This is a genomic window from Streptococcus ovuberis, from assembly GCF_012396585.1.
Taxonomy (GTDB): domain Bacteria; phylum Bacillota; class Bacilli; order Lactobacillales; family Streptococcaceae; genus Streptococcus; species Streptococcus ovuberis.
This window is the reverse complement of sequence record NZ_JAAXPR010000006.1, coordinates 1-57,671: the sequence shown is the minus strand read 5'-3', so window position 1 is coordinate 57,671 and position 57,671 is coordinate 1. Positions and strand designations below refer to the sequence as shown.

Annotated in this window: 52 protein-coding genes and 6 pseudogenes (1 of these 58 running past the window's edge); 19 read left to right on the top strand and 39 right to left on the bottom strand. The window is 43.4% G+C overall.

Annotated features, from left to right (window positions below; all coding sequences use genetic code 11):
- A protein-coding gene (locus HF992_RS04970; protein ID WP_168548954.1) for a transketolase family protein crosses the window boundary here: on the bottom strand, positions 1 to 703 show its 5' portion. The gene continues 236 nt to the left of window position 1, outside the view; only the first 703 of its 939 coding nucleotides appear in the window; the start codon lies at positions 701 to 703; its stop codon lies beyond the left edge, outside the window.
- On the bottom strand, positions 693 to 1,526 hold the full coding sequence (locus HF992_RS04965; RefSeq protein WP_168548953.1) for a 1-deoxy-D-xylulose-5-phosphate synthase N-terminal domain-containing protein: 834 nt from the start codon (positions 1,524 to 1,526) through the stop codon (positions 693 to 695). Before HF992_RS04965 ends, HF992_RS04970 begins: the two co-directional genes overlap by 11 nt.
- Positions 1,527 to 1,794: 268 nt before the next feature.
- On the opposite strand from HF992_RS04965, the gene HF992_RS04960 reads away from it, so the two are divergent.
- Positions 1,795 to 2,823, top strand: a complete 1,029-nt coding sequence (locus tag HF992_RS04960; protein ID WP_168548952.1) for a LacI family DNA-binding transcriptional regulator — start codon at positions 1,795 to 1,797, stop codon at positions 2,821 to 2,823.
- A gap of 47 nt (positions 2,824 to 2,870) precedes the next feature.
- Positions 2,871 to 3,028, top strand: a pseudogene (locus HF992_RS11970) (aldo/keto reductase); the annotation flags it as partial.
- 478 nt (positions 3,029 to 3,506) lie between these two features.
- Here HF992_RS11970 and hisS read toward each other — a convergent pair.
- Positions 3,507 to 4,784, bottom strand: coding sequence for a histidine--tRNA ligase (hisS, locus tag HF992_RS04950; RefSeq protein ID WP_168548980.1), 1,278 nt, complete (start codon positions 4,782 to 4,784; stop codon positions 3,507 to 3,509).
- Positions 4,785 to 5,082: 298 nt separating this feature from the next.
- Here hisS and HF992_RS04945 point away from each other — a divergent pair, with 298 nt between their 5' ends.
- Complete coding sequence (locus tag HF992_RS04945; RefSeq protein ID WP_168548951.1) at positions 5,083 to 5,676, top strand: helix-turn-helix domain-containing protein; 594 nt, start codon at positions 5,083 to 5,085, stop codon at positions 5,674 to 5,676.
- Between the two features lie 240 nt (positions 5,677 to 5,916).
- Here the strand turns inward: HF992_RS04945 and adhE are convergent, their stop codons facing one another.
- Both adhE and HF992_RS04935 read right to left on the bottom strand, forming a co-directional pair.
- Positions 5,917 to 8,559: a bifunctional acetaldehyde-CoA/alcohol dehydrogenase gene (adhE, locus tag HF992_RS04940; RefSeq protein WP_168548950.1), complete on the bottom strand. Its 2,643-nt coding sequence runs from the start codon at positions 8,557 to 8,559 to the stop codon at positions 5,917 to 5,919.
- 422 nt (positions 8,560 to 8,981) lie between these two features.
- Entirely contained in the window at positions 8,982 to 10,721 is a 1,740-nt protein-coding gene (locus tag HF992_RS04935; RefSeq protein WP_168548949.1) for an LPXTG cell wall anchor domain-containing protein, read from the bottom strand.
- 224 nt (positions 10,722 to 10,945) lie between these two features.
- Here HF992_RS04935 and HF992_RS04930 point away from each other — a divergent pair, with 224 nt between their 5' ends.
- Both HF992_RS04930 and HF992_RS12360 read left to right on the top strand, forming a co-directional pair.
- Positions 10,946 to 11,911, top strand: a complete 966-nt coding sequence (locus HF992_RS04930) for a helix-turn-helix domain-containing protein (protein ID WP_168548948.1) — start codon at positions 10,946 to 10,948, stop codon at positions 11,909 to 11,911.
- A 396-nt stretch (positions 11,912 to 12,307) separates the two neighbouring features.
- Positions 12,308 to 12,622, top strand: a complete 315-nt coding sequence (locus HF992_RS12360) for a transposase (protein ID WP_168548947.1) — start codon at positions 12,308 to 12,310, stop codon at positions 12,620 to 12,622.
- 42 nt (positions 12,623 to 12,664) lie between these two features.
- On the opposite strand, the gene HF992_RS04920 is transcribed toward HF992_RS12360, so the two are convergent.
- The gene (locus tag HF992_RS04920; RefSeq protein WP_168548946.1) at positions 12,665 to 13,372 is read right to left on the bottom strand and encodes a UTRA domain-containing protein; all 708 of its coding nucleotides are present in this window, start codon (positions 13,370 to 13,372) and stop codon (positions 12,665 to 12,667) included.
- Positions 13,373 to 13,541: 169 nt separating this feature from the next.
- Between HF992_RS04920 and malQ the strand changes: the two genes are divergently transcribed.
- The 3 genes from malQ to HF992_RS04905 are packed head-to-tail and all read left to right on the top strand — an operon-like array spanning position 13,542 to position 18,054.
- Complete coding sequence (gene malQ, locus HF992_RS04915; RefSeq protein WP_168548945.1) at positions 13,542 to 15,077, top strand: 4-alpha-glucanotransferase; 1,536 nt, start codon at positions 13,542 to 13,544, stop codon at positions 15,075 to 15,077.
- A 9-nt stretch (positions 15,078 to 15,086) separates the two neighbouring features.
- Positions 15,087 to 15,878 carry an endonuclease/exonuclease/phosphatase family protein gene (locus HF992_RS04910; RefSeq protein ID WP_168548944.1) on the top strand — a complete coding sequence of 264 codons (792 nt, stop codon included), beginning with the start codon at positions 15,087 to 15,089 and terminating at the stop codon, positions 15,876 to 15,878.
- Between the two features lie 10 nt (positions 15,879 to 15,888).
- Positions 15,889 to 18,054, top strand: a complete 2,166-nt coding sequence (locus HF992_RS04905) for a PTS transporter subunit IIBC (RefSeq protein ID WP_168548943.1) — start codon at positions 15,889 to 15,891, stop codon at positions 18,052 to 18,054.
- Between the two features lie 254 nt (positions 18,055 to 18,308).
- Here HF992_RS04905 and HF992_RS04900 read toward each other — a convergent pair.
- The 9 genes and pseudogenes from HF992_RS04900 to HF992_RS04865 all read right to left on the bottom strand — a co-directional run.
- A pseudogene (locus tag HF992_RS04900) lies at positions 18,309 to 18,524 on the bottom strand (transposase); the annotation flags it as partial.
- A gap of 63 nt (positions 18,525 to 18,587) precedes the next feature.
- A pseudogene (locus HF992_RS12440) lies at positions 18,588 to 18,707 on the bottom strand (IS110 family transposase); the annotation flags it as partial.
- 202 nt (positions 18,708 to 18,909) lie between these two features.
- Positions 18,910 to 19,932 carry an alcohol dehydrogenase AdhP gene (gene adhP, locus HF992_RS04895; protein WP_168548942.1) on the bottom strand — a complete coding sequence of 341 codons (1,023 nt, stop codon included), beginning with the start codon at positions 19,930 to 19,932 and terminating at the stop codon, positions 18,910 to 18,912.
- 156 nt (positions 19,933 to 20,088) lie between these two features.
- Positions 20,089 to 20,379 (bottom strand): hypothetical protein, encoded by a 291-nt coding sequence (locus tag HF992_RS04890; RefSeq protein ID WP_168548941.1) that lies wholly within the window; start codon positions 20,377 to 20,379, stop codon positions 20,089 to 20,091.
- Positions 20,339 to 20,590 (bottom strand): hypothetical protein, encoded by a 252-nt coding sequence (locus HF992_RS04885; protein WP_168548940.1) that lies wholly within the window; start codon positions 20,588 to 20,590, stop codon positions 20,339 to 20,341. The genes HF992_RS04890 and HF992_RS04885 overlap by 41 nt, the downstream gene beginning before the upstream one ends.
- 3 nt (positions 20,591 to 20,593) lie before the next feature.
- Positions 20,594 to 20,917 carry a hypothetical protein gene (locus HF992_RS04880; RefSeq protein ID WP_168548939.1) on the bottom strand — a complete coding sequence of 108 codons (324 nt, stop codon included), beginning with the start codon at positions 20,915 to 20,917 and terminating at the stop codon, positions 20,594 to 20,596.
- Complete coding sequence (locus tag HF992_RS04875) at positions 20,895 to 21,266, bottom strand: hypothetical protein (protein WP_168548938.1); 372 nt, start codon at positions 21,264 to 21,266, stop codon at positions 20,895 to 20,897. Before HF992_RS04875 ends, HF992_RS04880 begins: the two co-directional genes overlap by 23 nt.
- A gap of 90 nt (positions 21,267 to 21,356) precedes the next feature.
- A complete protein-coding gene (locus tag HF992_RS04870; protein ID WP_168548937.1) occupies positions 21,357 to 23,630 on the bottom strand; it encodes a heavy metal translocating P-type ATPase in 2,274 nt (757 codons plus the stop codon).
- On the bottom strand, positions 23,596 to 24,057 hold the full coding sequence (locus HF992_RS04865; RefSeq protein WP_246201239.1) for a BlaI/MecI/CopY family transcriptional regulator: 462 nt from the start codon (positions 24,055 to 24,057) through the stop codon (positions 23,596 to 23,598). Before HF992_RS04865 ends, HF992_RS04870 begins: the two co-directional genes overlap by 35 nt.
- A gap of 374 nt (positions 24,058 to 24,431) precedes the next feature.
- On the opposite strand from HF992_RS04865, the gene HF992_RS04860 reads away from it, so the two are divergent.
- Together HF992_RS04860 and HF992_RS04855 are read left to right on the top strand one after the other, a co-directional pair.
- The gene (locus HF992_RS04860; protein ID WP_168548936.1) at positions 24,432 to 25,730 is read left to right on the top strand and encodes an MFS transporter; all 1,299 of its coding nucleotides are present in this window, start codon (positions 24,432 to 24,434) and stop codon (positions 25,728 to 25,730) included.
- A gap of 72 nt (positions 25,731 to 25,802) precedes the next feature.
- On the top strand, positions 25,803 to 26,840 hold the full coding sequence (locus HF992_RS04855) for an ArsR/SmtB family transcription factor (protein WP_168548935.1): 1,038 nt from the start codon (positions 25,803 to 25,805) through the stop codon (positions 26,838 to 26,840).
- Positions 26,841 to 27,271: 431 nt separating this feature from the next.
- Here the strand turns inward: HF992_RS04855 and HF992_RS11965 are convergent.
- The 10 genes and pseudogenes from HF992_RS11965 to HF992_RS04810 all read right to left on the bottom strand — a co-directional run.
- Positions 27,272 to 27,424: pseudogene (locus HF992_RS11965) on the bottom strand (IS630 family transposase); the annotation flags it as partial.
- A gap of 285 nt (positions 27,425 to 27,709) precedes the next feature.
- A complete protein-coding gene (locus HF992_RS04850) occupies positions 27,710 to 29,221 on the bottom strand; it encodes a zinc ABC transporter substrate-binding protein AdcA (RefSeq protein ID WP_168548934.1) in 1,512 nt (503 codons plus the stop codon).
- 12 nt (positions 29,222 to 29,233) lie between these two features.
- Positions 29,234 to 30,040 (bottom strand): metal ABC transporter permease, encoded by an 807-nt coding sequence (locus tag HF992_RS04845; RefSeq protein WP_168548933.1) that lies wholly within the window; start codon positions 30,038 to 30,040, stop codon positions 29,234 to 29,236.
- A complete protein-coding gene (locus HF992_RS04840; protein ID WP_168548932.1) occupies positions 30,033 to 30,746 on the bottom strand; it encodes a metal ABC transporter ATP-binding protein in 714 nt (237 codons plus the stop codon). The genes HF992_RS04845 and HF992_RS04840 overlap by 8 nt, the downstream gene beginning before the upstream one ends.
- Complete coding sequence (locus tag HF992_RS04835; protein ID WP_168548931.1) at positions 30,746 to 31,192, bottom strand: zinc-dependent MarR family transcriptional regulator; 447 nt, start codon at positions 31,190 to 31,192, stop codon at positions 30,746 to 30,748. The genes HF992_RS04840 and HF992_RS04835 overlap by 1 nt, the downstream gene beginning before the upstream one ends.
- Positions 31,193 to 31,830: 638 nt before the next feature.
- On the bottom strand, positions 31,831 to 33,204 hold the full coding sequence (locus HF992_RS04830; RefSeq protein ID WP_168548930.1) for a glycoside hydrolase family 32 protein: 1,374 nt from the start codon (positions 33,202 to 33,204) through the stop codon (positions 31,831 to 31,833).
- A 23-nt stretch (positions 33,205 to 33,227) separates the two neighbouring features.
- A complete protein-coding gene (locus tag HF992_RS04825; RefSeq protein WP_168548929.1) occupies positions 33,228 to 34,835 on the bottom strand; it encodes an ABC transporter substrate-binding protein in 1,608 nt (535 codons plus the stop codon).
- A 41-nt stretch (positions 34,836 to 34,876) separates the two neighbouring features.
- Positions 34,877 to 35,764, bottom strand: coding sequence for a carbohydrate ABC transporter permease (locus HF992_RS04820; RefSeq protein ID WP_168548928.1), 888 nt, complete (start codon positions 35,762 to 35,764; stop codon positions 34,877 to 34,879).
- 15 nt (positions 35,765 to 35,779) lie between these two features.
- Positions 35,780 to 36,700, bottom strand: coding sequence for an ABC transporter permease (locus HF992_RS04815; RefSeq protein ID WP_168548927.1), 921 nt, complete (start codon positions 36,698 to 36,700; stop codon positions 35,780 to 35,782).
- Positions 36,701 to 36,863: 163 nt separating this feature from the next.
- Complete coding sequence (locus tag HF992_RS04810) at positions 36,864 to 37,832, bottom strand: LacI family DNA-binding transcriptional regulator (RefSeq protein WP_168548926.1); 969 nt, start codon at positions 37,830 to 37,832, stop codon at positions 36,864 to 36,866.
- A gap of 357 nt (positions 37,833 to 38,189) precedes the next feature.
- Between HF992_RS04810 and HF992_RS04805 the strand changes: the two genes are divergently transcribed.
- On the top strand, positions 38,190 to 39,113 hold the full coding sequence (locus HF992_RS04805; protein WP_168548925.1) for an AEC family transporter: 924 nt from the start codon (positions 38,190 to 38,192) through the stop codon (positions 39,111 to 39,113).
- Between the two features lie 265 nt (positions 39,114 to 39,378).
- On the opposite strand, the gene dtd is transcribed toward HF992_RS04805, so the two are convergent.
- The 3 genes from dtd to HF992_RS04790 form a co-directional block, all read right to left on the bottom strand.
- Positions 39,379 to 39,828 carry a D-aminoacyl-tRNA deacylase gene (gene dtd / locus HF992_RS04800; protein WP_168548924.1) on the bottom strand — a complete coding sequence of 150 codons (450 nt, stop codon included), beginning with the start codon at positions 39,826 to 39,828 and terminating at the stop codon, positions 39,379 to 39,381.
- 108 nt (positions 39,829 to 39,936) lie between these two features.
- Complete coding sequence (locus HF992_RS04795; protein WP_168548923.1) at positions 39,937 to 42,159, bottom strand: RelA/SpoT family protein; 2,223 nt, start codon at positions 42,157 to 42,159, stop codon at positions 39,937 to 39,939.
- A gap of 27 nt (positions 42,160 to 42,186) precedes the next feature.
- Positions 42,187 to 42,438, bottom strand: a complete 252-nt coding sequence (locus HF992_RS04790; RefSeq protein WP_168548922.1) for a hypothetical protein — start codon at positions 42,436 to 42,438, stop codon at positions 42,187 to 42,189.
- Positions 42,439 to 42,530: 92 nt separating this feature from the next.
- Between HF992_RS04790 and HF992_RS04785 the strand changes: the two genes are divergently transcribed.
- The 6 genes from HF992_RS04785 (at position 42,531) to HF992_RS04760 (ending at position 48,320) form a co-directional block, all read left to right on the top strand.
- Positions 42,531 to 43,733, top strand: coding sequence for an NRAMP family divalent metal transporter (locus HF992_RS04785; protein WP_168548921.1), 1,203 nt, complete (start codon positions 42,531 to 42,533; stop codon positions 43,731 to 43,733).
- A 279-nt stretch (positions 43,734 to 44,012) separates the two neighbouring features.
- Positions 44,013 to 44,753 carry a 5-oxoprolinase subunit PxpB gene (pxpB, locus tag HF992_RS04780; protein ID WP_168548920.1) on the top strand — a complete coding sequence of 247 codons (741 nt, stop codon included), beginning with the start codon at positions 44,013 to 44,015 and terminating at the stop codon, positions 44,751 to 44,753.
- A complete protein-coding gene (locus tag HF992_RS04775) occupies positions 44,743 to 45,747 on the top strand; it encodes a 5-oxoprolinase subunit C family protein (protein WP_168548919.1) in 1,005 nt (334 codons plus the stop codon). The genes pxpB and HF992_RS04775 overlap by 11 nt, the downstream gene beginning before the upstream one ends.
- Positions 45,748 to 45,756: 9 nt before the next feature.
- Positions 45,757 to 46,182, top strand: coding sequence for an acetyl-CoA carboxylase biotin carboxyl carrier protein (gene accB, locus HF992_RS04770; protein WP_168548918.1), 426 nt, complete (start codon positions 45,757 to 45,759; stop codon positions 46,180 to 46,182).
- A gap of 11 nt (positions 46,183 to 46,193) precedes the next feature.
- Complete coding sequence (gene accC, locus HF992_RS04765; protein WP_168548917.1) at positions 46,194 to 47,537, top strand: acetyl-CoA carboxylase biotin carboxylase subunit; 1,344 nt, start codon at positions 46,194 to 46,196, stop codon at positions 47,535 to 47,537.
- A 9-nt stretch (positions 47,538 to 47,546) separates the two neighbouring features.
- Positions 47,547 to 48,320 carry a LamB/YcsF family protein gene (locus HF992_RS04760; protein ID WP_168548916.1) on the top strand — a complete coding sequence of 258 codons (774 nt, stop codon included), beginning with the start codon at positions 47,547 to 47,549 and terminating at the stop codon, positions 48,318 to 48,320.
- A gap of 329 nt (positions 48,321 to 48,649) precedes the next feature.
- Here the strand turns inward: HF992_RS04760 and HF992_RS04755 are convergent, their stop codons facing one another.
- The 8 genes and pseudogenes from HF992_RS04755 to HF992_RS04720 form a co-directional block, all read right to left on the bottom strand.
- A complete protein-coding gene (locus HF992_RS04755; protein WP_168548915.1) occupies positions 48,650 to 49,048 on the bottom strand; it encodes a MurR/RpiR family transcriptional regulator in 399 nt (132 codons plus the stop codon).
- Positions 49,049 to 49,066: 18 nt separating this feature from the next.
- Entirely contained in the window at positions 49,067 to 49,810 is a 744-nt protein-coding gene (locus HF992_RS04750; protein WP_168548914.1) for a metallophosphoesterase, read from the bottom strand.
- Positions 49,811 to 50,563, bottom strand: coding sequence for a 16S rRNA (uracil(1498)-N(3))-methyltransferase (locus tag HF992_RS04745; RefSeq protein ID WP_168548913.1), 753 nt, complete (start codon positions 50,561 to 50,563; stop codon positions 49,811 to 49,813).
- Positions 50,564 to 51,517, bottom strand: a complete 954-nt coding sequence (gene prmA, locus HF992_RS04740) for a 50S ribosomal protein L11 methyltransferase (protein WP_168548912.1) — start codon at positions 51,515 to 51,517, stop codon at positions 50,564 to 50,566.
- Positions 51,518 to 51,532: 15 nt separating this feature from the next.
- Positions 51,533 to 52,183, bottom strand: a complete 651-nt coding sequence (locus HF992_RS04735; protein WP_168548911.1) for a hypothetical protein — start codon at positions 52,181 to 52,183, stop codon at positions 51,533 to 51,535.
- The gene (locus HF992_RS04730) at positions 52,168 to 52,650 is read right to left on the bottom strand and encodes a GNAT family N-acetyltransferase (RefSeq protein WP_168548910.1); all 483 of its coding nucleotides are present in this window, start codon (positions 52,648 to 52,650) and stop codon (positions 52,168 to 52,170) included. Before HF992_RS04730 ends, HF992_RS04735 begins: the two co-directional genes overlap by 16 nt.
- Positions 52,651 to 52,698: 48 nt before the next feature.
- Positions 52,699 to 53,165, bottom strand: a pseudogene (locus tag HF992_RS11960) (NUDIX hydrolase).
- A complete protein-coding gene (locus HF992_RS04720; protein ID WP_168548909.1) occupies positions 53,146 to 53,610 on the bottom strand; it encodes a DUF3013 family protein in 465 nt (154 codons plus the stop codon). Before HF992_RS04720 ends, HF992_RS11960 begins: the two are co-directional and overlap by 20 nt.
- Before the next feature lie 274 nt (positions 53,611 to 53,884).
- Between HF992_RS04720 and HF992_RS04715 the strand changes: the two genes are divergently transcribed.
- Together HF992_RS04715 and HF992_RS04710 are read left to right on the top strand one after the other, a co-directional pair.
- Positions 53,885 to 54,664: a hypothetical protein gene (locus tag HF992_RS04715; RefSeq protein WP_168548908.1), complete on the top strand. Its 780-nt coding sequence runs from the start codon at positions 53,885 to 53,887 to the stop codon at positions 54,662 to 54,664.
- 66 nt (positions 54,665 to 54,730) lie between these two features.
- The gene (locus HF992_RS04710) at positions 54,731 to 55,543 is read left to right on the top strand and encodes a GIY-YIG nuclease family protein (protein ID WP_168548907.1); all 813 of its coding nucleotides are present in this window, start codon (positions 54,731 to 54,733) and stop codon (positions 55,541 to 55,543) included.
- Between the two features lie 118 nt (positions 55,544 to 55,661).
- On the opposite strand, the gene srtB is transcribed toward HF992_RS04710, so the two are convergent.
- The 3 genes and pseudogenes from srtB to HF992_RS11955 all read right to left on the bottom strand — a co-directional run.
- On the bottom strand, positions 55,662 to 56,456 hold the full coding sequence (gene srtB, locus HF992_RS04705) for a class B sortase, LPKTxAVK-specific (RefSeq protein WP_168548906.1): 795 nt from the start codon (positions 56,454 to 56,456) through the stop codon (positions 55,662 to 55,664).
- Between the two features lie 71 nt (positions 56,457 to 56,527).
- Complete coding sequence (locus tag HF992_RS04700; RefSeq protein WP_168548905.1) at positions 56,528 to 57,010, bottom strand: LPKTxAVK-anchored surface protein; 483 nt, start codon at positions 57,008 to 57,010, stop codon at positions 56,528 to 56,530.
- A gap of 168 nt (positions 57,011 to 57,178) precedes the next feature.
- Positions 57,179 to 57,471, bottom strand: a pseudogene (locus tag HF992_RS11955) (IS30 family transposase); the annotation flags it as partial.
- Positions 57,472 to 57,671 lie beyond the last annotated feature (200 nt).

The following is a 57,671-nucleotide window of genomic DNA, read 5'->3' as shown; positions in this document are numbered from 1 at the left end:
CAGCCTCTGTATCAAATGGTTTTAAACTTGCAAAATTGAGAACCCGTGCTTTTATCCCCTCATTTGCCAAGTTTTCCGCAGCATCCATAGCCACTCGGACCGTTTCGCCAACTGCTGCAATCGTGATGTCATCTCCCGATACCATCTCACGCGCTTTCCCAATTTCAAAAACAACATTATCAGCTGTGAAGCAATCTTCAACTGGATTTCGGCCAAGACGAATGTAGGCTGGCTTGTCTGACTTGACTAAGTATTCAAAAACTGCTTTTGTTTCATGACGGTCTGCCGGAATAATAACTTCTAAATTTGGAATGGCCCGCGTCACCGCAATATCTTGAAGGGAATGGTGACTCATTCCCAGAGCACCGTAGCTGACGCCCCCGCTAATTCCGACCAATTTCACGTTCTGGTTAGAATAAGCCACGTCAACTTTAACTTGCTCAATGCTTCGCATACTAAGAAAACATGCGGGCGATGCTACAAAAGGACGTTTCCCGTTGAGAGCTAATCCAGCTGCCACACCCACTATATTTTGCTCAGCGATTCCGACTTCTATGTGTTGTTCAGGTAGGGTCTCCCCAAATTTGACAAGAGAAGCCGACCCTCTTGAGTCACTGGTTAGGACCACAATATCTTTATTAGTTTGGCCTGCTTCTACTAAAACATCACACATTACTGCTCTGTTGGCTATCTTATTTGCCATTTCCTAACTCCTCCAACGCTCGATCTAGGTCAGCAATTGCCGCCTCATACTCTTCGTGATTAAGAGCATGGTGATGCCAACTTGCCATTCCTTCTGCCGCAGATACTCCTTTTCCTTTTAAGGTATTCGCAATAATAACCATTGGTTTACCTTCAATCTTGTCATTATATGCAGCTAATAATTGCTCGATGTCATTGCCATCTGCCACATCAACCACATGCCAACCGAAAGCTTCCCATTTGCCATGAAGATCTTTTAGTCCCATGACATCTTCCGTAGACCCAGTAATTTGAAGTCCATTGCGGTCAATAATAGCTGTCAAATTATCCAGCTTATATTGAGCAGCCGCCATCGCTGCTTCCCAAACAGAGCCTTCGGCCAATTCACCATCCCCCATCAGCGTATAAGTCTGATAGCTAGCCCCATCTAATTTAGCTGCCAAAGCACTCCCGACGGAAACAGACAAGCCATGCCCTAATGAACCTGTGTTCATCTCAATCCCATCAACAAGATTATTCGGATGCCCTAATAGGCGTGAATCAAATTGAGAGAAGGTTTTTAATTCTTCCTTTTCAATAAACCCCTTATCCGCTAAAATAGCCCAAAGGATCTCAACAGCATGCCCCTTACTTTGGATGTAGCGGTCCCGTTCAGGGGCTTCTGGATTAGTTGGATCAACATGAAGTTGGTGATAATAAAGACTGACTAAAATATCAGTACAAGACAAGTCCGATCCTACATGGCCTGCTCCTGCCTCGTAGATCATGGTCACAAAATCTTTTCGAAGCTCAATAGCTTTACGTTTTAAATCTAATAAATTCACTTTTAGACATTCTCCTTACTGAAATACCCCACACAAAGATTGACAACTACTCCCTTCTATACTTTCTATAGCGCTTAGGTATTCCGTTATTCTAAACCATCCCTTTCTGACTGAAAGGATTTTACAAGCTTATTTTAAAACCCACACGATTTTCTTGCAAGCGTTTTTAATAAAAAATAAACTTATTTTATTTTAGTTTAGTAAACTAATTGACACATCGTTTGTTTTCACTTATACTTGAATGACACTAACTACCAAGGACAAGATTATGATAAAGCTAGAAGATATTGCTCGATTGGCCGGGGTTTCAAAGGCAACAGTCTCGCTCGTTTTAAATGATAAACCCGGTGTCAGTCAGAAAAAAAGGGCGGAAATTCTCCAACTCGTTAAAGAAAACGATTATCAGCCATTACGGCAGTCCAGAAAAAAAGAGAGGGAGGCCTATCGCTATACGGTCCGTCTATTGGCCTGCAATGACATCAATCGATTCACTTATAATTTTCAAAAACTACCTCATTTCAATGAGTTGATCAATGACTTTTTGGTACTTTCTACTGATTTTCACATTCATCTTACTGTTAATTCTATTTCCATTAGCCATCTTAAAGAAGATCTAATGACCCTTGAAAGCCAGCAAGCTTCAGATGCCATTATTTTACTCGGGACCGATCTTCCTGAGAGTATTTTAATCGCTCTTAAAGAATTACACCATCACATTATTGTCATCGATACTTGTTTCGATCATCTTAATAGTAATTTCATTAGCATTAATAACTATCAAGGGGCTTTCCTTGCTACGGAACATCTGATTCAAAATGGCCATAAGGACATTGGCTACGCCATGGCAAAATATCGGATTCAAAATTTTCAAGAGCGTTATCAAGGTTTTGAAGGAGCTATGAAAAAATACAATCTGGATTCCAAACAATTTCAGCGCTTACGTTTTCCTGCTAATTCTATTGGAACTTATCCTGATAAGATTCCTTCTTCCACATTGCCAACGGCCTTTTTTTGTGAGAACGATTCTATCGCCATCAGCCTGATTCGCTCTCTCCAAGCTGCCGGCATTCGCGTTCCTGAAGATGTTTCTGTCATCGGATTTGACAACATTTCAGAATCCGTCATTATCACACCAGAATTATCCACCATTGATATCAATCGTCAGTTTATGGTGACAAAAGCTCTTGAAAAAGCTGTCTCCATCATCAAAAATGGTGAAATTAATCAAACACAGACCCGTATCAATACCCGCTTAGTGGTTCGACAGTCCGTAAAAAAACTAGAAACTCATAGTTGAGCCAGATTCTGAATTATTGTATCGTGCTGCACTAGCCCTAAGAAATTAAAGGGATTCATTCCCCTATTGTCGGTGTCACTAAAGAGGCCTATTTGGATGACTTTATGGGGCCTTTGAAGTCCATCTGACCCCAGAAGATATGGCCTACTTGGACGAACTTTACAAGCCACATCAGATTGTAGGTGCCTTGCCAAAACCAAATTAGTCCATAACTCTTCCTGAGAAAAGTTGTGACTCCAAATGAAAATCACACTGCCTTACCTTGGTTTAAAACCCAGGTAAAACAGTGTGATGTTTTGTTTTTAGTTATCCGTTTAGAGAAATTCCTAATGCCATTCTATCAAAATCTTTAAGTCAACCATTAGCTCTCATTGACCCAGAGTTCAATGCCATATTCACCATCGGCGATGGTCCAAATCTGCCCGCTGTACCATATCTCGGACCCACTCCTTCGCCACGGTCACAGGACTATGAGACATTTCAGACAGGCCTTCGGGAGAAATCTTATAGGCGATCACCCCCTTCTTTTTAACCAGATAGATATCTGCTTCTTTTTCTACCTTAAAAGACTGAGGCAGATTGAGGCAAAGATTGCCACAGTAATAGCCAACAAGCCTAAGAAGGTGAGTAAAATGATACTAATGGATTTTTTCATAAGCTACCGATTTCTAGAGCTTGATCTCCTAAAAGAGCTCTTCTAAAATCGCTGCAAAATTAGTCTTGAGCGCTTCCAAACTGACGGTGACTTCTGCACGCGTTTGGTTATTTTTAACGGTGACTTGACCCGCTTCCAGCTCACTTTCCCCTAGCGTCAGGATGGTTTTGGCCGCAAACTGATCTGCCGATTTAAACTGTGACTTGAGCTTGCGTCCTAGGACATCTCGCTCAACCTTAAACCCTTGAAGACGAACCGCCTGCACGATTTCCAGCGCAGCCGCATTAACCACATCGCCCAAAACAGCAACATAAAGATCCAAAGCTGGCTCTATTGGTAATTTCAAGCCTTGAGCCTCTAAAATCATAAGCAACCGTTCCTGGCCAAGGCCAAACCCAAAACCTGGAGTCTCAGGACCGCCCATTTGTGCGACCAAACCATCATAACGGCCACCGGCACAGATGGTTAATTCACTGTCGTTGACCTTGGTAATGAATTCAAAAATCGTGTGGTTGTAATAGTCTAAACCACGAACCATATTGGTATCAATGACATAAGGAATCTTGAGTGCTTCCAGCATTTCACGCACCGCATCAAAATGAGCCTGACTCTCCTCGTCCAGATAATCTAAGATAGACGGTGCATTTGCGACTGCCACTTTGTCCTCTTTTTCTTTACTGTCTAGAACCCGTAGAGGATTTTCCTCCAAACGGCGTTGGCTGTCCTTGGACAGCTGATCCTTCAAAGGTGTCAGGTAATCAATCAAGGCCTGACGGTATTTGGCACGACTTCCAGGCGTTCCTAGCGTATTAAGGTGAAGGACCACATCCTTGATTCCCAACTTGTTGAACAGTTGATAAGCCATAGCCATGGTCTCAACATCGGTCGCAGGATTGCTAGACCCAAAACACTCAACACCCAATTGATGAAATTCACGCAAGCGTCCAGCCTGGGGGCGCTCATAGCGGAACATAGCCCCCATGTAATAGACCTTGACTGGCTTTGGCACTTCTGGTGCAAATAGTTTGTTTTCCACATAAGAACGTACAACAGCAGCAGTGCCCTCTGGGCGTAAAGTGATATGTCGGTCACCCTTGTCGTAAAAATCATACATTTCCTTGGTCACGATATCAGTCGTGTCTCCGACAGAACGGGCAAAAACCTCGTAATGCTCAAAAAGCGGTGTCCGGATCTCTGCATAATTGTAGCTGGCAAACGTCTCACGCGCCACTGCTTCGACATATTGCCAACGTTCAGACTGACCTGGCAAAATATCTTGGGTTCCTTTGGGTTTTTGGAGTTTCATTGGCATTCCTTTCCTCTAGTACATCTATTATCTGTTCAAACAGCTCTCTGAGTTCAACCACAGATGGGTTTTCAAAAGATCAGTGTTTCCTTATTTTATCATAAAAGACAGGGGAATTAAACTAGTAAGAAAAGGAATTTTTCCCTTTTCTTATTAGTCTCAACCAGTTCCTTGACAAGGTTGTCAAGGAACTGTCAAGCTATGATATAATCTGATATAGCTAATTGTCAAAGGTCAAAGACATTTGATAGACCGATTTTAGTCCTATTCGTTATACTGGAAACAGAAAGGAGGCCTCATGAAACTCGGACAACACCTAGTCCATTACCGTAAAATTGCTAAGCTCTCCCAAGAAGATTTGGCTGAACAGATTTACGTGACAAGGCAGACTATTTCCAACTGGGAAAATAATCACACCTATCCCGATGTGCAAAGCCTAATCCTACTCAGTCAGATCTTTCAGGTGAGCCTTGATGACTTAATCAAAGGAGATCTTGAAGAAATGAAAACCATCGTTCAACACTCTGAACTGAAGCAGTTCGATAAAGATACCTACTTCATGCTAATTGGCATGCTTAGCATGATGCTCACTGGTTTTCCTCTTGTCTATTTTTTAGAATGGTGGGGAGTCTTAATCCTCGTCCTACAGTTCCTTCCAACTATCTATTTTGCCAACCGCATTGAGCGTTTTAAAAATAAGTACGATGTCCAAACCTATAAGGAGATCCTGGCTGTTTCTAACGGTCATCTGCTAGACTCTCTCCAGAAACGAGAAGAGAAAGCCAAGGCTCCTTATCAGAAACCTCTCATTGTCCTAATGTTTGCCCTGATCAGCGCAACTATTGTGGTCCTCGTAGCTTTCATCACTCTTAAACTCTTTCCTTTGCACTAAATGATCTAAACTTCCGAGTAGGACTATCGCTTCTATGGAAGCTACACAACAAATGCCAGACAAGTTTTAAGCCAAACTCTAGCGTTGCTGTTTCAACAGTCAAGCGCTAGGGTTTTTATGGTTTCATAAACCTTGAGCAATTCCTTTGCTGCAAGCAACCTTGTCTTTCTAACAATTTTTTGGCCTACACACACCAAGAAAACCTAGCCAGATCTCTCTAGCTAGGTTGGAGTCCTGAGATTATTTGCGACGTCCTGGACGTTCACCATAACCATAGTAGGCATCTTCAATGATTTCTTGCATATGGTCAACCATTGGCAAGCGTGGGTTGGCTGGAGAACATTGGTCCTCGTAGGCAAGGAGAGCCAATTCACGAGAATATTTCTTCAGTTCGTTCTCATCCACACCCTGTGCTTTAAGGTTCATCTCGATACCGAGACGGCAACCGAGGTCATAGACCGCTTTAGCATAAGATTCCACAGCTTCTTCTGGTGTTGATGCTGGAAGTCCGAGCAATTTTGCAATATCTTGATACTTCTCATCCGCACGGTAGTAGTTGTACTTAGGCCATGTCGCAGTCTTGGCAGGACGTGTACCGTTGTAACGGATAACGTATGGCAAGAGAATTGCATTGGTACGACCGTGAACCGTATGGAAGCGAGCACCAATCTTATGTGCCATTGAGTGAGAAATACCGAGGAAGGCGTTGGCAAAGGCCATACCAGCCATTGTAGAGGCGTTATGCATTTTCTCACGAGACTCAAAGTCTGCTTCTTTCACAGAGCGCTCCAAGTATTCAAAGACAATCTTGATGGCTTGAAGAGCCAAACCGTCTGTAAAGTCATTGGCCATTTGGGATACATAGGCTTCTGTTGCATGAGTCAAGACGTCCATACCAGTATCTGCCGCGATGAATCCTGGCACGGTCATGACAAGTGCTGGGTCAACAATAGCAACGGTTGGGGTCAATGAGTAGTCAGCGATTGGGTACTTACGGTTGTTTTCTTTATCTGAGATAACCGCAAATGGGGTCACTTCAGAACCAGTACCAGATGTTGTTGGGATGGCAATAAACTTCGTTTTCTTACCGAGTTCTGGGAACTTGAAGGCACGTTTACGGATATCCATGAATTTTTGAACAAGGTCATGGAAGTCCACTTCTGGTTGTTCGTAGAAGAGCCACATCACTTTAGCAGCATCCATCGGAGAACCACCACCAAGAGCAATAATGGTATCAGGTTTGAAGGTACGCATGAGCTCAGTACCTTTATAAACGGTGGTGATATCTGGATCTGGTTCCACTTCAGCAAAGATTTGGTAAGTTACCTTGTTACGACGAAGATGAAGTTGCTCTAAGATACGATCCAAGAATCCAAGTTCAACCATGGCTTTGTCTGTCACAATCATAACGCGTTCAACGTCACGACATTTTTGCAAGTATTCGATCGAATCACGCTCGAAATATGTTTTTGAAGGAACTTTAAACCATTGCATATTATTTCTACGTCTTCCTACTTTTTTGATGTTCAAGAGATTTACAGCACTAACGTTACCAGATACTGAGTTGCTGCCGTATGAACCACAACCCAGCGTCAATGAAGGTAAGAAGGCATTGTAAACGTCACCGATACCACCAAAGGTAGAAGGAGAGTTCCAAATAACACGGATAGCACGCACGATACCACCAAATTCTTTGGCAAGGTCTTCGTCTTTTGTATGGATAGCAGCTGAGTGTCCAAGACCATGGAATTCAACCATTTGACGCGCTTTTTCAAGACCGTCTTCACGTGTTTCAGCTCTTAAAACAGCGATGACAGGCGATAATTTCTCACGTGTCAATGGTTCATTTTCACCAACTTCTTTACATTCTGCAGCAAGGATGTTGGTCCCTTCTGGTACAGAGAAACCTGCCTGCTCCGCAATCCATACTGCTGGCTTCCCAACGATATCTGGATTGAGTTTTGCACCTGCACAATTTTTGCTGTTGGCTTTAGCACCGAAGCAGAATTCTTCAAGAAGGGCTTTTTCTTTCTTGTTGACGAAGTAAGTGTGGTAAGACTTGAATTCTGTGACAAATTCATCATAAATCTCATTGTCGATAATAACCGCTTGCTCAGAAGCACACACCATACCATTATCAAAGGACTTAGACATCACAATGTCATGTGCCGCTTGACGGATATTAGCTGATTTTTCAACGTAAGCTGGAACATTACCCGCACCTACACCGAGAGCTGGTTTACCGCATGAGTATGCTGCCTTAACCATAGCGTTACCACCAGTTGCTAAAATAGTGGCGATCCCTGGGTGGTTCATCAAGGCGTTAGTTGCCTCAAGAGATGGGGTTTCAATCCACTGCACACAGTTTTCAGGAGCACCAGCAGCAATAGCAGCGTCACGAACGATTTGTGCGGCATGAGCTGACGATTTCTGAGCTGATGGGTGGAAAGCAAAGATGATTGGGTTACGTGTTTTAAGGGAAATTAAAGCCTTAAAAATCGCTGTTGAAGTAGGGTTGGTTGTTGGTGTGATACCACAAATAACTCCGACAGGTTCAGCAATCAAGGTCAAGCCTTTTACATCGTCTTCCTCAATAATGCCCACTGTTTTTTGGTGGCGCATATTGTTAACAACGTGCTCACAGGCAAAGAGGTTTTTAGTCGCCTTATCTTCGAAAACACCGCGTCCTGTTTCCTCATAGGCGTGCATGGCTAACTCACCATGGGCATCAAGGGCAGCTACAGAAGCTTTCGCGACAATATAGTCCACTTGCTCTTGATTGAGCTTGCGCATTTCGTCCAAGGCAACTAGCCCTTTTTGAACCAAGCTATCAATCGCTTGATTCACATCTTCTACAGCAACTTTTTTTGCTTTATCACTCATGTATAGACTCCTTTTTGATGAGTTTGTTAATTTATTCACAATATTATTGTACTACATTTCCAAAAAAATGTAAATAGTTTTCAATAAATTTCACAATCTTTTTTTGAGGTTTTTTCTCCTCCTTACTCCCCCTTTCTATTTGGTCACCTCCTTTTCCAAAAGTTTTTATTTTCACAATCTTTGGAAGCGATTTCTTGTTTCTTTTTCAATTCTACCATTTTTTGAAAATGGTTTCAAGTATTTTTTTACAAACTACTCTACACACCAACCGTACCAACAAAAAAAGGCACTAGGCCTGAGGCAACAGTTCTAGTACCTTAACAAATTGTTTCTTACCTCTAATATAGAGTAAGAACTGCCTTTTTGCGTCCTTTTACTATATTTTCAAATAAAAATACCCTAACAGTCTCTAATAGTAATGTTTAAAGAGTGGTAGAGCGACGACGCTTGAATACCCCTAAACTAGTTAAAGCAAGAGCAGCTCCTAAAAGCGTTGATACTACTGATCCTTGTTCGCCAGTTTTAGGTAGGGTAGGGCGTGATGAGGTTGTTGTATCCTGTTCATTTTTCGAAGCAGATGGTGTGGATTTTTCTTTCTCCTGACCTAATGGGGCCTTGCCTTCCTTACTAGTATCAGTTGATGCCTGCTGTCCCTTCGTCGCTACTTCTACTTTGCCATTGCCAACAATAGTCTGTACCTTTTCAGGCAATGTGCTAACTTCGGGATTTTTTGTTTCGTCAGTTGCTAATACTCGGTACATGGCGTGATCTTTGACCGGCGAAGGAATTCCTTGACCGAAAATTAAACGTTCCTTACTATGATCGGAATCATCAAGAACTGTTGCATTATGCAATGTGTTACCAGCAGGAATATAAACTAATCCAAATCCAAGACCTTGCTCTGTTTTCACATTGAAATCAAAGACTTGACGCCCATCGGCATAATTGATATATTCCAGCTGTCCACTTGTTTTGCCATCAAAGTTTACTTTACCATCTGCCGTGATCACAGCTGTCTGGTTTAGGGCATTTTTCCATGTCCCAACCAGAGCAGAGAAATCCCCTTTCTGAGCAAGGATTGGCTGGTCAGAAGTGGTAGGTTTCTCAATAGGGGTAGCCACGTCAACTTTAGGCTCTGTCTGAGGGGTCGGCTTTGCTGGTTGAGGAGCTGAAGTCATACCTTGGTCAGTTGAAGTTGCCTCTGGTAGTGTCGTAGTCACTACACGGCCATTTTTCAAGGTAAACTTCACTAAACCTGCGTAGTAATGCTTCATGCCGTTAATATCCACATATGGATTCCTAGTGTAGAGTCGAGCCTCATAGTCGCCATCTAACCATTTATCTTTATCTGTAAAAATAGGGTAGTAGAGATCTGAATCATTAAACTTTTGAAGTATACCATTTTTTTCAACAATGGTATTTGTTGGCATGTGAACATAATCAACATCTACTTCAATATAAGGGTCACCATAGATTGTTGGACTCAGTTGACTAGTTGGCAACTTGCCACCATCATTAGCGAAATCCACCACTAAATCATAAGTATTATCGTTGATTTCCTTCAAACTTGCATTTAGCTGATAAGGGTTGTCAAGAGTCCCAACTCGTTGTGCTGTGATAATGCTCTCTGCTTTATTTGCTGATTGTCCGTTCACTTTACCGGCTGTAATCTGAAAATGCCCTATACCAGAATAGGTATGTTTATTGCCCGACGCATCAGTGTACGGTTCTTTAGTGTTAACCCTAACTTCATATATACCATCAGGCCATGGCGAACTATCGCCAGAGACGTGCTGTCGGTCAGTCACATGAAGCTTATCAAAATAAATCATCCCATTCGATTTGTCAATCGATTCTCCTGTTGTCACATTGACATAAGCGAACTCTGCTTGGATGTAATCGTTTATAGCACGATTTTCAGCACTTATACGACCAGCATCGTTAGTAAAGGCAGTTTTGACATTTACCCAAGTGCTATCACTATCTGGAGTAGCCGTCACACTTAACGTGTGATGATAATTAGTTTGTGCCTCCGATACCTCGCCAGTCACTACTGCTGGTTCTGTAGCAGATTCTTGAGCATACACCGCTTGACCAGAAGCTGTTGCAAGGACTGCTGTTAAGACAGCTGCAGAGGCTAATTTAAGAAATTTATGATTCATAAAAGAACTCCTGTTTGTTTTTTGAGATAATAACTTCTCTACTTTATTTTACAAAAAATAAAATAGCTAAAATAGTTTTATCAAGTTCCACTTTCAAAAAGTTCAAAAATCATTTCATTGGAGGGATTTTGGCGATAAATTTAAAGGAGTACTTGAGCAAGCCCCAATAAGTTACCCTATCTATGTTACAATGGAACTAGTTATCAGGATAAGGATGGACAAAAATGACAGAGCAGACGCAAACTAAAAAAATTAGCCTTGTAGCAAAACAACAACTTTTCGGTCCTCACTTCCGATCTTGGCGTGAAAGACGGGGCTATTCGCTTAAAGAAGCAGCGGGAAACATTTTGAGTCCCCAAGCTCTCAGCCAGTTTGAACTCGGTAAAACCACCGTGTCAATTGTTACCTTCAACCGCTTGCTAATTTCTATCGGTGTTGAATGGATCGATTTTATGGGAGATTATCCTGGAGAGCAAACGGCCTCTGCTCAAAAAATGTTCTGGAATTTGCGTAGTACTCAAAGCAATAATTACACATGGGGTAGCATGAAAAAACAACTCCAAGAAGAATTAGAAGATTACTATGAAGATAATCCTTTTATTAAAGAAATTTTCTTTGAATGGTTACTCCTATCTCACAGTAATTCTCCAGGTGTTCTTGAGAGCCGTAACTTAAAACCTTTCATTTCTCACATGTTAAAGCATAACCTTTGCCTCAACACCTACGAAGGACAATTGCTTTTGCTTATCTTCCCAAAATTGCCTCTTAAAGAGCAGTTGGCCTACACAGAGACTGTCCTAGCTAATCTCAAAAAAGCCTGCCAAAGCAATGACTACCGTTTGGCTTTTCGTGCGATTACTGACGTGGTCTATATGGTCAAATACCTCTCTGCTCTTGAATTGTATCTGCATTCTCAAGACCTGATTAACAAGGCTAGAGCAACAGTCACACCATCTCCAGTCGCCAGCAATTTACTCCTACTTAGAATGGTAGAGCTTGATATGGAAGAAATTTTCCTCTGGCTGATGCAAAATAATCTACAGGCTCTTAAAAAAGCTGAGAATATGATTGAGATGCTGGATCATATGATTAATTTTTTCCCACATAACAATTGGCAATTAACTAAACAAGCTTTTATTCACGGTTTTAATCAGTTTAATAAAACCGGAAAACTTCTTTATGAAGACTAATACATCAGGCAAAGGATCAATCATGATACATTTTAATATCTGCTTCTAAGTCTGATGAAATGTGTAATCATTAAATCTCAACACAAGCATAGACAGATTGTTATTACATCTACTGGTTTAACAACTTTCAGTATAGCAGATGTAGTTGTCTTTTCTGTTGCACTTCATTTTACAACGGGCCTAAACAATTTATCTAAATTGTTTAGGCTCTTTACTACGCCCAAAAAGGCTCTATAATTTATACAGAGGCTATATTCATCGTAGAAATTTGAAAAATTATGGACCCAATACTTGAACAAGAACGGATGTGTTCTACCACATTGTGTTTACCCACATCAAACATATGGAGAAAAAAACATTTTCAGATAACCGTTTTCACAAAAGTTATATCTTCTCATGAAATTTTATTATAATGTAAACGAAAATGGGGCAGAGCTAACGTACATATGTAAGCATCGTGAAAATATGTATGCCGTTGTGTTCACCTCTAAGTATGGACGAAAAGCAATCTATAATTACTGTCGAAGTAGTTTAGGTAAACTATTTCATCGCTTGTGTAGTCGCATAGATATCCAAGCGACCAAAAGACATTTAACACCAGACCACATAGTCAATATCCCCTCGCGAATTAACATATCTAGTTTTTGTGGGTTATTCAAAACGCAAGAGTACTCTATGGTAATTGACAAACACATCAATCTTAGATTATAAGCATGGGAATATCCGTTTTAAAATCCAGTAATGTTTCGCTGATTATCGTTTAGCAATAGAGATAAAGCTTACCTTATCTGGCCGATAGCTGATGGTATCGATCTGGAAAATTTGTCCACTGGTTAGATAAGCTATGCTCTTAACCACCACGACCATTTCATAGTCACCTAAGTCCATCAACGCTCTCTCTTCTTCATTGGCATGGCGAAAGGAGATTTCACGGCGAGAATGAGAAATAGTTAAGCCTAGCTCTTCCTCCAAATACCGATAAATAGACCCTTCTGCTATCCTACGGTTGAGAAAGGGAATGATGCGGCGATCAAAGTAAGAAATCTCATACTCTGAACGCTCCCCATCAATAGTCCTTACCCGACCAACGCGATAGAAATCAACGGCCTCATCTACTCCAAAGGTTTCCATCAAATCAGGTTGGCCTTGAACAATATAGAGGTCGGTCATCTCAGTTTCAATGTTGTGGAGCGCAAGTCGGTTTAACTCACTAGCAGTCTTGAGTTCAGAGACATACTGCTTTTTCATGTGGTTATGGTCTAGGACAATAGAATTTCTACCTTGACGTTTCTGAATATATCCTTCTAACTCCAGCATGGATAAGGCTTTCCTGATAGTATCTTTGGAATAAGAGTACATATCCATCAATTCATTCTCTGTTGGCAGTTCGTCGTTAGCTTTCCAGATGGCTTGTTCGATCTTATTTTTAATATCTGTGTACACTTTTTTATATTTACTCATCTAAAGACTTCCTGACTAAAGGTAGTTTTTTTTAAGTTTACCATAAAAGAGTATTAAAAAAAAGAGAATACTTTGAATTTTGAGGTGGGAATCATCAAAAAGAGTTTTTACGGAAAACACAAAAATTATTACGGAAAAGTTATTGACAAATTAAAGCGCTTCCGGTAAAATGAAATACAAAAGAAAGGAAAAAGTTATGACACAGCGAACCAGCGGGGTGCTGATGCACATTACATCACTTCCGGGGGAATATGGTATCGGTTCTTTTGGCCAGTCAGCTTATGATTTCGTTGATTTTCTGGTTGAGACGAAACAAACTTACTGGCAGATTTTACCACTAACAACAACGAGTTATGGCGATTCTCCCTATCAATCCTTCTCAGCTATCGCTGGGAACACTCATTTGATTGACTTTGCTCTCTTAAAAGACCAAGGGCTTCTGGAATCTTTAGATTTGGAAAAGATTGACTTTGGGGATAGGAAAGATCGAGTGGATTATGTGTTAATTGATCGGGTGCGTCGTCCTATTTTAGCCAAAGCTGTTAACCGCTTTTTGAACAATAGTGAGAACAGAGAGCGTTTGCTTGCCTTTGAAACAGAGCATAGCAGTTGGCTAGCTGACTATGCAGAATTCATGGCCATCAAGGAAACATTTGGCAATCGCGCCCTACAAGAGTGGGAAGATCAGGCAATCCTTGCGCGAGACGAGGCAGCCTTGTCCAATTACCGGTCGCTACTAGCCAATCAGATAACCTACTTCAAAGTTTGTCAATATTTTTTCTTTACCCAGTGGAAAGCATTGAAAACTTACGCCAATCAGCGTCATATCAAGATTATTGGGGATATGCCCATTTATGTTTCTGCAGATAGTGTAGAAGTCTGGACCAAGCCAGAACTCTTCAAGTTAGATGAATCCCGCAAACCAACTTATGTAGCTGGTGTCCCTGCGGATCAATTCAGTACGGATGGCCAGCTGTGGGGCAACCCACTTTATGATTGGGAAGCGCACGAACGAACAGGATTTAACTGGTGGATTTATCGGATTCGCGAGAGTTTTAAGCTTTATGATGTTCTACGGATTGATCATTTTAAGGGCTTCTCTGATTTTTGGCAAGTTGATGGAAGGGCCAAAGTGGCTAAAGAAGGTACTTGGGAACCGGGTCCAGGCTACAGCCTGTTTAAAACCATCAAGGAAACTCTTGGAGATCTTCCGATTATCGCAGAGGACTTAGGCAATATTGATTCCAAAGCCCGCCAACTGCTAAGTGACTGTGGATATCCTGGTATGAAGATTTTGGAGTTTGGCTTGAGTGACATAACTGGCAAGAGCATTGATGCACCTCATCGATGTGTTCCGCATTCGGTCGCCTATATTGGCACCCATGACAACGAGGTGGTCAATGATTGGTATCAGAAATTGAGCCCTGAACAAAAAGAGTATGTGGACGCCTACAGTAATCGTAAACCAATTGAGCCAGTGAATCAAGCCATCTTGCGAGTACTTTTTGGAACAGTCAGTAACATAGCTATCGCTAGTATGCAGGATATCTTGGACTTAGACGCAGACAGCCGTATGAATTTCCCATCAACTATCGGTGGTAATTGGCAATGGCGTATGAAAAAAGAAGATTTGACCCAAACTCATAAAGAATTTTTGGCTCGCATCACCCTTCTCTACCAACGGGAAAACGTATCAAATAGTTAGGAGACAAACGTGAAGTTCTTAACAATCAATGTTCATGCCTGGTTGGAAGACCATCAAGAAGATAAAATTGAAGAGTTGGCTAGGGTTATTGCTGAAAAAGACTACGATGTGGTTGCGCTTCAGGAAGTCAATCAGAGCATTACGGCTCCTTATGTCAGTCGAGAGCTAAAGGCTGATAATTACGGTCTAAAGGTTTTGGAGCACTTGGAGAGCTTGGTTGGACCGTGCTATTCTTATTTTTGGAGCAATTCACATATTGGCTATGACCGTTATGATGAAGGAATTGCCATCTTGACTAAACTTCCGGTTTACGAGGTAGATACCTTTTATTGTAGTCGCCATCGAACCCTAGATTCTATTTTATCTCGAAAGGTTTTGGGCGTAACCGTATCTTATAACGGGCAATTAATCACTTGCTATTCTTGCCATATCAATTTACCCAATAGTCCCGGAGAAGATCAACTGGAGAATATTGCGGCGATCGTCAAGCGAACAGATCAGCCAGTCCTAAAAATTCTACTTGGAGACTTTAACACAGATGCTGTTTCGGATAGACCAGCCTATGAGGCGATCAAATCCCTTGGCCTCTATGACGGGTTTGAACTAGCCCATGTCAAGGATTCAGGAATTACTGTTGAAAAGGCTATTGACGGATGGGATGGGAATACTCAGGAAAAGCGTTTAGATTACATCTTCTTGAATCAAGAAAGGGAAGTTCTATCTAGTCAGGTCATTTTTAATGGAAACAATAAACAAGCCATCTCAGACCACTTTGGTATTGAGATGATAATAAACATTTAGGAGCAATCAGATGAAAAAATTATTGAGTTTCGAATTTTGGCAAAAATTCGGGAAATGTTTGATGGTCGTGATCGCAGTTATGCCTGCGGCCGGTTTGATGGTGAGTATCGGAAATTCAATTCCTTTAATCAGTCCTGAATCAGAAATTTTGGCCCGCATCGGAAACATCGTGGCCCAAATTGGTTGGGGGATTATCGGCAATCTTCACTTGCTTTTTGCCCTAGCAATCGGTGGGAGCTGGGCTAAAGAAAGGGCAGGTGGTGCCTTCTCAGCTGGTCTCGCCTTTATCTTGATGAACCTGATCACAGGAAACTTTTTCGGTGTGACAACGGACATGTTGGCAGATTCAGAAGCGACAGTTCAAACGGTTTTTGGGACGCAGATTCCGGTCAATGGCTATTTCGTGAATATCCTTGGTCAGCCTGCTCTGAATATGGGAGTCTTCATCGGAATCATCGCTGGTTTTGTTGGGGCAACAGCCTTTAACAAATATTACAGTTACCGTAAGTTACCAGATGTTCTAACCTTCTTTAATGGCAAACGCTTTGTTCCTTTCGTCGTTATTTACCGCTCAGTTATTGTCGCTCTTGCCTTGGCAGTTTTTTGGCCAGTCGTTCAGACAGGGATCAATAGCTTTGGGAAATGGATTGCCAATTCACAAGATACAGCACCGATTTTAGCTCCCTTTGTCTACGGAACTTTAGAACGCTTGCTCTTGCCGTTTGGCCTTCATCATATGTTGACGATTCCAATGAACTACACATCACTGGGGGGCACTTATGACGTTTTGACTGGAGCTCAAGCTGGTAGTCAGGTTTTTGGTCAAGACCCTCTCTGGCTAGCTTGGATTACGGACTTGATCAATCTGAAAGGTGTCGGAGATACGGCTCAGTATAATGACCTATTAGCAACCATCACCCCTGCACGTTTCAAGGTTGGCCAAATGATTGGTTCGTCTGGCATTCTTATGGGTTTGACCTTGGCTATGTATCGTAATGTAGACCGGGATAAGATGAAGAAGTACAAAGGGATGTTTATTTCATCTGCACTCGCAGTTTTTCTAACAGGTGTTACCGAACCGATCGAATTCATGTTTATGTTTGCCGCTCTGCCACTTTACATTGTCTATGCGCTGGTGCAGGGTGCGGCATTCGCCATGGCAGACCTTGTTAATCTCCGCGTTCATTCGTTTGGGAATATTGAATTTCTAACACGTACACCAATGGCATTGAAGGCAGGTATTGGGATGGACCTGATTAACTTTATCTGGGTTTCTGCTCTCTTCGCTGTCATCATGTACCTGATTGCTAACTTCATGATTAAGAAATTCAATCTAGCAACTGCTGGTCGCAATGGCAATTATGATACGGAGGCAACCGACAGCATCCAAACAGGAGGAGAAGTGGCAAATGCCAATTCTCAGGCTGTTCAAATTATTAACCTCCTAGGTGGTCGGGAAAACATTGAAGATGTCGACGCCTGCATGACCCGTCTACGCGTTAGTGTGAGAGACATAAAGCAAGTTGGTTCAGAACTTGCTTGGAAACAAGCTGGTGCCATGGGATTGATTGTTAAGAATTCTGGTGTTCAAGCTGTTTATGGTCCTAAGGCTGATGTTCTAAAATCAGATATACAGGACTTGTTAGATTCAGGAGTCACAATCCCCAAAACAGTCATCCAAAAGCATTCAGAAGAAGCCAATCAAGATGCCTTTAAAGGAGTAACAGTGTCTGTTCACTCAGTTGCACAAGGACAGATTATTTCAATTTCAGACGTCAAAGATCCGGTTTTTGCACAAAAAATGATGGGAGATGGTTATGCAGTAGAACCAGCTCATGGCGCGATCTATGCCCCTGTATCAGGGCTTGTAACCAGCGTCTTTCCAACTAAACATGCAGTAGGTCTTTTAACAGACGAGGGCTTGGAGGTTTTGATCCATGTTGGTCTTGATACAGTAGCACTCAATGGTGCGCCATTCTCTACCAAGGTTATCGATGGTCAGCGTGTGGCAGCAGGTGATTTACTTTTGGTTGCCGACATAGAAGCGATAAAATCAGCCGGTCGTGAGGCGACAACAGTGGTTGTCTTTACCAATACAGCAGAAATCCAATCTGTGACGCTTGTAACAGAGGGTGAAGCTACAAAAGAAACCCTTGTCGCCAAAGTTATCCTATAATTGAACTGCATTTCGAGTTCTTTATTGCGTTTTCTCAGTTCAATCGACTCACACTGTTCATCGGTTGGATGAACAATAGACTTGAAGGAACCAGTTGCTTGGCTCTCACACCAGATATAAAAACTAATCCCAAAGCCCTCATTAGGTGTATCAGCCTAGTGAGAGCTTTGGGTTGATGCTTTATTGGCTATCCCTAGGTCATACTCATCCAAAATCGGCTCATTGTCAACTGTAGTCGGTGACTTATAACATGTACGCGAGAGAATCAGCTTGGTTCTCTCTTTTTGCACATTCAAAGCTATCAAAATTTTAGTTTTAAAGTTCTTGAATTTTCTAAAACCAAAGGCATTTCGTTTGATGTCTTTGATCAGTTTATTCGTGGCTTCTAGTTTAGCGTTGGAGTAAGCTAATTCCAGGGCATCAGTAATGTCTTTTTTATATTTTTTAAAGGTCTTAAAGACTGTTTGAAAGGTTGTAAGCATCTAATAACGAAGTACCTGTAAAACTCTTTCCGCCTCCGTTATACTGTCATTAGAAAACGGATTTTTATCATGTCCCCCCCCTATGGTGATACGTTCCTTGGCAAGGAAGTTCCCCGACTCATAGTGCCTCAAGTCAATGCCGATAAAGGCGTTGATTTGATTATGTGACTTTCAGTTTTTGTTACGACGTCCAGCGTCAAAGGACCTAGCGACTTAACAAGACACCACTACTTTAACATAAAGAAAAAGTAGTGAGTATTTTCTCCCGTCGGAGATTTCCTCACTACTAATCTTAGTATGTTTTGATACACCAAAAAAGCTCCATAATCTCCATAGGGGAGCTACCCACTACAGAAATTATAGAGCCTTAAACTCAATGTGAGTGGGTGAAATCCAATACCATACGACCTTGGATCGTGCCTGCAGCCATTTCATCAAAGACCGCAACAGCATCCTCTACTGGCCGTTTTTCAACAACTGGAACAACCTTACCTTCTGCTCCAAATTGGAAGGCTTCTTCCAAATCCTTACGGGTACCAACCAGAGAACCGATGATTTCGATACCGTCAAGGACAGTCTTGACGATTGGAACATCCATTGTTTCTGATGGTAAGCCGACAGCGACAACCTTACCAGCTGCACGAACAGAGTCAATGGCTTGGTTGAAGGCTACCTTAGAAACTGCGGTAACAACTGCAATATGAACACCACCAGTCTTTTCTTGGATAAGACCTGCGACATCCTCTACTTCACGACCATTGACTACAAAGTCCGCTCCACTTTCAAGAGCTAAATCTAGCTTGTCTTGATTGATGTCAATCGCTACAACATGGCAATTGAAGACATTTTTAGCGTATTGAATGGCTAAGTTTCCAAGACCACCTGCTCCGTAGATGGCTACCCATTGACCCGGTGTTGGTTTAGCGCATTTGATGGCCTTGTAAGTTGTTACCCCAGCACAAGTGATGGAGCTTGCCTGCGCAGGATCAAGGCCCTCTGGTACCTTAACCGCATAATCTGCTGTTACGATACACTGCTCTGCCATGCCTCCGTCAACAGAGTAACCTGCGTTTTTAACGGTACGGCAAAGGGTTTCATTACCGGTTGTACAGTATTCGCAGTGTCCACAGCCTTCAAAGAACCAGGCAACAGATACACGGTCTCCAGGTTTGAGGCTGGTCACGTCTGGAGCAACTTCGCGGACTACACCAATCCCTTCATGCCCAAGAACACGTCCAGGCACCTTGCCAAAGTCTCCTTGAGCTACGTGCAAGTCTGTATGGCAAACCCCACAATACTCAATGTCTACAAGGGCTTCACCTGCTTCTAGGGCACGAATGGCGTGCTCCGCAACTTCCACATAGGTCCCTTCTGGGTTTACAACAACTGCTTTCATTTTCTTTCCTCCTTTTGGAATGGTTTTCATTTTCACATTTATTATAATACTTTTTGGAACCGAATTCAAATATTTTGTGATTTTTTTATCAAAAAAATTCTATGGTTCAAACTTTTTAACAAAAAAGAGGTGGTCATTCCCAACCTCTTCTAACAGTTAAATAAGCTTCCACGAAGAATTCTGCCGTTCAATCCAAAGGACTCTATTTTCCACTTTAAAGGCAAATTCATTCGTCAGGATCTGAACGGACAATCCCTGATTCTTAGTATCATAGGTTAGCTTGGCATGAAGGACCCTGACGAATTCTGTAAAGACCAACCACTCCTCTTGCTCCCTAAAGATGATGATGTCCTGCGGAAAGCTGACCTGCCAATCCCCAATCGTAATGGTTTGCTTACTCGCCTGCTCAGCCATTGCCATGCCCCTCGCGAGAAATGTAAATCGCATCTCCCTTGAGCAAGAAATGGCTCTGCCAGCGTGGTAAAATCTTGATGCTCTGGTCTTCTTCTTGGTAGATCAGAACGGCATTGAAGTCAGTGTAGTTCTTCTCAATAACCAGCAAGGTCTTTGCTTCTTCATCCACGTGAAAACCAAAGGATTCATCTATAAAGATGTTTTTTCCGTAAAAGGCAATCTGACGATAATTTTTTTCTGTCATAGCTTACTCCAATCGATAAGTAAAATGGGCTTTTGAATATGGAAGATCTGTTCCATCGTCCTCGAAAGGACTCTGCTCCTGGTCATAATCTGGATAAATAGAGACCAAGTTGTCCTTGAAAGTCAATCCGACCTGCCAACGGGGCTCAATCTGCAAGGCCTGAGCCTCAGCGTCGTAGGATAAACAGGCATGAAGGACCTGTCCATCTCGGGAGAAGGCCAACCAAGCCTGCCGTTCACCAACCTGCTTAGCCAAACGCAAGTCCTCATGGACAAGGAGGTCATAATCGCCGATGGATAGTTTACTATGGTCTGAGATAGTTTCCATAATAGTCATATGCTCCTAATCTACCACCTTTTCTGTTATACCATTTCCAATAACTCCCTCCGTGTGATCCTACACCGCTATTAATAGCTCGATCACGAATGATCTCATTTCCTCCGGGGCCAAAAAATGGACCAGCTCCTGCACCTGCATCATAAGGTCTACTGCCATATTTATTGACAAAACCTCCTCCTCCAAGATCTAATGGATCAGCAAGCTTTAAAGAATATAGACTATAGCCATCTGACTTTTTCCTTCGTTTAACCAGGCAATATTCCGTTGTCAACCATTCCTCACTTTTTAGCGTGAGGAACCGGCCTTTTTCAACTGCTGGATAAACACTAAAATACATCTACTGCCTATAAGCGTTAAACAGAAGAGGGTTATTGGAAAACCTCGAAAGCCTCGTCTCAAGAGCGCAAACAAACTGCTACCTTATTCACTACAGTTTCCGGCTCTTCAACCTCAGGGCATTGGCTAATACAGAGACAGAGCTCAAACTCATGGCAAGGCCTGCTAACATAGGATCCAGCAGGGGACCACCGAAAAGGTAGAGGAGACCCATGGCTACTGGAATCCCTAGCAAGTTATACGCAAAGGCCCAAAAGAGGTTCTCTTTGATGGTGCTGAGGGTCACTTGACTCAATTTTAGAGCTGTCAGCACGTCTTGAAGATTAGCCCGCATCAGCACCATGTCCGCAGACTCTATCGCAACATCCGTTCCCGAACCGATGGCTAAACCAAGATCAGCTTGAACCAGAGCGGGAGCATCGTTGATTCCATCACCGACCATAGCGACCTGTCGACCCGCAGCCTGCAAGTCTTGGACAATCTGTGCCTTATCCTTTGGTAAGACCTGACTGAAAACTTGAGTGATCCCGACTTCTTCAGCGATAGCTTGAGCAGTCGCCTCGTGATCCCCTGTCAACATGACCACCTCTAGCCCCAGAGTTTTCATTTCAGCGATAGCTTCTCGACTGGTTTCTTTGATTGGATCTGCGACAGCGATTAGACCAATCACCTGCTGGTCAAGAGCCAAGTAAATCGGTGTCTTACCTGCCTCGGCCAGCCTTTGCGCTGTCTGGCTGAGAGCGTCGATGGTTACAGCTTGCTCGGTCATCAGCTTTTCATTGCCAAAAGCTACCGGAGCTTGATGGTAGCGGCCGATAATGCCCTGTCCTGGGACGGCCTGAAAATCCGTTACTCTTAAACGTGACTCCTCTGATTTGTCCGGCAAAACAGTTGCAACATGGCTTAAAATCGCCCGTGCCACAGGGTGCTCTGAACCCGCCTCACAAGCAGCCGCTAGCGCTAAGATATCCCTTTCCTGCCATGGTGCCATAGCAAGCACATCTGTTACTTGGGGTTTGCCTTCTGTAATGGTGCCTGTCTTGTCTAAGACGATAGTATCCACATGATGGGCTGTCTCTAGGGCCTGGCCCGACTTGACCAAAATCCCGTGCTCCGCTCCCTTACCGGTCCCCACCATAATGGCCGTGGGCGTTGCCAATCCCAGCGCACAAGGGCAAGCAATCACTAAGACAGACACAAAGATCTGGAGCGCAAAACTGAAATCACCACCTTTGGCAAAATACCAAAAGGCACTGGCTAACACTGCCAACCCAATGACCATCGGAACAAAGTAAAGGGAGATTTTATCTGCCAATGCCGCAATTGGTGCTTTAGAGCCTTGTGCGTCTTCGACCAGTCGGATGATTTTGGAGAGGGTCGTATCTTCCCCCACCTTGGTTGCTTCGTAGTCAATGCTGCCATGCTGATTGATGGTTGCACTAATGACATTATCGCCTACTGTCTTATTGACAGGCATACTCTCTCCGGTAATCATGGACTCATCCACAGCCGTTTCACCTATGAGCACGCGTCCATCCACAGGGATGATGCCACCAGGCTTGACCCGTACCACATCTCCCAACCGAATGTCCTCTGTATCAATCTCGACCGCCTGTCCACGACGCACCACCGTCGCTGTCTTAGGAGACAAGTCCATTAGGCGCTCAATCGCCTGAGAGGTCTGGCGTTTCGCTCTCAACTCCAAAAATTTCCCAAGCAAAATCAAAGTGATAATCACCCCTACCGACTCAAAGTAGAGATGGTGCGCAAAATGATTCTCCCCCTGGCCAATAGCCCAAACAGCATAAAGCCCATAGAGAAAGGCCGCACCTGTCCCTACAGCTATCAGGCTATCCATGTTCGGGTGGGCTTTGAGAAGATTGCGAAAGCCCCTCCGGTAAAAATCACGCCCAAACCACATCACTGGTACGGTTAAAGCCAGCTGTATCAACGCAAAAGCCATGGGAGCTATATCTGGGGATAATTGGTTGGGGATCGGTAATCCGAGCATACTTCCCATTGATAGGTAGAGCAAGGGGAGGGCAAACACCATTGCCCAGATTACTTTTCTTTTAAGAGCCTTACTCTGTTTCTCCTGATAGCCTTGGTCTGCTTGATAGCTTTGACGCTGATTTTTGACCTTAGGAATCGCTTCATAACCGGCTGCTGTAACAGCATCTACAACGGTCTGCCAGTCAAAATCCGCACGATAGCTTTCAACAGTCAAATACTCTGTGGCTAAATTAACCTGGGCGCTGGCCACATCTGCCAATTGACTAACGGTTCGTTCCACCCTAGCTGCACAGGAAGCACAACTCATTCCATTTACCTTATACCTCTCTTGAACCATGACATCCTCCTCCATGTTGACCGCAGGTACATTGTCCTGCTATACACTGACAAATCACTCGCTCAGGCGCCAGCTCTCTCTTTTCCAGAGCAAGCTGACTAATGTCCTCTAAATCTGCTTTACTAAATGCTCCACATTCCAATAAAATCCTAACAAGATCTACCTGCTTGGTCGTACAAACACTGGATTGCAAGGTGCTGATTTCCTGTAGCAGTTTGTCACGTTCACTCACCAAAGCCCTATAGTGGTACTTGCCAGCTACTTTTTCCGCTATAATTAGCCCCTTGTCCCTCAGCCTGCCGAGAAGCGTCTTGACCGTCACTCCCTGCCAATTCAAAACTGAACTCAAATGCGTAATCACTTCCGAGCTAGTCGCACCTGGATTGGCCCAGAGTACCCGCATCACCTGCCACTCTGCTTTAGACATCGCATCTTTTTCCATCACTTCTCCTTTTTGATGACAAATGTAATCGATACTATAAAGTTTACACCTGTCATCGAGTTTTGTCAAGATAGAGGTCACATTTTAAGACCATATGAGTCAATGGCTGAAATTTCTCCAGATGCCCCGTGATTAAATAGCCGTTTGAGTCCTGTTGATTCGTTTTTCAGTCTGAACGACTAGCTTTCTTGGCATTACCACTTATAGCATAGCGGTGTAGGTTCATGCTATTCATTGGCTAAAATATTTTAGAACTTCTTTTAAAAAATAAACAAACGTTTAATTAAAATAAAACAAACGGTTGACAAAAAGGAAATATGTGGTAAAATAAAAATTAAGCATATGATTAATTTTTGTAAAATAGGAGATGGATTGTGAAACGCATCCTTGGGAATAAATTGTTTATGGCGAGCTTTGTCTCAGACATGTTGTCCAATTTTGGAGATGTCTTGTATTACTTGGCATTGATGAATTATGTCTTGCTGTTGCCGGATGCCAAATTGGCTATTTCATTGGTGACCTTATCCGAGACTTTGCCGTATTTGACCATGATTTTCATGGGCATGTGGGGCGATAAGACCAAGAATAAGGTAGATACGATCTTAGCGACCCAATTCTTTCGTGTTGGACTTTATGTTCTAGTTGGTTTGGCCATGGGCTTTCCACCAGCCCTTTGGATTGTGATTGTTGCTGTCATTGCCAATCTGCTTTCTGACTTGGCGGGGCAATACGAAAACGCGCTTTACACGCCCCTTAGCCTACGGGTTGTGGCAGATGAGGATAGAGAAACCATGTATGCCTTTCGTCAGGCAACCCGATCCGTATTGCAAATCGTCTTTCAATCCAGTGGTGCCCTTTTAATCACGCTGATGACTTACCAGCAGTTAGCGTTCGTCAATGCGGGAACCTTCTTGGGAGCAGGCTTGATTATGCTCGTTCTACGTCCTGCCTTTCAAAAGCTCTTGAAGGAAAGACCGATTGAGGTGGCTCAACACTCAGAGAATCAAGGGGAGGCCCGTCATTTCTTTGCCAATTCTTGGCAATCCCTTAAAGCGTCTTATCAAGTGATGAAAAACCTTCCCTTGCTTCAGACTTCTATTATGACTATTGCTTGTTTAAATGCCGTTTTTGTCGCTGTCGGTAGTCTCTTGGTCTTAACCATTAAAGATCATCCTTCGTTCGTCCTCATCAATCCAGCCACCACTTTGGCAACCTTTAGCATCATGCAGCTGCTGGGGAATGTCGTTGGAAGTGTTTTGGGAACGACTCTTTTTAAAGCATTGAGCTTCGAAACCCTTTTGAAATGGTCGACGCTGATGCCAGTGTTGATGTTCACAAGTTTCCTTTTACACAATACCTATATGGTTTTCTTGGTTATTTTTGCAACGACTATGACTGTTGGAATCTTTAGTCCGAAAATGCAAGCCTACGTCGTTCGCTCCATCCCTGAAGAAAGCTTAGCCACCGTAGGAGCAGGCATCAATACCTTCTGTACCTTTGGAATGGTCGGAGCTCAGTTTATCTTGTCTGGTTTGGTCTTGGTCCTTTCTTCTGATATGATTTCACTTCTTTTCTTGGCCTTGTCCCTGCTTCTTTTTGGGGTTACCATTAAAAATAGCCTGAAAAAAGCAGAGCCAGTACAAGCAACTGACAGTCGTATGAATCAAGTTTAATCTATCCATGGTTTACAGACGGCAGCCATTTTGATAAGATGGGAGTAAGAATGTCTAGAAAAGGAGTAGCAGATGGCGGTACATTATTCAGCTGTTGCCAGTGACATCATGGAGCAGTGTTTTATCCCCATTTTTCTTGCCTCTAAAGCAGAAAGGGAGTGGGATTTTTCCAATAAGGAACGGGAAATCCTAGGGGATGTTCTACCGATTATGGAAGAGTTGCGGGACTTGTTCTTGCCTTATGAAGAAAAAATCAAAGCCTATCATTTGATGGGTTACGGCTTAACCCTCTTGCAGTGTGCTTATTTGACCCTTGTGGATGAAGGGAATGCCCCTCAAACGATGGAGGACGTTCATGAGGGCTGCTTAGGATTTTCTGCAGAAACCATCCAAGAATTGTTACGGGATTTGGTCAATACTGAAATTGAACACATGAATCAGGAGGCAGACTTTTGGGAACGATTAGAGCAATCCTCTATGAAAGCCGAATCCAAGTGGTACATGAGCCTGTTCTATCGCAACCCACTGGCTTCCATGAAAGAGTTAGTAGACTTGTCTCGCAAGTTGGTGGAGCTTTATCAACCCTATTTAGAAAAAGGTCGGGCAGAACGCCAGGCCTATGCGGAGCATTTTTCATTAGAGGAATTTTTGACAAGCTCCAACTATTTTTCACAATATAGTACTGGTGTTTTTCCAGAGAATGATTACCATCTCTACTTGGTCAGTCCCTGGTTGCTCCGCTTTGCTTCCTATAACAATACTGATGGGACCGGTTACTTCATTGTTTCCTGTCGCGTGGACCAGCTTTTAGAATCTCATCACGAATTGGATGTGGACACTTTTACCACGACCATTAAGGTCATAAGTGATGCGACTCGTTACAATGTCTTGGTTGAATTGACCAAACCCCACGCAAAGAGCAAGGATATTGCCGAATCTTTGGATATTACAGGAGCGGCTGTGTCTTTTCATACCCAAAAATTGATCAACGCCCAGCTTTTGGTCATTAACCGCAAGGATAAGGACATCAAGTACAATGTCAACAAGGCATTATTGAGGGAAGTCATTGCCAAATTGCAGAATGATTTTGCCTTAGAGGAGAATGACTGAAACCCATCTATGCCGTTCAATTAAACTTTGAGCAGCTCCCTGCCAAGTAGAAAAGGAACTAACAAAAGATTAATCAAGGACCTTGCTCCCCAATTCAAGAGGAGCAAGGCCCTTATTTATTTCTTGAGATAGTTATTGTTGTCAACGGAGATATCGTTCTCCACATCAACAACCCGCTCATATCACTCCATTTTAAAGTCCCCAAAGAAATTTTCAAGGACTGCCACATTTTCCAACTCAAAATAGCAATTGCGTTAGCTGATCATGAGCCGTTTTAGTGCTCCACTTGAAAACAAGGCAATCCTAGTGATAATGAGGCAGAAACCTTAGCAGTGCAACCGTCCAGTAGGCAGTTGAACGACTGGCTCTGAAAGCGAGAAAGCAACTTGAAACCAATTCTCTCCCAAAATCAAAACCTAACTTTTTGTAAACTAATGTCTGTTGACGATGGTGTTTAAAACTGACCAATCTAAGCCTCGTATCACCTCTTGTAGCTTCTCAATGACATCGTCCAGTGTCTTAAAAGCCTTGTTTTTTAAACCCCATTTACAAATTTCAGCCCAAACTTGCTCAATCGGATGCCTCTTGGCCGTATGACGTTATTTTTTAATTTTTGTTAAGGATAAAGTCCTTCGGATTGTGTCCAAGGTCAGTTGGGAATTCCACAATCCGGTGGACTGTGGAAGCTCCAAGTCTAGAAATGACCTAACGAGGAAGATTCAGGGCAAGCTCTCACAGGTCTTCTTCCGTCTTTGACCTTCTTTTGAGCACAAGAAATCCCCTTAGCGTTTCTCGTAAAATAGGGTTACTATTTCACTGTCCACGATAAGGGGAGGCTATCAGACTACCATCTTAATGGCGTCCCGTTTTTAATGGGCCAACATTTCCTGTGCAATGTCAAAGGCATTGAGGTCAGTTGGGTAGTAGGTTGGCCAGTTTTCCAATTCTTCCAAGAGCTTTTCCTGGCTCTCGCTACCAAAGTAAATATGGAAATGACCCGTCTTAACAGGAGCAATGTTGTGGTCGCTGAACTGGACATACTTGTAATCGCCAGCATCTTCATTAGTTGCCTCAAAGAGGAAACGAACGCCACGGTTACCTTTCTTGTAGGTCAAGACTTTATAGCCGACATACTTGTAGGTGTTTTTATGCCCTTTTCCATCCACGATGAATTCCATGCTATCTTTGTCGATGTTAATTTGCTCAACATCAGTTTTATACCCAATATCGTAGTAATCCTTGTACTCAGCTGCTGTCATGGCACCGCCTGATTTCTTAGCCTTATAATCCCAGACTTGATCAAAGGTCCCATCAAGGAGATAAGGGTAAACAGACTGCCATTGGCCAGCATAGTCTGACAAGTCACGATCTTTGATGTCACTGTCTTCAAAATAACCATTGTAGACCGTTTTAGTATTAACAGGCGTCTCTGGGGTAACTTCAGGACCTTCTGTCTCAGTCGTTAACTTGAGAGCCTCTAAGTTCGATTCTGCTGTAGAGATATAGGTTTCTCCTGCCTTCATAGCTTCCGCTGTCAAGCTTTCCAAAGGATTGAGGACAGCTGTTTTGACACCAGTTTCTTTGGCGAGGGTCTCTGCTACTGCAGAAGAAGCTGTCTCTTCAAAGTAGATATACTTGATAGCATTGGTCTTAATATAATCTGCCAGTTCTGCCAAGCGAGTCACAGACGGTTCATTTTCTGGGCTAATGCCTGACACTGATACCTGTTTCAAACCATAGTCCAAAGCCAAGTAAGTAAAAGCAGAGTGTTGTGTCACGAAACTCTTTTGTTTAGCCTGAGAAAGGGTATCTGTATAAGCCTTATCCAGGGCAGTCAACTTTTCAATATAGGCTTGAGCATTTTTAGTGAACACATCTTTCTGCTCAGGATAGGTCTCAATGAGCTGATCCCTTAAAGCCTCAACCATCATGATTGCCCGGTAGGGTGAGGTCCAGACATGAGGATCATAATCATGGTGGTGGCCTTCTTCGCCATGAGCGTGGTCATGATCATGTTCTTCACCGCCAGGCAACAAAAGCATACCTTCTGTCGCAGAGATGACCTTAACATCTGACTTGGTTTTCTCGAGGTTTTCTTCGAGTTCATGGACCCAGGTTTCCATATTTTCGTTAGCATAGACAAACGCGTCTGCATCCTCGATCTTGGCAATATCTTTAGCAGATGGCTCAAAGCCGTGAACCTCTGTACCAGCCTCAATCAAAAGCTCAACGTCAGCCTTGTCACCCACAATTTCCTTGGTGAATTCATAGACTGGATAAAAGCTAGCAATTACTTTTGGCTCCTCAGATGTCGCTTGGTTAGAACAAGCGGCTAAGAAAGCTGCTGATAAAGACAAGCCTAATAAGGCTAATTTTTTCATGAGAAACTCCTCTTATTTTATAAATTTTTTCAAAAGACTAACGACCAAGAAAATGGTCACAAATACCATCGTAATACTAGCTGACGCCGGTGTATCCAAATGGTAAGAAATGATCGGGCCAGATAACATCCCCACAAAACCAATCCCGACTGCCAAGGCCATCACCGTCTTAAAACTCTTTCCCAGCTGAAGAGCAATTGAAGCCGGCAAGACCATAATCGTTGATACCAGCAAAGCACCTGCCGCTGGTATCATGAGAGCAATCGCCACACCCGTCACCATATTAAACAGGATTGACATAAACCGAACTGGCAAGCCATCCACATAAGCCGTATCTTCATCAAAAGTCAGGATGTACATCGGACGCAGAAAAAGGGCTGTCAATATCAGCACAACACCTGCAATTCCAAAGAGAGCCATCACCTGTCCTTGACTAATGGTCACAATCGAGCCAAACAGATACTGGTCCAAGCTCATGCTGGAAGCACCGCCTGACTTGCTGATAACAATCAAGGCAATCGCTAGACCGGTTGACATCAAGATCGCCGTCCCAATTTCCATTAAACTCTTGTAAATAGTCCTTAGGTATTCTAGGAAAATCGCTGCCGCTAACACCACCAAGATCGTGGATAAACGCGTATCTAACCCCAGTACAAGACCCAAGGCTACCCCAGCTAGAGACACGTGACTGAGTGTATCGCTCATCAATGATTGCCGTCTCAAAATCAGGAAGATACCCAAGATCGGCGCAAAGGCAGACATGGCAATCATAGCCAAAAAGGCTCGCTGCATAAAGGAATACTCAAACAAGCTAAGCATGCGTCACCTCCTGATGGTCATAGTCACGTTCATGGAGGTTAAAACAGCGCCACGGAGACTGTTGATCCCTTACCAGATGGATATTACGGTCCGCAAAAGCCTTGACCTCATCTGGATCATGGGTAATCATGAGGACCGCCTTGCCATGCTTCTTGGCAGAATGGTACATCAAACCATAAAATTCTTCTTTAGAGGTGATGTCCATTCCTGTTGTCGGCTCGTCCAGGATAAAAATATCCGGATCGCTAGCAAACATCCGAGCGATAATAGCCCGCTGTTTTTGACCGCCAGATAGCGAGCCAAGACGTTGATTGCGATGCTCCCACATTCCGACAGACTCCAGACTGACCCGGACATGTTCTTGGTCGTGGGAGGTCAATCGCCGAAACCATCCCTTTCTTGGGTAGCGGCCTGATTGAACAAATTCGTGAACCGTTGACGGAAACCCCGCATTAAAGCTGGCTACTTGTTGAGGCAGATACGCTAAGCGTAATTTTTGCCCCGACAGGCTCTTGTCTGAAATAGTCACTTGCCCCTTCAATGGCTTCAAAATTCCTAAGGTGGCCTTAACCAAAGTTGTCTTGGCCGCACCATTTTCCCCCGTCAGAGTGATGAATTCCCCACTGTCTAAATGGTAGGAAATCCCCTCTAAAACAGGCTCCTTATCGTATTGAAAGGATAAATTTTCAACTGTAATGTAGCGCATCAGTCCTCCTCAATCTTAACTAACAAATCCCGGAGGAAACGGCTGATGACCGCCTGCTCATCAGCAGAGTAGGTCTCTATCAAGGCTTCGTAAGTTCCAAGCGTATGCGCATGGTGATGCTCATGCTCTTGCGCAATCGGTCTAGCCAGATCTGTTAATTGATGATAGGTCATCCGCCCATCCTTGGCATCCCTGACAGACTCCAACATGCCTTGAGCCTTAAGCGCTTTTATCGCCTTGGTTACAGCTGCCTGGCTGACATTTAGCGCCTTGGCTAGGTCAGAATTGTTCAAGACGCCGTCATTGATTAACATGAGAATATGTTCTTGGGTGTTGGTCAAAGAAACATCACTCTGGCAGGCGCCAACTAAGAGCTCTAGATGGTTTTCTGACTTTAAAATAATGGCATTAAGTGCCTGATCGATCTGTTTAGCTAAAGCAGTCATTTTAAGTATAAGTCCTTATCTTTATGTGTTAACAGAATCTATTCTATCATTAACTGGTTAAATAGTCAAAAGTAAAAGTTTTCTTGCCACTTTTAGAATTAAAACTGAAATAGAGAATGCAGCCTTCCCTTAAAACCAGCTGCTCCCTTAAAATCAAAAAAACAGAAGCCTTTTGGCTCCTGCTTATAGGTTTAGTGAATCGCTTGAGCTTTCAAAGAATAGTCTCGAAAACTTGTGGACAACTATAAAAAGTAACAACGTCAGCGAAATTTAGTAGATAGGCTTCACTCACAACTCACGCTTTTTAGATTCATCAGCCTCAAAGCCCTCTGCATCTCACTGCAAAAATAAGTTTTAAGAGGGGCATCTGATAGGTATTCAACTTCATGCTAACGCTGTCAGGGAAAGTTCTAGCTGGTAGTCTTAAAGTAGCGCAACTAGAAAACTCTTTGAGAGTAAGTTCCATTGATTTCAGACCCGTATATTCCCAATGAATCGTTTGTGTTTTTAAACAAAATCTCCTGATAGCAATGCCACATAACAAAACAGTCTTTGCCTATAGGGAAAGTTGACCAAAAGCTACTAATACCAGCGAAGGTTTGGTAAACTGAAACCCCTGTTAAGAAGAGAGGATCCTACTAGCAACGGGAAGAAGGCAGGACTTGTAGCTCTGCATCACCTTCGATATAAAAGGTTGATGATAGACTTTCTTGGCCATTATTTACAAATAGCTCTAGGCTATTTGTATCTAGCACAATGGTTAATGTTTTTGTAGCAAGTCTAACAGAGCGTCTAGTAGTATCCCATTCCTCCTCACCAACTTGAGTAAGCTTCAGATGTTGACGATCTATATAAACTTCTTGTTTTTCTCGGTCAACCCCAAAGAGAAGGTAATCATCGCTTGTTCCTAATTTAAATTGGATTGAATCTACTACTTCAATACTTGTTTGTCCAATAATATCTCTTGCATTTTGCAGGTTTAAAAGAGGCAAGTTATCTATCACAGTTTGTGGCAAAGATTGGGAGATGTTTGTGCCTTCCCGAGTTAGTATGCGCGCAAGCGTCATCTGACCATACCATTTATGCCCTTTTTCGTGGGGAATAATCGTTCTTCCCCATGTATGCATCCAAGCCACCATCACTCGTTCACCATTAGGCCCTTGAGTCGTTTGAGCTGCATAAAAATCATGACCATGATCAATTTCGTCAAAACTCTCAGTAACAAAAGTCTTTGTATCCCAGTCAACAGAACCTTTTACAATGACATTGGAATTAAGGTTTACAAACTCTAACTCATTTCGCTGATATCTCATTGGTGACATGATAAGATAGGACTGGCCATCTATTTCAAAATAGTCTGGGCATTCCCAAACAGGTCCTTGGTGAGGCTCCCCTTTTAAGAAGATTGATTCAAAACGCCATGTTAGTAAGTCTTCCGATCCTAGGAGAACAATACAACCAACATTATCACGGTGTTTGGTCGCAACCACAGCGTAATAGCGACCGTTGTGTTCAAAGACCTTAGGATCACGAAAATCATTCGCAATGATCTCATCTGGTAGAGTATCTGCTGTTGCAATCGGATTCTTGGCATACTTTTCAAAGCTCACACCATCTGTTGAATAAGCCATGTTTTGCACCTGAGTCACAACTCCGTCATCTCCCACAATATGCCCTGTGTACATGAGCCATAGTTTGTCGTCTTTAACAATTGCAGAGCCAGAAAAACAACCGTCTTTATCATAAGGCTGATCTGGGGCTAAGGCAACTGGGAGATACTCCCAGTTGACCAGATCCTTACTTTTAGCATGTCCCCAATGCATCGGTCCCCAAACACTATCATATGGGTTATATTGGTAAAACAGATGGTATTCTCCCTTAAAGTAGATAAAACCATTTGGGTCGTTCATCCAACCCACCTCTGGAGTCAGATGGTACCGAGGTTTAAAATCCTCTATAACAGCCGATTTCTGCTTTGCTATATACTCAGCTGCTCTTTTTATTGCTACCAATAGTAGTCCCTCCTTCATCAAGCTTATTGAGCATTCTTATATTGATCGAAATATTTTTGCTTGATAGCCAACCAATCTGACAAGCCATATTTATCAAGCTCTGCTAAATAGCTATCCCACTCTTTTTCAATGCCACCATTGACAATCCATTCCGCACGTTTGCGGTAAATATAGTCATTCATATCAGCTTCTACTTGAGCAATGCGGTCCAAATCTTCTTTTTCCATAAAGACACGAGGATAGATATACTCATTCGTCACGTAGTCTAAATAAGTTGCGTGCATGAGATCTAAACGCCATTTGGCATCATCTGGCATTGTCGTTACTGTGCCATAGTAGTCATCCAAGATTGCAAGTGGCCCACCGACCTCTGTTTTCTGGCGGAGTTCACCAGGTGCTGTACCATTAAGCGGTAGGTGTTTCAAACTGTTTGACGCCTTGTCAAACTCAAAGATATTTTGTTGCTCCTTATCACCATAAGTTCCCCAGTTGTTTTGCACAGACTGAATCGGTACATATTGCGCATCAATCCACTTCGCTGTTAATTCCAAGTTTTTATTAGCAGAGGTGATGACCATACGATCGCGCTGGAAGCCCATGCCATTTGTACGTGTGATATGTCGTTTCCCATTTGGTCCAGCCAATACTGGTAAAATGTCATACGTATCATTCATACCTGTGATATTAGCCTTATCCCAAGTGAAGTAAACACCGTACAGATTTTCACTGCCTTTTGCCAAGTACGTGTTCCAATCGTGTTCAAAAGCTTCTGGATCAATCAAGCCTTTTTCTTGTAACTGACGCATAAACTGCACACCAGCCTTATATTCCTCATTATCTGCTGTGAAATCTACTACGCCATCATTGCCAACAACCAAATGGTCGTCGTTATCTCCGATGCCAAATGCTCCAAAAAGTATCTTGAAGTCTTCACCACCATTTCCATTGACAAAGGACATTGGAATTTCATCTGCTTTGCCATTCCCATTTGGATCTTTTGTCTTGAACGCCTCCAAAACTGTCATTAATTCATCTGTCGTCTGTGGCATTTCCAGTCCTAATTTATCCAACCACTCCACATTAATCCAAGCGATATCACTAACTGTATGAATGGACTTCTTATCCTCTCCCAACTCTTCAATCCAAGGGAACGAATAGATGTGACCATCTGGAGCTGTAATCATAGAGCGGTACTCTGGATGCTCATCTAGGATTTTCTTAAGATTCGGCATATGTTCATCGATCAAATCCTCAACAGGAATAATAACTCCTTGTTTAGCCCAATTCATCAACTCAACATCAGATGCTCCATCATTGTGGATGGCATCTGGCAAATCACCTGAAGCGATATCTAGATTTCTCTTCTCTCCAAAGTCTGATTGGTAGTTGGTCCATTCAATATGTACGCCTGTTTCTTCTTCCAAACGTTGAAAAATTAACTTGTCATTTGGATCTTTTGGTGCTAATGGAGAGCTTGCTGTCATAAATTTCAAGGTCTTTGTTTCCTTGAGTGGGAATGCTACATCTTTTAGTTCATAATCTGGACTAGATGCTGTATTTTTACTGCCACAAGCCGCCAATAGGGCTGCGCTTGCTAAAAGTACAACGGTTGTGGTTAATTTGCGTTTCATTTGAAACCTCCAATTTTTAGTTTATACAAATTAGTTAATGATTATCCCTTCAGGGAACCAGCCATAATTCCTTTGTCAAAGTACTTTTGGAAGAATGGATACATGACAATCAGCGGTAAGCTAGAGATGACAATAGTGGCATATTTTATCATTTCCGCCAATCGCTTGAGCTCATTCATTGCAGCTTGTGCACCAATCATATCCTTTGCTGGCTCACTTTGAATAAGGATTTTTCTAAGGACCAGTTGCAATGGTTCTAGATTTGGGTCTTTAATATAAATCATAGCATCAAAGTAAGAATTCCATTGCCCAACAAAAGCATATAAGAAAAGAACAAACATAATCGGTTTAGCGAGTGGAAGCATAATTTTCCAAAAGACCTGCCAGTCGCTAGCACCATCTATTGTTGCAGCTTCAACCAACTCCTCAGGCAAGCCTTGAAAATAGGTTCTAGCCAAAATGATATTCCAAACATTGACAGCACCAGGTAATAGGATCGCCCAGACAGTATTGAGCATCCCTAGGTCCTTGATCAAGAGGTAGGTTGGCACTAAACCTCCTCCAAAAAACATGGTGATAATCAAAAATATATTGATCCACTTCTTTCCAACTAAATTTGGTTTGGACAATGGATAAGCTGTCAGCACAGTGACCGCAACCGTCAAAAAGGCAAAGGAAAAAGAGTAGAAGAAGGAGTTTAAGAAACCTCGTAAAATAGAATCATCTGAAAAGACTCGCTGGTAACCTTCAATCGTCCAATCTTTGGGATTAAAACTAATGCCTTGACTGACTAAAATCTGTGGATCCATAAAGGAAGCTACTAAAATATAGACCAAAGGAAGTAACGTAATTAGCACGAAAAAAGCTAATAAAATCTTGTTTAGGACGAGCATCCGCTTGTCAAACTTTGTATAAATCTGTGTATTCATAGCAACTATAACCTCCTATAATCCTTGACCATCATTGAGGCGCTCTACTATTTTATTGACCGAGATCAATAAGATAACATTAATCAATGCATTAAATAGTCCTACAGCTGTCGAATACGAATAATCTCCTGAAACGAGACCAACCTTATAAACATAGGTTGAAATAATCTCTGAACTGGTTAGATTTAGAGATGTCTGCATCAAGAATGCTTTCTCATATCCAACATTCATAATGCCTCCGGCAGCAAGGACAAACTGAATAATCATAATCGGTTTTAATGCTGGGAGATCAATATGCCAAATTCGTTGAAAAATGTTAGCACCATCTAATTTAGCTGCTTCAATTAAGGATGGATCCACATTCACCAAAGTTGCCGTGTAAAGGGTAGAGGCCCAACCCATGCCTTGCCAAATCCCACTAAAAATATAGAGTGGCCTGAAAAAATCAGGATCCGTTAAGAAATTAGCTTGAATTCCAAAGAGACCTAACAAGCTATTAATGGGACCTCCCACTGAAAAGAATAGGAAGACCATCCCTACAATAACAACTACTGAAATAAAATTAGGAGCATAAAGAATCAATTGAATACGCTTCTTAGCCTTGTCACTTAAGAGTTGATTTAGCATGATTGCCAAGACAATTGGTGGAAAAAAGCCCAGAAGCAATCCATAGATACTCAGTTTTAGAGTATTTCCAAGCAATACCCCAAAATTTGGAGACGAGATAAATTTTGTGAATTGCTCAAATCCTATCCACTCACTTCCCCAAACCCCTTGCAAAGGATTGTAATTCTTGAAAGCGATGAGTACCCCATACATGGGGACATACTTAAAAATAAAGGTCAAGATTAAACCAGGTAATAACATTAGCAATAAAATTCGCTGACGCTTAACACGTTGCCACAAACCTGAGCCTTTTGCGTGTTCTTTATCCATAAGTCTCTCCTTTTTGGAAACGTTTCAATTATTGGGTAAAACAACGAGGCCTTAGCCTCTTTGTTAAACGCTTTTTTGGAAACGTTTCAATTATAGTATCATTGTAACCGTTTTTTTGTTGTTGTCAAGTACTTTTTAGCAAAATTTTTAGACCCTTTCTCCGTCACTTTGTTGTTCCTCCCTCATGAAAGGAAACAGGTAACACAACCCTCGTCTCATGTGGTTTATCCTCAATAATACTCAACAGAAGCTCAACCGCCCTCTGAGCCATCTGTTCAAGTGGCTGAACAATCGTTGACACATAACACTCTTGATCTGCAGCTGCTCTTAAGCCATCAAAACCAATCAATTGAAGATCTTTTGGAACAGATCGTCCTAATCGATTAGCCACTTTCATCACTGTCATAGCCATAAAATCATTGACTGTAAAAATGCCATCAACCAACGGATAGGCCCCTAAAAATTGCTCAACCTGTACTTCCAAATCGTGAATAGGTTCTGGCATATCTAACGTTTCAAACGGTACCCCTGCTTCCTCTAATCTATCATAAAACCCTTGCTTTCGATAACTTGTCTCATTCTCAAATTGGTTAATCCCTCCTATGTAAGCGAGATAGGTTGCACCTTTTTGAATAAGGACCTCTGCTGCCAAACGTCCTCCCTGATAATTATCTGCTGTCACATAGGGAATTGTCTCAGAGAAATGTCTATCAATGCTGACAAAAGGAAGGTTAGATGAGATGTGTGTATCAATATCAGAATAGGTAATGCCGATAATACCGTCCACCTTATTTTTGCCCAACATTTCTATGTATTCACTCTCTTTTTGCCCATCTAATTCTGCATTACAAATAAAGAGCTTATAATTGAGTTGACTTAAACGCTTCTCTACATGGTAAGCAAATTCGCTAAAAAATGGGTGCCAGATTGTAGGAATAATCAAGGCGATAATATTACTTTTATTGGTCTTTAACCCTCTGGCATATTCATCTGGTTGGTAATTTAAAATAGCAATAGCTTCTTGAACTTTTTGCATAGTAGAATCTTTAACCTTGACACCATTGATAACTCTTGATACGGTACCAACTCCTACCCCAGCTAGTTCCGCTACTTCTTTCATTGTCGCTTTCATCTTCTCTCTCCTTCTACTCTTCTATCTCCCATTTCCTATCCCAATCTCTATATCAAAAACAGTTGTATGTTTTTCACAGCCATGTCACTTTGCTAGTTGCCTGTATTCATTGTTTTAATCTATATGGATTTCCTGATATTTTAGCGTCGAAGCTGTTTTTCTTAATCAAATCATCCCTATCCTCTACTTTCTATCGTTACCCCATTATAAAACATCTCTCGCCATTTGCAAACTAAGAAGATGCTCTATCACTCCAAAATACACCACCTCAATTCAGCACTCAGCTAACAAAGGAGCTCTGCTATTTTCAAAACGCTTGTGTTATAATAGAACACATATCAACAAAGAGGTGCTATTATGCTGATTGCTTCCATGGTTTTTCAAAAACTGATTGTACTCTTTTGCCTCATGGCCATGGGCTATTACTTGGCCAAAAAAGAGATACTGACTCCCAAGGTCACGCGCCAACTGTCCAAATTACTGACTACCTATGTCGCTCCCAGTCTTTTCATCTCTTCCTTCCTCAAGGCTGATTACAGCCTGAGGAGTCTGCAATTTCTACTCCTAACTATCGGCATGGCTTTCGGTATCCTAGGCAGTCGAATCCTTGTGGTGAGGTACTTGATGCCTAGAAAGAGAGCGATTGACACTTACGCTGTTCTCTTTGCCAATGTGGGTTTCTTGGGCACTCCTTTAGCTTTTGCCGTAGGAGGGCAAGAAGCTGTGTTTTACATCTCGGGTTTTGTCGTTGCTAACCAAATCCTGCAATGGACCTACGGCATCTACCTCCTGACAGGCGACAGAAAACGCATTGCCTTAAAAAATGCCCTAATCAACCCAGCCTCCATCTCAACTGCGATCGGCCTAATCCTCTTTATGTTTCCCTATGACCTGCCTACTGTCGCTTCAGAGGCCATCGCTAGTTTTGCCTTGCTCAATACCCCCTTATCTACCTTGGTCTTAGGAACCTATTTTTATAAAGCCTCATGGACTGATGTGTTCTGCTACCTTCCTGCCTACTGGACCGCCTTTTTACGCCTGATCATAACCTCAGCTCTCTCTATTTTACTGATTTATTGCCTCCCTATCGGAACGCCTAGCCTTAAGCTAGCCCTAACCATTGCTTCCTGTTCCCCAAGTGCTATGAATACAGCCCTTTTCAGCCAAGTCTACGGCAACGATTATGGTTACGGGTCTCGTTTAGTCCTCCTAACAACCATCCTCTCCCTGCTCAGCCTGCCTCTGATGATGGGAATTGCCAGCCAACTCTATCTCCATTGATAATCACCTCAAATAGTGGTTACTCTGTTTGATTTTGAATGAGTAAACTAGCTAAAAATAGCTCTACTGTCCAAGAAATTTTAGAACCTGTAGACCTTTCAAAATTCGCATTAACCTTAAAAGCCTTAGAATCCCTTCCGTAAAGATTTTGGTTCTAAGGCTTTTTTAATAAGATTGTCGTTGGCTAGCAAACCAAGCAATTGACTTTTCTGGATGACATCTTCTCTCTAGAAACACCAGCAAAATTGTTGGCCAAGACAGAAATCTAAGACAAAGCCTGCTTGGTATCCAGGACAATCGTCACCGGACCATCATTGACTAGGCTGACCTGCATATCAGCTGCAAAGATGCCCTCCTCTACAGGAACAAACGAGCGGAGAGCCTGATTCAATTGCTCATAGAGTTCCTTGGCCTTATCCGCTTTTGCTCCGCCATTAAAAGCCGGCCGGTTCCCTTTTTTAGTATCTGCAAAGAGGGTAAATTGAGAAACCGACAGAATCCTCCCTGCAATATCCTGAATAGACCAATTCATCTTGCCAGCCTCATCTGAAAAGATCCGCATATTGACAATCTTTCTGACTGCATAATCCAGATCCTTCTGAGAATCATCCGGCCCTACACCAACTAATAACAACAACCCTTGATGAATCTGACCGACTACTTTTTGGTCAACAGTGACCGACGCTTCCTGCACGCGCTGTATGATAATTTTCATTTCATTCATTCCTACTTCAATGGACCAAGAAACCAAAGTCCTTCTTCTGAAGCCACCATCTCTCTGACAGTTATTTCAAAAGGGCTGTGCTGATAACTATTTTTCACATCAACCATTGGTTCGCTTGACCGAATAAACTTCTGGTACCGACTTAATCTTGTCGACAATTGTTGTCAGGCTAGACAAGTTCGAGATAAAGAAACTGATATGGATATTGGCAAACTTCATGTCCTTGGTCGGCTGGGCATTGACGCTAGAAATATTGTGATTGGAATTGGTCAAGACCTTGAGCACATCGTTGAGAAGTCCTGAACGATTAAGGCCGTAGATATCAACCTCAGCCAAGTATTCCTTGTTGGAATTAGACTCTTCCCACTCCACGTCAATCAAGCGTTGCTCATAATTTTCCTGACTCTTGAGATTCATGCAGTCCGTCCGATGGATAGCCACTCCGCGCCCCTTGGTGATATAGCCAACAATCTCATCACCTGGCACAGGGCTACAGCACTTAGCAATCCGCATCATGAGGCCTGATGCCCCTTGAATAATAACACCGCCCTCATGTTTGACTTTGAGGTTGTCTTTGTGCTTATGCTCCTGCTTGACTTCGCCACCCTTGACCAATTCATCAGCAACAGCCTTGGCCTTGGCACGCTCAGCTTCACGGCGCTCTTTTTCCGTTAAACGGTTAAAGACTGAAATAGCTGAAATCTCTCCAAATCCAATAGCTGCAAAGATCGCTTCTTCCGTCTTGTAGCCTGTCTTTTGAAGAGCTTCTTCCATGTGTTTGCGATCCAGGTATTTATTAGCGACGTAGCCATTTTCCTGAAGAACTTCTTGGAGCATTTCCCGACCTTTGACGATTGATAGCTCCTTGTCCTGATTTTTGAAAAATTGACGAATTTTGTTTCTGGCCTTGTGGGTTTTAACGATAGTAATCCAGTCACGGCTCGGCCCAAAGGAATTACTGGACGTGATGATTTCTACCTGATCCCCTGTTTTTAGCTTAGTCGTGAGGGGCACCATGCGACCATTGACCTTGGCTCCTGTCGCTTTCTCACCGACATTAGTATGAATATCATAGGCAAAATCAATAGGGCCAGAGTCTTTAGGTAGCTCACGCACATCCCCATTCGGCGTAAAGACATAGATCCGCTCGGTAAAAATGTCCTCCTTGACCGAGGAGACAAAGCCTTGAGCATCATCACTATCGGCCTGCAATTCTAGCATATTCGCGATCCAAGACATGCCAAGAGCTGTCTCTTTTTGTTCTACTTTACCAGTTATCCCCTTTTTATAGGCCCAGTGAGCAGCTACCCCATACTCAGCCACCTCATGCATTTCCTGGGTCCTAATCTGAAACTCAATCGGTCCTTTAGGCCCATAAACCGTCGTGTGGATGGACTGATAGCCATTGGCCTTAGGATTAGCGATATAATCCTTGAACCTCCCAGGCATAGGACGCCATAATTCATGGATATAACCTAGCATGGCATAGACATCGCTCGGTGTATTCATGATACAGCGAATAGCGATCAAATCGTAAAGCTCATCGAATCGCTTGTGCTTATCGTGCATCTTGCGGTATATAGAATAAATGTGCTTGGGTCGACCATTGATCTGTCCTTTAAGATGACGTTCTTCTGTGTAGGTCGAAATTTTTTCAACCACCCCATCAACCAAAGCCTCGCGCTCCCTACGCTTTTCCTTCATCAGACGTGAAATCCGGTAAAACTCATCCTCATTGAGGTATCGGAAACTCATGTCTTCCAATTCCCACTTGACAGACGAAATCCCCAACCGATGAGCAAGCGGTGCATAGATTTCCATTGTTTCACGTGAAATCCGCTCCTGCTTATCCTTTCGCAAATGCTTGATGGTCCGCATATTGTGGAGCCTATCCGCCAACTTAACCAAAATAACTCGCATGTCCTGAGACATAGCAATCAGCATTTTGCGATGATTCTCCGCCAACTGTTCTTCGTGACTCTTATACTCCACCTTACCGAGCTTGGTCACGCCATCCACGATTAGACGAACATCGCTTCCGAAGTCTCGTTCCAAATCATCCAAAGTGACTTCTGTGTCCTCAACCACATCATGCAAAAAGCCACAGGCCACCGTCACTGCATCTAGATGAAGACCAGCCAGTATCCCTGCCACCTGAATCGGGTGGATAATATAGGGTTCACCAGATTTTCTAAACTGTCCCTCGTGACTAGCAACAGCATAATCCAAGGCCCTGCTTACAAACGTCACATCCTCTTTAGTCAAATACTGGGCAACTAGGGCAACAACCTCTTCCCCAGTCAAATTTATCTCTTTCGGCATCTCTGCTATCTCCTTGAAATCTTGTTCCTATTTTACCATTTTTTTGGAGAAAAGCGCAAAGCTACTCCTCATTTCTCCTGTTTTCCACAGTTTTTCACCGTTTTGTGGAAAATACCCTTTGTCTGTGGAAAACTCCTCATCCAAAAAGCTACCTTTGCCCGCATTTTCATGTCTTCTACAAGTTTTTCCACAAACTGTTAATAACCTGTTGATAATCTGACCTTTCTTTTTAAAAACGAGGGTAACCTCCTCTCTCGAAAATGACATCCAATAGCTCATGTTATATTTTCTTACATGATTTTTAAAAAAACTTGCTTTTTAAAAAAGATTAGAGTATAATCAAATCATTCTAAATTTTCTGGAGGTCTTCTATGGATAAAAAGAAATCGAATCGTGGCGCTCTGCTAGGGGCTGCTTTCATCATGGCAACATCTGCTATCGGGCCTGGCTTCCTAACCCAAACTGCAAAATTCACCAATGACTTTGGAGCTAGTTTTGGTTTTGTCATATTATCTTCCATTGTCCTAGCTCTGATCGTCCAGCTCAATGTTTGGCGTGTCCTAACCGTCAGCAACTTCCGTGGACAAGATGTCGGCAACAAGTTGCTTCCTGGCCTTGGCTATTTTCTAGCCTTTCTCATTGTTCTTGGAGGGTTGGTCTTCAATATCGGAAACGTTGGTGGTGGCGCTCTAGGCTTTAACACCCTCTTAGGGATTCCTACAACCATCGGTTGTTTCCTAGCGGGGGGCCTGGCTATCCTCATCTTTCTCTTTAAAGATGCTATGGCAGCCATGGACAAGTTTACCAAGATTTTGGGGGCTCTCATGATTGCCGTCATCTTTATCGTTATCCTTATGGTTCAACCGCCCGTTGGGATGGCACTGAAAGAGACCATTGCTCCGTCATCAGGGATCACGTCTCTCTTTAGCCCAATTCTGACCCTGCTCGGCGGAACAGTTGGTGGCTACATTACTTATGCAGGAGCCCACCGTCTCATTGATGCTGGCTACACTGGTCTAGATAATCTCAATCACGTCAAACGCTCTGCTGTCATGGGCATCTCTATTGCAACCATCGTCCGTGTCTTTCTCTTTCTTGCTATCTTGGGAGTCGTGGTCAAGGGTGTAACTCTGGATCCATCTAACCCTGCTGCTGATGCTTTCAAGCAAGGCGCTGGTGAACTTGGCTACCGCTTCTTCGGCCTTGTCCTACTCTCAGCTGCAGTTACCTCTATCGTTGGTGCTGCTTACACTTCTGTGTCCTTCCTCAAAACCTTGCATCCTCTGATCCAAAAAAACGATAAACTGGTGACCATCTGCTTCATCATCTTATCTACCCTTGTGATGGCACTGATTGGTCAACCGGCTAATCTGTTAGTCATTGCTGGAGCTCTCAATGGTTTGATTCTCCCAATTACCCTAGGGGTTTGTTTGATTGCCAGCCAAAAAACCAGTATAATGGGAGAGACCTACCGCCATCCTAAATGGCTACTCGTTACAGGAATCATAGTGGTTATCATCACTGCTTACCTAGGAATGACATCGCTCTCCAATCTAGGGCAGTTATTCGCTTAAGAATAACGCGCTCCTATGGCAAGGTGATAAACTTCTATTGCCCACATCTATCAACTAGCTCTTTAGGATTCACTAAATCCTTCGCTGATTAATACAGATTTTTAACACTCACCCTAGGCAGGGTCAAACTGCGAGACCTGTGGTTTGTCTCTGCTTTTTCCCTTGAAAATAGCGGAGCAAAGAACCATTTCAAGCCCGACCCGACTTGGTCTAGTGGCTGACAGTTCGCTAACTCTGCCTGATTTTCACAGAACAAACACATTCCCCAGGAGTTTTTACATGGACTACACCATCCGAACAGCTGGTGATTCAGCTCTTCTTATCGCATTTGAACAGGCGATCAAGCCTGAAATTAATCAACGCATCAAGGGGCTCCTACAACTCATGAAGGAGCAACCCATTGAAGGGGTATTAGACATCATCCCGGCATTCGCCTCCTTGCTTTTAACCTATGATCCCCGCATTATTTCCTATAGTAGCCTCAGCAAACGCCTGTCCAAACTGCTCAAGCTTAACATCAAGACCAAGGACGGTCAACACCGTATTCTCGAGATCCCCGTCTGCTATGACGGTGACTACGGACCCGACCTAGACTTTGTTGCGCAGTACGCTGGGCTCTCCAAAGAAGAAGTCATCCATCGCCACAGCAGCCGCGATTACTTGATTTACATGCTAGGCTTTCTTCCAGGGTTTACCTATCTTGGTGGTCTCGATGAGGCTATCCATACGCCACGCTTAGACAACCCTCGCCTCTCTATTGAAGCCGGGAGTGTCGGCATCGGGGGCAATCAGACTGGCATTTACCCGATCAGTTCACCCGGTGGTTGGCAGCTGATTGGCCGTACGCCTGTCAAGACCTATGACCCTAGTCGCAAAACACCGATTCTCTTTGAAGCGGGAGACTACATCCGCTTCAAGCCTATTAGCCAAGAAGCATTTGACACGATTGAAAAAGCGGTCGCAGAAGGCTCTTATGCCATCACTATTCTCACCGAAGAGGAGGTACGCCATGGGCATTAGAATTCTCAAACCCGGTCTGATGACCACTGTCCAAGACCTGGGCCGAAACGGTTATCAGAGCCAAGGTTTTGGCGTGTCCGGAGTAATGGATGTCCGCAGTTTTCGGATTGCCAACCTCTTAATTGATAATCCTGAAAACGAAGCGGTCCTTGAATTTGCCCTTGTGGGACCTACGCTTGAATTCACCCAGGATACTATTATCGCTATTACAGGGGGAGATTTCCAGCCAACCATTAACGGGCAAGCTGCTCCTATGTATACCGCTATCTATATGCACAAGGGAGACGTCCTTGCTTTCGGCGGTGCCCGAACCGGCTCTAGAGGTTATATCAGCTTCTCCAGTTATTTGCAAATTCCAGTTATCATGGGCAGTCGCTCAACCAATGTCAAAGTAGGTATCGGAGGCTTCAAAGGACGAAAACTGCAAGCTGATGACTTTATCGGCTTTCGGATCAATCGTCTCTACCTGCCTTACTTTCTTTCACGGACCTTAGACATTGATGAATTTAACCAAGAAGAAGAAACGTTACGCGTTGTACTAGGGCCTCAAGACCATCATTTTACAAAGCAAGGTCTCCACACCTTCCTCAACGAGACTTATACGGTAACAGGTGATTTTGACCGTATGGGCTGCCGCTTAGAAGGACCTTATATCGCTCACAAAGGAAAAGCTGACATCATCTCAGATGGAACAGCCTTTGGTTCTATTCAGGTCCCTGCTCATGGCAAACCGATTATTCTCTTGGCCGATCGCCAAACCACTGGTGGCTATGCTAAAATCGCAACGGTCGCTTCTGTCGATCTTCCTAAATTGGTCCAACGCAAAACGGATCACCATATCCGATTTAAAGCCATCAGTGTTGAAGAAGCCCAACACCTCATTGCTCAAGAAATGAAAGAATACAAACGCATGCGTCAAACTATCCACCAACCTTGCCGAGAAGTTTTAGACAGACGCCAGGTTGCTAAACGTTTGGCCACCCTATTCCAATAGGAGGAACTCATGAATTTAGAAAACATTAAAGAATTGGTTGCTATCTTTGAAAATTCTAGTCTCAGTGAATTGACACTAGAAGAAGGTGATCGTAAGATTTCCCTTGGACGCAAACTGACTACGGATCCTATCGTAACAGCGGCTCCCATGGCGACGAGTCATAATTCTTTACCGGCTGAAGACGATGACAATGACGAAGATTTCGTTACATCGCCAATCGTTGGAACGTTCTACTCAGCAGCAGGACCTGATATTCCAGCCTTTGCCCGTGTCGGCGATAAACTTAAGGCTGGTCAAACCATCTGTATCGTTGAAGCTATGAAACTGATGAATGAACTGACCGTGGACTTCGATTGTGAAGTTGAGGCTATCCTAGTCAGCAACGAACAAAAAGTCGAATACGGTCAGCCTCTCTTTAGAATCAAGAAACTCTAGGCGGTGGCCCTATGATTAAAAAAGTACTGATTGCCAACCGCGGAGAAATTGCGGTCCGTATCATTCGTGCCTGTCGCAATATGGGCATCAAGTCTGTTGCTATCTATTCCAAAGAAGACAGCAAGAGCCTTCATGTCAAACTGGCGGACCAGCGGGTCTGTATCGGAGAAGGACCCGCACGTAATTCCTATCTCAATGAAGAAAGAATCATCTCAGCAGCCCTTAACGTGAATGCTGACGCTATTCATCCAGGATTCGGTTTTCTTTCTGAAAATGCAGATTTTGCCCGCCTTTGTATTGAACACAATCTTATCTTTATCGGACCCCAACCTGAAGTCATTGAACAGATGGGCAACAAATCCCAAGCTCGAAAAACCATGACGGCTGCCCAGGTCCCCGTTGTCCCAGGTAGTCCCAGCCACCTCAATGATGTTTCAGAGGCTAAAAAGCTCATTGATCAGATTGGTTTTCCTATTATGATTAAGGCCTCTTCAGGCGGCGGTGGCAAGGGCATGCGAGTCTCTCGCTCTGCCTTAGACTTTGAAGACCAATTCACGATCGCTCAGAGTGAATCAATTAATGCCTTTGCAGACGATTCCATGTATCTGGAAAAATATGTCGAAGAGCCCAAACACATCGAAATCCAAATCATGGCTGACCATTTTGGCAATGTCGTTGCGCTAGGTGAACGTGACTGTTCCGTCCAGCGTAACCACCAGAAATTAATCGAAGAATCGCCATCGCCTTCCATCGATGAAGCTACCCGTCAGGCGCTCAACCAAGCGGCTATCAAGGCTGCAAAAGCTGTCAACTACACCAATGCAGGTACGGTTGAATTCATCATGGACAAACATCAAAATTTTTACTTCATGGAAATGAACACCCGCATCCAAGTAGAACACGGTGTAACTGAAATGGTCACAGGCACCGATCTAATTATTGAGCAAATTCGTGTCGCTAGTGACTTACCCTTGTCCTTCAAGCAAGAAGATATCGCTATTCGTGGCCATGCCATCGAATGTCGTATCAACGCTGAGATTCCAGCCAAGAATTTTATGCCAAATCCTGGCCCTATCAATCATCTCCACCTACCAGCAGGCAATGGTGTGCGCGTCGACACGGGCCTCTACACAGGCTATCACATTCCATCTGAGTATGACTCTATGATTGCCAAAGTCATCGTTCACGCGCCAGACCGCCTAGCTGCTATCCAAAAGATGAAAACAGCCCTCAATGAGATGGTTGTACTTGGTGTTGAGACCAACTTGGATTTCCAATTCCAGATCATGCACCACCCTCAATTTATTGAAGGTGATATTGATACCAGCTTTATTGAAAAACTGTTGAATAGATAAGGAGACCTTATGACCTATCGTGTTGATTTAAACAGTGACCTAGGCGAGAGCTTTGGTGCCTACCGCATCGGCCAAGATCAAGCGATCATTCCCCTCATCACCTCCGCCAATGTTGCTTGCGGTTACCATGCTGGCGACCCTTTGGTTATGGAAAAAACTTGTCAACTGGTTACAAAAGCTGGTATCGCTATGGGCGCCCATCCAGGATTTCCAGATCTTATCGGCTTTGGTCGACGTAATCTACAAGTTAGCCCCAGCGAAGTTGCTGCCTATGTCACCTACCAGCTTGGAGCTCTTGAAGCCTTCACCAGACATCACGGCATCAAGCTCCAGCATGTCAAGCCCCACGGAGCTCTCTACAACATGGCTACTAAGGACAAAGACCTAGCGACAGCTATCGCCGAATCTGTCGCTCGTTTTGATGACAAGCTCCTCCTGCTCTGTCCTGGTGCCAGCGAGATGGCCTTGGCCGGACAGGCTGCTGGTCTTCGTATCGCCAAAGAAGTCTTTGCTGACCGTGCCTATGAAAAGGACGGCTCTCTTGTTGCACGTACTAAGGAAGGCGCCATGATTACGGACGAAACCCTTGCGATCAATCGTCTCATCCAGATGATTACCAAGGGTACCGTAACATCGATAGACGGCAAGGAAATCCCTATCCAGGCTGATTCCATCTGCGTCCACGGTGACGGTCCTAAGGCTCTCGCCTTTGTTCAAAAAATCAGAACCAGCCTTACAGATCTGGACATCCAACTAGCACCCCTCACTGAGATTGTTTCGTAAATAGGTATCAATTCGATAGTTTAAAAAACTTAGAAACAGGTCTCAAAAATGGCCATTCTAAGTTTTTTCACATTCTACCGTGGACCAATTGGACTAAGTCGTTTAAAAATAATAGAGAGGTTGGGATAATTGTCCCAACCTCTCTATTTTAGTTGTAAAGAGATGCCCCTCAAAGAAGAGAAATCTAGAATCAATAAGCAACTCAATTATCTAATGCGCTCAATTCATTAATGTTTATAGCTCCAAAATCGATCAAGACATTAACCAACTGATCGGGTCAGAATGGGAAAAGAGCCATTGACAAGCTAACTAAAACAAGCATATCATCATTAACTGTCCAACTTTTGCTCGTTCCCCGTACCGTAGAGGTAGAGGACATCCGTCTCCTGAAGGAGCTTGACAATCCGACTCAAATCCAATGTCTCAAAAATCTGATCAATGTAGGTATGATAAGCTTGAGCGATAGCTGCAAAGGTTGATTTTTGCAGAGCCTGCTCGGCTTTTTGTTGGGAATTAAGAGCCAGAAGACGGAGCTCCGTGAAACTATCTAACGCCAATTTTTTCAAGAGACGAAAAATACTACTGCGAGATACAAAACAAGCATCAGCCAGTTCTTGACTGGTCAACTTCGTCAAGGAACTCTCATAACTTTGCAAATAGGCAATAATTGCCCGCTCCTGTGGCGAAAGTTGCTTATAATGCTGATTAATCACCTCTAGAAAATCCATCCGCTTCTCCTTTTCCCTCTAACCATCTATGATAGTTTGATCTGAGAGAGTCTCACCTACACTATGAACCTTTACCACTCCAGTCTCATCTAAGGCCACACCATGCAAATAACCGCCATACACCGCTCCACCATCAATGCCAATCTTGCCATCTTCTGTGGTCCAGATTTGGTCGGGGTAGTCCTGACAATCAAAGAGGTATTTGGTCGGTGTATGCCCAAAGACAATCCGCTTCCCTGTCTGGTTTTGCCCCTCATGAAAAGGTTGGCGCAGCCACACCTTGTCATAGTCGGCTGTCTCACGCACATCAGGCAAGCTCAAATCCAACCCTGCATGCACAAAGAGATACTCCTGCGTCTCATACAGATAGGGAAACTCTCGAATCTGGTCCACCATCTCAGCATACTGCCCTACGATCGCTACCGCATCCGACACAGGGTCCACCTGCGCATCCAGCGGTCGTCCCAAGAGCGAATTGATGGTTGTATCTCCGCCATTGCGCTGGTAGTGGTCATACCGCTCTGTCGGGTCATCTAGGTAACGTAGAAACATCCACTCATGATTGCCCATGAGACAAACTGCTCCCTCCTCACGCACCAACCGACAAACCAACTCCAGACAGGACTTGCTGTCTTCTCCTCGGTCGATGAGGTCTCCTATAAAGACCAGCTGCTGGGTCGTTTTGTCCCATTTTTGCAACAAGTCTTGCACTAAACGATATTTTCCATGTACGTCGCCAATGGCGAACAGTTGGTTTGACATCTAATTTCCTTTCAACTCCACGGCATAACTCACTGCTGACAAGGCATAGAGCGGGGCGGTTTCGGCTCGGAGGATACGAGGACCAAGACCAACCGTTTTTGCACCTAGAGCGGTCAGCTGGTCGATTTCGGCTGAGGAAATCCCACCCTCTGGGCCGAAAACAAAGAGAAGGTTGTCGCCTGTTTGCATCTTGCTTAGGGCTTGGACAAGCTGACTGGTCTCGCCCTGCTTGGCGGCTTCTTCGTAGGCGATGAGAACGTGGTCAAAATTTGTTAGTTGCTGGAGAAAGGCGGTCTTGGTTTCAAAGAGTTGGACTGCTGGGATACGGTTGCGTTTAGACTGCTCAGCAGCTCCGAGGGCAATCTTTTCCAGCTTTTCAGCTTTTTTGGTGAGTTTTTTGCTGTCCCATTTGACGACAGACCAGTCGGCAGGAAAGGCTTGAAGCTGGCTAGCGCCTAGCTCGGTGACTTTCTGAGCCAGAAACTCCAACTTATCTCCCTTGGGAAAGCCAACCGCAATGGTGACAGAGACTGGAAGTTCGACCATATCTGCCAAGTCTTCGATCAGCTCAAAGGTCTGATCCTCTTTGCTGATGACCTTGGCACGGCGCTTGATAGCATCGTCAAAAACCAGCACCACCTCATCGTCTGGCTGCAAGCGCATGACGGAAAACATGTGCTTGGCGGTCTCCTTATCCGTGATGGTCACCAGCCCTTCTTGCGGCGCTCTGCCATGTACAAAATACTGCTGCATTTAGCCTCCAATCACGCCCGACATATCGTCGGTTTTCTTAAAGACTACACAGTTCCACTCGCCCTGAATCATGTGGGTTTCGAGGAAAAAGCCTGCGCTCTCCGCACTGTCACGCACCATTTCCCACTTGTCAGCGATGATACCGCTCATAATCAGATACCCCTCATCCTTGACCAGACGATAGGCATCGGCGGTCAGATGGATTAGGATGTCCGCCAAAATATTGGCCACGATGACATCAGCCTCCTGCGTCACCCCTCGGAGCAGGTCGCCCGTGCTGACGGTAATGTTGGTTGTGGTCGCATTGAGCTGGATATTTTCCTCTGCTACGCGCACCGCCACCTCGTCCAAGTCGTAAGCAAAAATTTCCTTAGCGCCCAAGAGGGAGCTAGCGATGGAGAGAACCCCAGAGCCTGTGCCGACATCAAGAACGGTCTCACCCCCACGAAGTACCTGTGACAGGGCAAAGAGGCTCATCTTAGTAGTCGGGTGAGTCCCTGTCCCAAAGGCCATCCCAGGGTCAAGACGGATAACCTTTTCTCCAGCGGTCGGCTCATAGTCTGTCCAGCTGGGCACAATGGTCAAATCGTGGGTAATACGGGTCGGCTCGTAGTATTTTTTCCAGTTGTCCGCCCAGTCTTCCTCGGCGAGCTCGCTGCTAGCAAGCGTTGTTTCGCCGAGCTCAAGCCCAGCCGCCACCATCTCTGCTAGCCCAGCCTGGATGCTGGTCTTAATAGCAGCCAAGTCCTGCGTATCAGGATAGTAGCCTGTGATGGTCACACTGTCATCCTGTGTCACCTCTGGGATGATCTCGCCAAAGAGGTCTTCCTTGTCCAGATAGTCCCTGCTGTCTTCTATCATCACACCCTGACTGCCCAGCTCCACCAAAAGATTGCTGACAGCCTCCTGCGCCTCACGGTCTACCGTGAGCGTTACTTCGTTCCATGTGGTCATATGGTTTGTCCTTTTCTATTTTTTATCTTGTGCTAAATAATGTGCAAAATGCTCATAGCTGTCCAACTCAGATAAATAGCTTTCCCATGCACGGTAATGGTATCTAGCTTCATCAGCTATAGCCTCATCTTGTTCAAAGAAGCCTAACTTTTGACTAAGTTGCTCAAAGCAGTCAACATAGGCTAAATTCTCCTTCAAAGTCCCCTTCTCCACCAAAACACCCCAAGGCACTTCATGCAGGTCAAAAGTAATCTGTCGTTTCATCAGATGATACAGATACAGTAAAGCAGGACGATAGTCAGGTTCCTTTGCTAAAACTTGCTTAGCGATAGTATATCGGTTTAACCCTTGAAAAGCAGAAGCCCATGGTTCATTGTAGGCACAAACTGTCCCATCACCAAGTAACCATTTGATGGCTGTCAAATGACCTGTATTGATATCTGCTAAAAAAACCGGGGACAGCTTTTCAAAGAATGTCGCTTGTAATAATGGCTTATAGATATCTCCAAATCTGATGATTTCATCTAAAGTTGGTAAGTTCTCATATGACTTCTGTAACCACTCCTGAAACAGTTGGTGTCGCTTTTTTCTATCTAACTTGGTCAATTGTTTAGGATTTGGATAGGTGGCTAAGATAGTCTTGTAATCTGTTAAGATGTTATGCATGATATTTCCTTTATCATAGCTACCAAATCCATTCCCTCTTGCAAGTTTTCGATATGTTGCGTTTGACGATAGCCACATTTTTTATAAAGATGTACCAAGTGATTTTCTTGTAGAATAGTGCGTAAATCCCACTTATTCACCTTTGGAAAGGTGGCATCTAACAAGTTGATGGCTTGATAAGCATAGCCTTTTTGTTGCTCTTCGGGTAAAACTGCTACAATCCCTAGCCACCCTTCCGTCTCCTCCATATTCATCTGCACACGCAAGAAACCAACAATCTTATCATTTGCTTCCATAAGATAATAGTGGCTAGTCGGACGAGAAAATTTTTCCTCAATTGCCTCCCGACTTTCTAAGTAGGGATTATCTTTGTCTCTGTACTTCGCATATAATCCTTCAAAACTGGCTCGTTGAATAGCTTCAATACAATCCAAATCTGAAAATACCGCTTGTTTTAAACGGATCATGCTCAAATCCTCACTTTCGTATATTAAACATTAAACTCGTGCTTGAAGTTATTGGCTATTTTCAATATGATTATCTAAGTAATCTCTAAATCGATCCTGAAATAGCTGAATAACGGTTTTGTCTATTAAAAACTGGTTGATCGGTATGAATTGGTAGCCTTCCCCTTCATCGCCAAGCACGATTTGGTCAACTTGCTTTTTAAGAAGATGTTCGACCACAAAAATACTTGTCTTACTAGGATTTAGTATACCTGGATAGCATTTACTCCAGATGATTTGCTCAGCCGTAATGAATATGCCTAGTTCTTCATAGAGTTCACGTGATACGCAATCAAAAGGGGTTCATCTCCCTCACGTCCACCTCCAGGAATTTCCCACATATTTGGAAAAGGAATCTCCAGCTTGTTATCTCTTAAAATAGTCAATAGGTGATTGTCATAAATCAAGGCTATTTTACAGCCTGAAAACTCAAACTGTTGGTGCAACAAATTCATCTCAATACCTCGGATACCCATACCACTCTGTTTCCTTCAATTCAGCTCTGCCTTGTTCAAAGGCTTCTGTATTCCACACCATGGCAAATTCATCGGCGGTGTCATCGGCAAGGAAGTCCAATAAGTCGTCCATGCCTTGGTCGGCAGTGGCTTGCAGGAACTGGGCAAAGTAGCTCAAAAACTGTCGTGACAAGCCTTTTTTCGGGTCAAAAGGCAGAGCGACCAAATAGTCTTCTGGGTCAAAGCTAGATTTGTCTGGGTGATAGAAGAGGATAAACTCTTCCAGAACCACTCCCTCATCATCTGCTCCGCTATCTTCCAAAGAGACGCCCTCGGGCAGTCCCGCTTCAAGGACAAAGCTGACCTCGACCGCATGGTTTTTCTTGTCCCAGTCGATGGCAAAGTCGTAAGAAAAGTGCTCATCCAACTCTTCCTCTAAAACGCTTAAAAATCCGTATTTGCTCATGATGGTGCTCCTTTTTCGGTTAAAATTGGGGTAAAATTGTTCTTGTACTGGTAATTAAGCTAGCACATTCGTCTTTCAGCTGACAGATGGAGGGCATTGACCGCAATGATACAACCGCGTAGCGAATAAGGCCTACCTACTCCTCCTATCCTCTCTATTATACCATTTATTGAGCTCTCTAGCACCCGCTAATTGTTCAGCAATACAGCAAAAAGATAGCGCTTGCAAAAAAACTTGGGTATGCTATAATGAATAGTGAAAGGAGGTGCACAGGATGAAAAAATACCGTTTTATCATTGGTCTACTACTCGTTCTTGCCCTGTCTGGGCTTGCACTTTTTGGGGGACGTCACTGGCAACAGCAGCGCTTCAACAAGGAGTTTAACGAGCTAAACATGGCAATTATCACAGATATTCCGACCATCAGCGCCATTGGTCAGCAGGCAACACAGACTTTTGAGAGTGAGCTTATCTTTTTCAGTCAGTCTGATGAGACAAGCAGCATTCGCCAGCAGGTCGATTCCTATATCGACAACATAAAACCACAAAAGCAATCTCTGATAAACCAAGAATGGCTGGTCATCTACCCTCAAACAAGCAAGTCAAAGCTGGAAAACATCCTTGCCTATGATTTGATTCAACGTACCTATCGCACCAAAGGACTAGACGTTCAGCTTTCAGACGAACAAACCGTCACGCAGTTCTACGCTAAATCAGATGGATCACCCTTTACCCTCAACGACCTCATCAAGGACAAAGCTGGGTTCAGACAGCAGTTAGACAACCTGCTCTACAAATCCGAAGAACCACAAGCCAAAGCCGCACGTACGGATTTATTGACCCAGTTTGAGACAGACGATTGGTCAGCCATTTCTTTTACAGTTGAGGGACATGATCTCCTACTTGACAAAGCCATCTTATCTCTATCGCCCTTCTTACAATATCTTAATACCAGCTATTTCTCAGGGCAAGAGCTGCAACAACTGCAGGAGTTAGAAACCTCACGACAGCTGATGGAAGACGCAGAAGACACCGTGACCATTCAGTACAACTAAACGATTAAACGCACTGCTTCTGGCAGTGCTTTTTTTGCATAATAAGGGGAAGACAAGGAGAAAGCTATGGTACACCACACGATCATCGCTGCAGACAACGGTCGGGACAATATCACCGTCTATACCAAAGAGCCTAGCGTCGTAACTGTAGCACATCGCTCAGACCTCAACGCCCTCAAACAAATACCCGAAGCACAAAAAGCTGGTATTTACATCCTCATTAGCGAAAATAAACGCTACATTGGACAAGCAGCTACATCCGTATATACTCGTCTCCATCAACATGATAAGGAAAAAAATTGGTGGAGCCAAGTCATCTTTTTTGGGCGAGAAGATGGGCATTTGGACAAGTCGCAGCTGGATTACCTGGAAGCCCTCCTTATCAAAGAGTTTCGAGAAGCAGGATTTGAGCTAGAAAATGCCACACAAGGAAATTCTTCTTGGATTGATAAAATCAGCAAGATTCATGCCGATAACATCTGGCATATTAGCCAAAATGTCTTGGAAGAGGTCGCCAATATCCCACTCTTTGAACTCTCTGCAAATGAATCGGAAAAAGAGTACCATCCCCACCACCAAGGCTACACCATCGCCTTAGCTGATGGTACTATCATTTCGGGGAAAAATCCAACAGCCTGCTATGTCAATTTTTTCAAGCACCTCATCACATCCCCAGTCTACTCTGAAAAAGTTTTAGAACTAGTCATCAAAGGCGAGCCGAATGGACGATTTTTACTCGGAACTGTCGAACGATTCGATAAATCAGGTATGAGGCTGACCTCTCCAGTCACTCCCCACCTTCATGTCTACAACAACCTATCAACAGCTAATAAAAAACGTGTCCTCCTTCGTTTCGCCAACCAAATGGTCTTTCTTTGACCATCGACTGGGATTAGAAAGGACTTCCCATGCCCCACAATCTCGCTATCTACCTCAGCTCACAAAAAAAGATTGGAAAAACTAGACAGCGTCTGTTCTCCAATCTTATCAGCAATGTTTAGCGAGTTGGTACGTAGGCCAACTTATCCTTGTTTTTCGCTAAGAAATCGTTCATCTCTGAGTCAGGAATCTGGCGCAAATATAGGTTTGAACGAATCGTCTCATCATACTCACGACAGGTTGACAAGACCAGATACTTGTCCTCTGGACTGATTTTGATATTAGGATTCTTAGTATGCGCCATTTCGCTGACTTCTGTCAGCTGTGTGGCAAAATCTTCCTTACTATCAAATTCTGTTCGGTAAAATGCCGTTGTCTCCGGAACAATGATCAAGAAAGCTGCTTCGTAGTAATAATTGCGCTCAGGGGTTTGGATAACCACATAAGGATGCTCATCAAAATAAGACTGCTCATCGTAATAGTTAACATCATTAAACATCCGATGATCTGCTACCTTCATTCCACGAGCATGGCCAAACAACCAGGTCAAGCTATCACTAAAATCACTAGCATTGTCCATATCCATAAAGACTGTACCAAGATATGGCTGAACACCGCCTTCGAAAGTCTTTTCAAGGTAGGTAGCATTATCCGTTGTTTGGACAACTGGCTCATCTAACTGAGTCCCCGGAGCATAGACATAAGCGATTGTATCAGAGTTAATAGCCTTTAATGCGTCAAATTGAGCTGTTAAAGCGGACTTTTCCTCTTCGCTTACAGTATACTTAGATTCAATTTTGAGAGGTGTAGTCGTAGATTTAACTGTTTTTTCTTCTTTTTTCTGACAACCAGCCAAGAAAAGTGAGAAGATGGTTAAGACCGCAAATAGACGTCCCCATAATTTAGATGACATGAAACATAAATCCTTTCATTCCAGAAATAGAAAAAGTTGCCCGCAGGCAACCTTTTCAGTTTGCAACTAAATTATTTAACTGCGCTTGTTTTTGGAAGAGCTTTTGAACCAGTCTTAGTAGCTGCTGCTTTAACAGCTTTAGCTGCTGGCTTAGCTTCTTCTTTCTTCTCTTCAGCTTTTGGCGCTTCTTCAACAGCTGGAGCAGCAGGATCTTTAGCAGCATCAGCTTTACCAGTACCTTCAGCGCGAACAAGGTATTCGTCTTCAGTAATTACACGGTAATCACCAGATTTTACATCACCAACGATATAAGTTTTTGTTCCAACTTTAACATTAGTACCAATTTCATTTTTTTCAATGTCTTTAACGTAACCAGCTTCTACAACAGCTGCACCTGTATCGTAGGCAGTTTCAGCAGGTTTAGTATTATTTTCGTCTACCCATGCTGAACCAGTAGCGGGTTGAAGCTTAACTGTATCAGTTTCAGTCGCCAAAACTACTGCTGGAGAAGCAAGCAAAGCTGCAACAGCTAATGAAACGATTGATTTTTTCATTTTAAAAAATCTCCTATTATTTTTATATTTTCCCTATAGGGTTACTAGTATTATACAACACCGGTCATTTCTTGTCAATCATTTTTAAGGATTTTTTAAGAAAAATTTAAGCTTTGCACGTTGTCAAGTCAAATGCAGCAAGTTCGTGGGTAGACTAGTATTCCATCTTTAGGCTGTTTGGGTTAGCTGACACAAAAATTTTGCTGTTTTGTTATGATGCAGACGCCTAAGTCTCCCATTGATAGCTGAGTATAACGAGTAAACTCTTCGTTAGTCATTGGGTTGAGCAACTGTCTTTTTGGGAGAAACTCTGAGGAGACCATTGAAATTCTCATTTGTTCCTCTTTCATGGAAAGAATAAGGATGATCGAAAAAATATCAACGCCTTCTAAGTCGGCTAAGAGACTAAACTCAGAGCCATTATCTGATGGGATAGAGGCTCTATAAGGCTGTAGTGGGTAAATCCACCACGGAGAATATAGGGGCTTTTTATTTGAAAAAATACAGTAAAAAAGCACAAAAAGACACTCCCTATGCTATACTAAAGTTGAAAAATTTTTAAGATTTGGTGTTAGAACTGTTGCCTCAGTCCTAACGCCTTTTCTTTTTGATAGGGTTGGTGAGTAGTAAGTAGTTTGTAAATAATTCGGAGTATCTTATG

Coding starts and splice junctions, on each gene's coding strand:
- HF992_RS04870 (WP_168548937.1), bottom strand. CDS start 23,630: ATGGAGGAGGATGTCATGGTTCAAGAGAGGTATAAGGTAAATGGAATG.
- HF992_RS04790 (WP_168548922.1), bottom strand. CDS start 42,438: ATGAGCTATTGGATGTCATTTTCGAGAGAGGAGGTTACCCTCGTTTTT.
- HF992_RS04885 (WP_168548940.1), bottom strand. CDS start 20,590: ATGACAGAAAAAAATTATCGTCAGATTGCCTTTTACGGAAAAAACATC.
- HF992_RS12360 (WP_168548947.1), top strand. CDS start 12,308: ATGAAATTTTATTATAATGTAAACGAAAATGGGGCAGAGCTAACGTAC.
- HF992_RS04930 (WP_168548948.1), top strand. CDS start 10,946: ATGACAGAGCAGACGCAAACTAAAAAAATTAGCCTTGTAGCAAAACAA.
- HF992_RS04775 (WP_168548919.1), top strand. CDS start 44,743: ATGGGCATTAGAATTCTCAAACCCGGTCTGATGACCACTGTCCAAGAC.
- HF992_RS04890 (WP_168548941.1), bottom strand. CDS start 20,379: ATGCGATTTACATTTCTCGCGAGGGGCATGGCAATGGCTGAGCAGGCG.
- HF992_RS04810 (WP_168548926.1), bottom strand. CDS start 37,832: ATGAAAGCGACAATGAAAGAAGTAGCGGAACTAGCTGGGGTAGGAGTT.
- malQ (WP_168548945.1), top strand. CDS start 13,542: ATGAAATACAAAAGAAAGGAAAAAGTTATGACACAGCGAACCAGCGGG.
- HF992_RS04960 (WP_168548952.1), top strand. CDS start 1,795: ATGATAAAGCTAGAAGATATTGCTCGATTGGCCGGGGTTTCAAAGGCA.
- HF992_RS04920 (WP_168548946.1), bottom strand. CDS start 13,372: ATGAGTAAATATAAAAAAGTGTACACAGATATTAAAAATAAGATCGAA.
- HF992_RS04720 (WP_168548909.1), bottom strand. CDS start 53,610: ATGAGCAAATACGGATTTTTAAGCGTTTTAGAGGAAGAGTTGGATGAG.
- hisS (WP_168548980.1), bottom strand. CDS start 4,784: ATGAAACTCCAAAAACCCAAAGGAACCCAAGATATTTTGCCAGGTCAG.
- HF992_RS04875 (WP_168548938.1), bottom strand. CDS start 21,266: ATGTATTTTAGTGTTTATCCAGCAGTTGAAAAAGGCCGGTTCCTCACG.
- HF992_RS04730 (WP_168548910.1), bottom strand. CDS start 52,650: ATGATCCGTTTAAAACAAGCGGTATTTTCAGATTTGGATTGTATTGAA.
- HF992_RS04795 (WP_168548923.1), bottom strand. CDS start 42,159: ATGCCGAAAGAGATAAATTTGACTGGGGAAGAGGTTGTTGCCCTAGTT.
- prmA (WP_168548912.1), bottom strand. CDS start 51,517: ATGACCACATGGAACGAAGTAACGCTCACGGTAGACCGTGAGGCGCAG.
- HF992_RS04825 (WP_168548929.1), bottom strand. CDS start 34,835: ATGAAACGCAAATTAACCACAACCGTTGTACTTTTAGCAAGCGCAGCC.
- srtB (WP_168548906.1), bottom strand. CDS start 56,456: ATGTCATCTAAATTATGGGGACGTCTATTTGCGGTCTTAACCATCTTC.
- HF992_RS04945 (WP_168548951.1), top strand. CDS start 5,083: ATGAAACTCGGACAACACCTAGTCCATTACCGTAAAATTGCTAAGCTC.
- HF992_RS04815 (WP_168548927.1), bottom strand. CDS start 36,700: ATGGATAAAGAACACGCAAAAGGCTCAGGTTTGTGGCAACGTGTTAAG.
- HF992_RS04710 (WP_168548907.1), top strand. CDS start 54,731: ATGGTACACCACACGATCATCGCTGCAGACAACGGTCGGGACAATATC.
- HF992_RS04750 (WP_168548914.1), bottom strand. CDS start 49,810: ATGTCAAACCAACTGTTCGCCATTGGCGACGTACATGGAAAATATCGT.
- HF992_RS04735 (WP_168548911.1), bottom strand. CDS start 52,183: ATGCATAACATCTTAACAGATTACAAGACTATCTTAGCCACCTATCCA.
- adhE (WP_168548950.1), bottom strand. CDS start 8,559: ATGAGTGATAAAGCAAAAAAAGTTGCTGTAGAAGATGTGAATCAAGCG.
- HF992_RS04760 (WP_168548916.1), top strand. CDS start 47,547: ATGACCTATCGTGTTGATTTAAACAGTGACCTAGGCGAGAGCTTTGGT.
- HF992_RS04845 (WP_168548933.1), bottom strand. CDS start 30,040: ATGCTTAGCTTGTTTGAGTATTCCTTTATGCAGCGAGCCTTTTTGGCT.
- pxpB (WP_168548920.1), top strand. CDS start 44,013: ATGGACTACACCATCCGAACAGCTGGTGATTCAGCTCTTCTTATCGCA.
- accB (WP_168548918.1), top strand. CDS start 45,757: ATGAATTTAGAAAACATTAAAGAATTGGTTGCTATCTTTGAAAATTCT.
- HF992_RS04935 (WP_168548949.1), bottom strand. CDS start 10,721: ATGAATCATAAATTTCTTAAATTAGCCTCTGCAGCTGTCTTAACAGCA.
- HF992_RS04715 (WP_168548908.1), top strand. CDS start 53,885: ATGAAAAAATACCGTTTTATCATTGGTCTACTACTCGTTCTTGCCCTG.
- HF992_RS04855 (WP_168548935.1), top strand. CDS start 25,803: ATGGCGGTACATTATTCAGCTGTTGCCAGTGACATCATGGAGCAGTGT.
- HF992_RS04880 (WP_168548939.1), bottom strand. CDS start 20,917: ATGGAAACTATCTCAGACCATAGTAAACTATCCATCGGCGATTATGAC.
- accC (WP_168548917.1), top strand. CDS start 46,194: ATGATTAAAAAAGTACTGATTGCCAACCGCGGAGAAATTGCGGTCCGT.
- HF992_RS04840 (WP_168548932.1), bottom strand. CDS start 30,746: ATGCGCTACATTACAGTTGAAAATTTATCCTTTCAATACGATAAGGAG.
- HF992_RS04850 (WP_168548934.1), bottom strand. CDS start 29,221: ATGAAAAAATTAGCCTTATTAGGCTTGTCTTTATCAGCAGCTTTCTTA.
- HF992_RS04865 (WP_246201239.1), bottom strand. CDS start 24,057: ATGGAAAAAGATGCGATGTCTAAAGCAGAGTGGCAGGTGATGCGGGTA.
- HF992_RS04785 (WP_168548921.1), top strand. CDS start 42,531: ATGGATAAAAAGAAATCGAATCGTGGCGCTCTGCTAGGGGCTGCTTTC.
- HF992_RS04745 (WP_168548913.1), bottom strand. CDS start 50,563: ATGCAGCAGTATTTTGTACATGGCAGAGCGCCGCAAGAAGGGCTGGTG.
- HF992_RS04820 (WP_168548928.1), bottom strand. CDS start 35,764: ATGAATACACAGATTTATACAAAGTTTGACAAGCGGATGCTCGTCCTA.
- HF992_RS04835 (WP_168548931.1), bottom strand. CDS start 31,192: ATGACTGCTTTAGCTAAACAGATCGATCAGGCACTTAATGCCATTATT.
- HF992_RS04700 (WP_168548905.1), bottom strand. CDS start 57,010: ATGAAAAAATCAATCGTTTCATTAGCTGTTGCAGCTTTGCTTGCTTCT.
- dtd (WP_168548924.1), bottom strand. CDS start 39,828: ATGAAAATTATCATACAGCGCGTGCAGGAAGCGTCGGTCACTGTTGAC.
- HF992_RS04805 (WP_168548925.1), top strand. CDS start 38,190: ATGCTGATTGCTTCCATGGTTTTTCAAAAACTGATTGTACTCTTTTGC.
- HF992_RS04905 (WP_168548943.1), top strand. CDS start 15,889: ATGAAAAAATTATTGAGTTTCGAATTTTGGCAAAAATTCGGGAAATGT.
- HF992_RS04755 (WP_168548915.1), bottom strand. CDS start 49,048: ATGGATTTTCTAGAGGTGATTAATCAGCATTATAAGCAACTTTCGCCA.
- adhP (WP_168548942.1), bottom strand. CDS start 19,932: ATGAAAGCAGTTGTTGTAAACCCAGAAGGGACCTATGTGGAAGTTGCG.